The sequence below is a fragment of the Streptomyces yerevanensis genome (assembly GCF_000716805.1).
In the GTDB taxonomy this organism is placed as follows: domain Bacteria; phylum Actinomycetota; class Actinomycetes; order Streptomycetales; family Streptomycetaceae; genus Streptomyces; species Streptomyces flaveus.
Genome location: NZ_JNWJ01000021.1, coordinates 223,014 through 266,594, shown reverse-complemented (window position 1 = coordinate 266,594; position 43,581 = coordinate 223,014). Strand labels below are relative to the sequence as shown.

Here is a 43,581-nt window from a genome sequence, read left to right as displayed (position 1 = left end):
GTACCAGGCCAGGGCCGTATGCCCGCCCTGCGACGGGCTGACGCACCGGCCCACGACCCCGCACCCCCCACCCACCCAGGGGCGCGGGGAACGGCGCGACCAGCCACGACGGACCCGCAGCCGCCCCACCGCCGGAGGCACCCCGCGGGGAACGGCGCGACCAGCCACCCACGAACCCGCACCCGACAACGAACCCAACCGCCGGAGGCAACCCGCTACCGTGGACAGGATGAGCGTCAACGACCGGCCCCCCGAGGAACCCGCGCAGCCCGCGGCAGCGGCAACCGCAGCGCCACGTTCGCTTGCCGAGCAACTACGGGCCCGCGACGACGCCTCCCTCGCCGCTCTCCTCCAGGCCCGCCCCGACCTCATCACCCCCGTCCCCACCGACCTCACCCAGCTCGCCACCCGCGCAGGGACCCGCGCCTCCGTGGTCCGCGCTCTGGAGCACCTGGACCGTTTCGCCCTGCAGACGGCGGAGGCCCTGGCCGTGGCCCCGGACCCGGCGACGTACGACACGCTCCTGGCGCTGCTGGCCGGCGACGAGGGCGACCCGGAGGTCACCGGCGCCCTCCCCCGTGCGCTCGCGACGCTGCGCGAGCAGGCGCTGGTGTGGGGCGCGGACGACCGGCTGCGGCTGGTGCGTACGGCCCGCGAACTGCTCGCGCCCTCGCCGCAGCACCCGTCCCCGACGGGGCTCGGCCCCACGGTCGCGGAGGCGACGGCGGGCATGTCGCCGGGGCGTATCCAGGAGATCCTCGCGACGGCCGGGCTGCCCACGACGCATGACGCGGTGTCGGCGGTGGCGTCGCTGACGGAGCTGTTCACCGACCGCACCCGGATGCGGGCCCTGCTCGACGAGGCCCCGGCCGACTCCCTGGAGGTGCTGTCGCGGCTGGTCTGGGGCCCGCCGTACGGGCAGGTCACCGCCGACCCGGCCGCCCGCCTGCGCTGGCTCATCGACCGCGGGCTGCTGCTGCCGACGGCGCCCGGCACGGTCGTACTCCCCCGCGAGGTCGCCCTGCACATGAGGGCGGGCCGCGCACACCGCGCAGTCGAACCCTTGCCCCCTGAGGTCGAACCCGCCGTCACGCATCGTCCACAGGTTGTGGACGCGGCGGCGGCAGGCCAGGCGTACACCGCGCTCGCGACCGTCGAGGAGCTGCTGGGGGACTGGGACGAGGGCGGCCCGTCCGTGCTGCGCGCGGGCGGCCTGAGCGTACGGGACCTCAAACGCACCGCCGTGGCCCTGGACGTACCGGAGCCGATCGCGGCCTTCTGGGTCGAACTCGCCTACGCGGCAGGCCTGTTGGCCTCGGACGGCGAGGCCGACGAGCAGTACGCGGCGACCCCCGCGTACGACGAGTGGCGGGAGCTGCCCGCGGCCGAGCGCTGGACGCGGCTCGCCACCGCCTGGCTGACCGCGACCCGCACGCCGGGCCTGGTCGGCGGCCGGGACGCCAAGGACCGTACGCTCTCGGCGCTGGGCCCGGGCCTCGACCGCTCCGCCGCGCCCGAGGTCCGCCACCGCGTCCTGGCCCTGCTCGCCGCGCTCCCCGAGGGCGCCTCGGTCTCCGCGGACTCCCTGATCGCCCGCCTCCACTGGGAACGCCCCCTGCGCACCCCCCAGTCCCAGGCCCAGACCCAGACCCGTACGGACGATCTACGCATCCGCCTCGCCCGATGGGCCCTGTCCGAGGCGGAGTTGCTCGGGATCACGGGCCGAGGAGCACTGTCCACGCACGGCCGGGCCCTGCTCGCGACGCCGCCCGACGCACCGCTCACGGGAGCCGAACTCGCCACAGCCGCCTCCCGCGCCGGCCGCCTCCTCACCCCCCACCTGCCCACCCCCCTCGACCACGTCCTGCTCCAGGCCGACCTCACCGCCGTCGCACCGGGCCCGCTGGAGCGCCCGCTGGCGGACATGCTCGGGGTGCTCGCGGACGTGGAGTCGAAGGGCGGGGCGACGGTGTACCGGTTCACGCCGGGATCCGTACGGCGGGCCCTTGACGCGGGCCGTTCGGCCTCCGACCTACATGCTTTCCTCGCCGCGCACTCGAGTACGCCGGTGCCGCAGCCCCTCACGTACCTGATCGACGACGTCGCCCGCAGGCACGGCCATCTGCGGATCGGCGCCGCGTCGGCGTACGTCCGCTGCGACGACGACGCCCTGCTGAACGAGATCCTCGCCGACAAGCGCTCCGCCGACCTGCGGCTGCGCCGACTCGCCCCCACCGTGCTGGCCGCACAGACCGACCCGACCACGCTTCTCGAGGGCCTGCGCGCGATGGGCTTCGCGCCCGCCGCCGAGTCGGCGGAGGGCGACGTACTGATCGCGCGGGCCCACGCGCACCGCACCCCGCCGCGCACCGCACCCGAGCCCGTACCCGGAGGCCCGCCGGTCCCCGACGCCACCCTGCTGAACGCCGCGATCCGCGCCATCCGCGCCGGTGACCTGGCCTCCACGGCTCCCCGCAAGGCCACCGCCGCCGCGGCCCCGAACGGCTCCCTCCCCCGCACCACCTCCGCCGAGACCCTCGCCACCGTGCAGGCCGCCGTCCTCACCGGCGAGCCCCTGTGGATCGGCTACGTCAACGCCGAGGGCTCCGCCAGCCAGCGCGTCATCGCCCCGATCCGCGTCGAGGGCGGCTTCGTGACGGCGTACGACCACACGGCGGACGAAGTCCGCACATACCCGCTGCACCGCATCACGGGCGTCGCGGAGCTGGCGGACGACAGCGCTCCGCTGGAAGCGCAGTAGTCAACCCGCGGCCCGGTGGGGGCTGGTCGCGCAGTTCCCCGCGCCCCTTATGGGGCGCGATACCGCACCGGACTTCACCAGGGCCGCTCAGCGTGTCATCTCCCGTCACCCTTCCGGGCGTACGCGTTGGATCATGCACGCCCGCCGGGGACTTCGCTCCCTTGAGGGGCATCCAGACCCATCTCGCATCGCGGCGCGAGTCGCCGGGCAGCCACCCGACGTCCTGATCAACGCCTGGTCAACAGGCAAGTGCGAGAAAGAGGTTGTCCCATGCGTACCACTCGTCGTGTCGCCACCGTCCTGATCGGAACTGCCGCGCTGCTCGGCGCACTCGCCTCCCAGGCCGCGGCGATCGGCATCGACCTCAACGGAGGCGCGGGCATCCTCATCTGACCCGCCCCCGCACACCCCGCGGGCCGGACTCGGCACACCGAGTCCGGCCCGTCCCCACCTGAGTTACCCGACTGAACTTCCGACCGTGTTTCCGAAAGGCCTGAAAGTAGTCATGCGTTCTCGTGCTGTCGCCACCACCCTGCTCGCCGCGGTCGCCCTCGTCGGCGTACTCGCCTCTCAGGCCCAGGCCGCGCCCGCGCTGCCGCTGCCCCTCCCAATCGCCGCCACCGAGCCCCTCGTCACGGAGGCCGCCAGCGTCGAGGGGCCGCTGATCAACAACGTCAATCTGCCCACGCTGAAATAGCCCGCCGCATGCGGTAGCTGTCCCCGTCGATTCGGACGATCTCCGCGTGGTGCGCGAGACGGTCGACCAGGGCGGGGGCGGCGCCGCCGAAGATCTCCTCCCAGCGCCCGAGGGGGCGGTCGCTGGTCACGATCAGCGAGGCCCGCTCGTAGCGGTGGGCGACGAGTTGGAAGAGCAGGTGCGCGGTGGCCGCGTCGAAGGGGGCGTAGCCGACCTCGTCGATGATCAGCAGCGGGTACGCGTCGAGCGAGGCCAGCTCCTCGGCGAGCCGGCCGCCGTCCCGCGCCTCGGTCAGCCGGTACGCCCACTGGGCGGCGGTCGCGAACAGCACCCCGTGCCCCGCCTGGCAGGCCCGCACACCGAGCCCGACGGCGAGATGCGTCTTGCCGGTGCCGGGGGGCCCGACGAACACCGCGTTCCCGCGGGCGGCGACGAAGTCCAGCTTGCCGAGGCGCGCGACGGTCTCCCGGTCGAAGGACCGCGGGTGGCTGTCGTCGAACTCCTCGAGCAGCTTCCGGGAGGGGAAGCCCGCGTCCCTGATACGGGCCTCGGTTCCACGGGGTTTGTACGGTGCGGTGGGCTCGGCGGTGGAGGGGACCGTCGGCCGGGTGGCCGACTGGGCCGGAATCGCCCCGGGCGGAACCGAGACGGACGGAATCGAGACGGACGGGATCGAGACGGACGGGATCGAGACGGGCGAGGGCTTCGGCTCAGGCTCCTGGTGAGCGGGGTCCTGAGCAGCGGGGTCCTTGGGCGCATCGTGATCCGAGTGCACCGGCATCGAACTGGCCGCTCTCGCCCCGGACATGTACCAGAGGATCGCCGCCGAGAGGATGAACGCCATGTGGATCACCGTTCCCCACATCAGCGAGTGGCGGGGGGTGTGGTGCACGTCCACGAACATCTGGAGCAGATGGACGGAAGAGATGCCCACGATGGCGGTGGCGAGCTTCACCTTCAGCACGTTGGCGTTGACGTGCGAGAGCCACTCGGGCTGGTCGCGGTGGCCCTCGAGTCCGATACGCGAGACGAAGGTCTCGTAGCCGCCGACGATCACCATGATCAGCAGGTTGGCGATCATCACGACGTCGACGAGCTTGAGCACGGCGAGCATGACGTACGTCTCGGTCGCGTGCCCGCTCACGATCCGGAGGATTAAGCTCCACAGCTCGTTGAAGAACTTGTAGACGTACACGGCCTGGGCGGCCACCAGGCCGAAGTACAACGGCGCTTGAAGCCATCTCGTGGCGAACAGGGCGTAGCCGAGCGTCGTGGTGGGCGTGGATGCGGTGGGCTTCAGGGGCTGCCTGCGAGTTACCTGCACGGTCCGTCATTCTTCGGAACCGAAGCCGCAAATCAGAATTGCCGCCACTCATTGGAATGAAAAGACATCCAATAGGACGGGTCACGGGGCGGTCCCCTGACGTCCGCGGACCGGACGCGATCATGGAGCACCGGACGCGGGCGTCCACCCCGTCCACGACCGCACACGCCGACGATCAGGCACACTGGACGTTTGGCCGACTGGAAAGGGTGCCTCGTGTGAATGGTCCACTCATCGTTCAGAGCGACAAGACTCTGCTGCTCGAGGTCGATCACGAGCAGGCGGACGACTGTCGTCGGGCCATCGCGCCGTTCGCGGAGCTGGAGCGGGCGCCCGAGCACATCCACACGTATCGGCTGACGCCGCTGGGGCTGTGGAACGCGCGGGCCGCCGGGCACGACGCCGAGCAGGTCGTGGACGCGCTGGTGCAGTTCAGCCGGTATCCGGTGCCGCATGCGCTGCTGGTCGACATCGCGGAGACGATGGACCGGTACGGACGGCTGACACTGTCCAAGCACCCGGCCCACGGGCTGGTGCTGACGACCACCGACCGGCCCGTACTCGAGGAGATCCTGCGCTCGAAGCGGATCATGCCGCTCGTGGGCACCCGGATCGACCCGGACTCCGTGGCCGTGCACCCCTCCGAGCGCGGGCAGATCAAGCAGACGCTGCTGAAACTGGGCTGGCCGGCCGAGGACCTCGCCGGGTATGTCGACGGGGAGGCGCATGCGATCGAGCTGGCCGAGGACGGCTGGGCGCTGCGGCCGTACCAGAAGCAGGCCGTGCAGAACTTCTGGCACGGCGGGTCCGGGGTCGTCGTCCTCCCCTGCGGTGCGGGAAAGACCCTCGTCGGCGCCGGGGCCATGGCCGAGGCCAAGGCCACCACCCTCATCCTCGTCACCAACACCGTCTCCGCCCGGCAGTGGAAGCACGAGCTGGTGCGGCGTACGTCGCTGACGGAGGAGGAGATCGGGGAGTACAGCGGTACGCGGAAGGAGATCCGGCCGGTCACCATCGCCACGTACCAGGTGCTGACGACGAGGCGGAAGGGCGTCTATCCGCACCTGGAGCTGTTCGACTCCCGTGACTGGGGCCTGATCATCTACGACGAGGTGCATCTGCTGCCGGCTCCCGTCTTCAAGTTCACGGCGGATCTGCAGGCGCGCCGACGGCTCGGCCTGACGGCGACGCTCGTACGGGAGGACGGCCGTGAGTCGGACGTGTTCTCGCTCATCGGCCCGAAGCGGTTCGACGCGCCCTGGAAGGAGATCGAGGCGCAGGGCTATATCGCGCCTGCGGACTGCGTCGAGGTCCGGGTGAATCTGACGGACTCCGAGCGGCTGGCGTACGCCACGGCCGAGACCGAGGAGAAGTACCGCTTCTGCGCGACCACCGAGACCAAGCGGAAGGTCACGGAGGCGTTGGTACGTCGCTTCGCGGGGCAGCAGACGCTCGTCATCGGCCAGTACATCGATCAGCTGGACGAGCTCGGCGAGCATCTGGACGCGCCGGTCATCAAGGGCGAGACCAGCAACGCGCAGCGGGAGAAGCTCTTCGAGGCGTTCCGGCAGGGTGAGATCAGCGTGCTCGTCGTGTCGAAGGTCGCGAACTTCTCGATCGACCTGCCGGAGGCGACGGTCGCGATCCAGGTCTCAGGGACGTTCGGCTCCCGCCAGGAGGAGGCGCAGCGCCTCGGCCGCGTGCTGCGTCCGAAGGCGGACGGTCACCAGGCGCACTTCTACTCGGTGGTCGCCCGCGACACGCTTGACCAGGACTTCGCAGCTCATCGGCAGCGGTTTCTGGCGGAGCAGGGGTATGCGTATCGGATCGTGGATGCGGATGAGTTGTTGACGGACAGCTGAGCGGCGGAGAGGCGGCTCACCGCCGACGGCGAACGCCCGCCTCCTCACCGTACTCCCCGAGCACGATCACATCGATCGCGGCGGATGCGAAGACCTTGACGGCGCGCACGGCGTCGCCGAGGAGGTGGCGGTGGTGACGGTTGTCGAAGGCGGTCGCGCCGGGCGGCGGACCGTGCCGGGCGGGGCCGGAGGCTGGGGTGAAGGTCGCTGCACTCATGTTTCCATGATGCGTTTCGGCCATTCGGGTGACATCGGCCTTTGGGCCGAACCTCCGCGACCTCCGCATACGCCTCTGGGCTGAGCCTTCCCCCTAGGGACCCACTAGGGGCAGTAGCCGCCAGGGAGTAGGCCAGGAACAGGGTCTGGCACCAGGAGCAGGGCCGCGTAATAAACCATTGGCCCCGTCATCGGCCCCTAGCCTAAAATCGCCGCTCTTGCCCGCCTCCCCTCGTGGAGTGCTGCCGCCCGGACGGAAACCGGCCGGCACAAGCCCCGCCGTACGACACGTACGGCGACGAGGCACACCCACGCAGCAGAACCCCAGGCAGCAGGACGCCACGCTGCATGACCACGCCCGGAGGCACCGCCGTGTCCACCCCGCCCGCCGACGACCCCCTCGACCCTCTCTCCCGCGAGCGCGCCCACCTCACCCGTTCCCGCGCCGCCCTCCGCGCCATGCGAGAGGACGTCGAGTCGCTCGACATCCGGGACGTCACCGCGAACTGGGTCAACGCGGAAGCCCTCACCCATCAGATCGACGAGCGCATCAAAGCCCTCGCGGACCTCTCCCACACCCCGCTGTTCTTCGGCCGCCTCGACTACCTGCACGAGCCGGGCGTCGAGCAGGCCGAGGGCGCGGAGGGCGAGCGCTTCTACATCGGGCGCCGTCACGTCCACGACGCCGACGGCGACCCCATGGTCATCGACTGGCGTGCCCCGGTCTCGCAGCCGTTCTACCGGGCCTCCAAGAAGGACCCGCTGGACATCGCGCTGCGCCGCCGCTTCGGGTACACGGGCGGCGACCTCACCGCGTACGAGGACGAACACCTCACCGACCCCACCGAGGCCGACGTCACCAGCAAGCTGCTCCAGCAGGAGATCGAGCGCCCGCGCGTCGGCCCGATGCGCGACATCGTGGCGACGATCCAGCCCGAGCAGGACGAGATCGTACGCAGCGGACTGGGCGGCACCCTGTGCGTGCAGGGAGGTCCGGGCACCGGAAAGACGGCGGTCGGCCTGCACCGGGTCGCGTATCTCCTCTACGCCCACCGCGACCGGCTCGCCCGCACCGGCACCCTCGTCATCGGCCCGAACCGTTCCTTCCTCCACTACATCGAGCAAGTGCTCCCCGCCCTGGGCGAGTTGGAGGTCAAGCAGTCGACGGTGGACGACCTCGTCGCCCACGTCGAAGTACGCGGCAGGGACGACGCACCGGCCGCCATCGTCAAGGGCGACGCCCGCATGGCCGAGGTCCTGCGCCGCGCCGTCCGCTCGCACGTCACGATGCCGACCGAGCCGGTCGTCGTCGTACGCGGCTCTCGGCGCTGGCGCGTCCCGGCGTACGAACTGGAGGAGATCGTCCAGGAGTTGCTCGACCGCGACATCCGCTACGGCGCCGCCCGCGACGCCCTGCCGCAGCGCATCGCGCACTCCGTGCTCGTACAGATGGAGCGGTCCGGCGAGGCCCCGGACGACCGCGTGCAGGACGCCGTCGCCCGCAACTCGGCCGTGAAGGCGGCGGTGAAGACGATCTGGCCGCCGGTCGACCCCGCCCGGCTGGTGCTGCGCCTGCTCTCCGACGCCGGCTTCCTCGCCGTACACGCGGACGGGATCCTCACCGAGGACGAGCAGAAGACCATCCTGTGGGCCAGGCCCGTACGGTCGCCGAAGTCCGCCAAGTGGTCCGCCGCGGACGCCGTGTTGATCGACGAGGCCACCGATCTCGTCCAGCGCACGCACTCGCTCGGGCATGTGGTGCTCGACGAGGCGCAGGACCTCTCCCCCATGCAGTACCGGGCGGTGGGCCGGCGATGCACGACGGGTTCGGCGACCGTGCTCGGCGATCTGGCGCAGGGCACCACGCCCTGGGCGACGCGCAGTTGGGACGAGGCGCTGGCGCACCTGGGCAAGCGGGACGCCGTCGTGGAGGAACTGACGGCCGGTTTCCGCGTCCCGACGGACGTCATCACGTACGCGTCCCGGCTCCTCCCGCACATCGCGCCCGGGCTCACTCCGGTGGCGTCGGTCCGTGAGAATCCGGGTTTCTTCGAGGTACGGACGACTGTCGGCGACACGGAAGTGGTGGACGCCTGCCGGGAGTTGCTGAGCCACGAGGGCTCGGTCGGCCTGATCGCGGCCGACGCCCGCATCCCGGCGTTGACCGAGGCGCTGACGGCGGCGGGGATCACGTATATCGGACCGGGCGAGGAGACGACGTACGAAACCCGCCTGGCCCTCGTCCCGGCCTCGCTCGCCAAGGGCCTCGAGTACGACTACGTGGTCCTGGACGAGCCGCGGGCCGTGGTCGACGGCGAACCGGACGAACGGACCGGCCTGCGCCGCCTGTACGTCACCCTGACCCGAGCCGTCTCGGGCCTGATCGTGACGCACGCGGCACCGCTGCCGCCCCAACTGGACTGATCCACAGGCCGGTTCACGGTTCAGGTCACTGGTCAGTTCACTGGGACGGCAGCCGCCAGTACTGCCGCTTGTCCTCGTCGCGCACGACGACGCCGAGCCTCGCCAGCTCCTCGCGCAGTTCCCGGGCATCCTCGGCGTCGCCCTGCTTCTTGAGCGCCTTCTCACGGGCCTTGAACAGGGCGTTCGCCCCCGCGGGCAGGCCTGGGGTGTCCGGGACCCAGCGCCGGAACTCGGCCAGGTGCGGGTCCTCGTCCACCCAGGTGTAGCCGTGCTCGGTGAAGGCGTCGGCGAGGCGCGGCATGGACAGGCCGCAGTCTTCCCTGGCGAGTTCCTCGCTGTTGTGGCCGAGCAGTACGAGTCGTTTGCCGTCCGGGAAGACCAGGCGGATCTTGTCCCGCGCGAACTCCCGGGATTCGTCCCGGATGGTGAGCACCACACGGCGGTCGGAGACGCGGACGGACAGCGACTCGTGCAGCAGGACAAGAGCCGCGAAAAGGCCCAGCAGCGCACCGACGGCCACCGCGCCGACGGTCACCCACGGCTCGGGAACCGAGTCCAACAACTCCGCCGGTCCCTTGAACGGCGCCCAGCGCAGGGTCACGAGCCAGCCGGCGAGCAGCCTGACCAGCTCACCGACCACGGCCCCGGCCGCGACACAGAGGACCAGGACGCCCCAGGTCGATTCGGCGAGCACGGTGGGCCGGTCGGCCTCGTCACCCCGGCTGACCTGGCCTCCTTGGTCTGCCCGTGCGTCCGGCTCTTTCTCCATGTCCACGCTCATACGCCCCCCTGTGTTCTGCTGCGCAGCCCTCAGTGTGGCGAGGGGCGGGACACCCGTCATCAGCCGATGGTCTATGGCTCGTTGACTTTCGTATGCGCTCGCGGGCCGAGCCAGGAGCGGGCAGGATTCGGGGGACGCAGGGGCCCGACTGGCGGTCCCTACCCGTCCAACGCCGCCCGCCACTTCCCGACCGCCGCCGCGGACACCGGCCCCTCCCACCCACCGGGCCGTGCCGCCCCGCCGATGTGGAAGGCGTCCACTCCGGCGGCCCGCAGCCGCGGTACGTGCTCGAGACGGAGCCCGCCGCCCACCATGAGCCGCTGCTCATAACCCGGCTCCCCGCGCCGCGCCGCCTCGGTGAGCAGCGTGGGGAGGCCGTCGTCCACACCGGCCGCCGAGCCCGCCGAGAGGTAGGTGTCGAGCCCGGGCAGATCCGCGAGCTGCTTGCGCAGGGCGTCTCGGTCAGCCGCCCGGTCGATCGCGCGGTGGAACGTCCAGCGGCAGCCGTCCAGTTCGGCGACGATCCGCTCCACCGCGGCCACGTCCACACCACCGGCCTCGTCCAGGAATCCGAGCACGAACTCGTCGGCCCCCGCACCCCGCAACTCCCGCGCGACGCTCACCAGTTCCCCGATTTCCTCGGTGCCTCCGGCGGCGAACCCGTCCCCCGGCCGCAGCATCACGCGCAGCGAGATGTCGACGGCGGCCCGGATCTCGGCGAAGGCCCCGGCCGACGGGGTGAGCCCGTCGGCCGCCATGTCGGAGACGACTTCGAGGCGATCCGCGCCCCCGGCCCGGGCGGCGACCGCGTCCTCGGCATCGAGGGCGATCACCTCCAGGACTGCACGCTTGCTCATCAGAACCTCTTCCCTTGGGGGCTGGGCGACTTGGACGGCTCTACAGGTCTAGTCCAATTCAAGGGTACGCGGCGAAGGGGAACAATGACTCCATGGCCGACCCCGAAGCCCTGCGCACCCGCTGGCTCCACACCCTGCAACGTGCCCGCACCACCTCCGCCCCCGATCCCGCCCCGTACGCCGACGACCTCCTCGCCCGCTGGTCGGAACCCCAGCGCCGCTACCACACGCTCGATCACCTGACGGCGGTCCTGGACCACATCGACGTACTGGAGAAGTACGCGGACGACCCGGACCTGGTCCGCCTCGCCGCGTGGTTCCACGACGCGGTCTACCTCCCCGACCGCTCCGAGAACGAGGAACGCTCGGCCCGCCTGGCCGAACGCGCCCTGACCGAAGCCGGTCTCCCGCCGGAGAAAACGGCCGAGGTCGCCCGCCTGGTCCGCCTCACGGTCACCCACGACCCGTCCCCCGACGACCCCAACGGCCAGGTCCTCTGCGACGCCGACCTGGCGATCCTGGCCGCACCCCCGAGGACGTACGCCCTCTACACCGCCGCCGTCCGCGAGGAGTACGCCTTCGTCCCCTCCGAGGCCTTCCGCGAGGGCCGCGCCACGGTCCTGCGCCAACTCCTCGCCCTGCCACGCCTGTTCCGCACCCCGCACGGGGCGGCGGAATGGGAAGCAACTGCGCGCTACAACATCGGCGCCGAGTTGGAACTGCTCGACGCCGCTCAGTGACCGCGTCCGGGTCAGTGACCGCGTCCGGGAATGCCACTTCATCCCCCGAGGTTGCCCATGAATATGCTTTCCCCCGTCGCCCGCGCTCCCGCCCGCATGCCCTTGGCCGTCTACATCCTCGGGCTCTCCGTCTTCGCCCTGGGCACCAGCGAGTTCATGCTGTCCGGCCTCCTGCCGGCCATCGCGGACGACATGAGCGTCTCGATTCCACGTGCGGGCCTGCTGATATCGGCCTTCGCGATCGGGATGGTCGTCGGGGCGCCCCTCCTCGCCGTGGCAACCATCCGCCTCCCCCGCCGCACGACCCTGATCAGCCTCATCACGGTCTTCGGCCTGGGCCAGATCGCGGGTGCCCTCGCGCCGAACTACGCCGTGCTCTTCGCGTCCCGGGTGATCAGTGCGCTGGCGTGTGCCGGGTTCTGGGCGGTCGGTGCCGCGGTCGCCGTCGCGATGGTGCCGGCGAACGCCCGTGCCCGCGCACTCGCCGTGATGATCGGCGGTCTGTCGATCGCGAACGTTCTCGGCGTCCCGGCGGGTGCCTTCCTCGGTGATCATCTCGGCTGGCGCTCCGCCTTCTGGGCGGTCGCCGCCGCGTCCGGGATCGCCCTCGTCGGGGTCGTCACCCTCATCCCGGCCATTCCCCTCCCGGCCGAGAAGCCCCGGCTCAAGCGTGAGCTGCGGATCTACCGGGACCGCCAGACCTGGCTCACCATCTCGATCGTCGCCCTCGCCGCGGGCGGCGTCTTCTGCACGTTCAGCTATCTCGCGCCGCTGCTGACGGACGTGGCGGGCCTGGCGGAAGGCTGGGTACCCACCGTCCTCGCACTCTTCGGGATCGGCGCGCTCGTCGGCACGACGATCGGCGGCCGGATCGCGGACGCGCACCTCTTCGGGGTACTGCTGTCCGGCATCGCGGCCTCGACCGTTCTCCTCATCGCCCTGGCCCTCCTCGGCCAGTACGCGTTCGCCGCCGTCGCCCTCTCCTTCCTCCTCGGCGTCTCGGCCTTCTATACGGCTCCCGCGCTGAACGCCCGCATGTTCAATGTCGCGGGCGCCGCCCCGACCCTCGCCGGTGCCACCACCACGGCCGCCTTCAACCTCGGCAACACCGGCGGTCCCTGGCTCGGCGGCGCGGTCATCGACGCGGGGTTCGGGTACGCCTCGACAGCGTGGGCCGGTGCGGCCATGACGGTCACGGCGGGGGCGGCGAGCGCCGTCTCGCTGCGGCTGCATCGGCGTCCGGTTTCCCGAGTCGTCATCGGGGCCGCATCCGCCGGCACCGATGAGTCGGTTATTCAGTCCCGTTCCGCGAACTGACCACCTATCGTCGCCCCCATGCGAGACATGGGCGGGGATCAGATAGAGGAAGCCGTCGCGGATGCCGTGGCGGCGCTGCGGACAGCGGCCGGGGAGCAGGACTGGAGCGTCAAGGCGGGCCGTCTCGAGTGGAGTTGCCGCAGGACGGCTGAGCACATCGCGTCGGATCTCATCTCGTACGCGGGGCAGTTGGCGGGCCGCCCCACCGACCGGTACGTACCGTTCCGCATCGACTGCGGCGAATGCGAGAGCCCGGACGACGTCCTGGACGTCATCGAGGCGACCGGCACCCTGCTCGCCGCAGCCGTCCGCACCACGCCGCGCGAGGCGCGGGCCTTCCACCCGTATCCCTTCCGCAGCGCGAACCGCGAGGGCTTCGCCGCGATGGGCATCGCCGAGGTGCTCCTGCACACGCATGACATCGCCGAGGGGCTGGACATCGCGTACGAGCCCTCGGCCGAGCTGTGCGAGGACGTACTCACCCGGATCTTCCCGCACGTCCAGCCAGGCCCCGACCACTGGCGCACCCTCCTGTGGGCCACCGGCCGCGGCGAACTGCCCGGCCGCGCGCCGGTCACCGAGTGGCGCTGGAACAACAACCTCGTCATCCCCGCCGAGCGGCTCACCCTGCAAGGGATCACGCCCGCTGCCGCCGCCGATCTGCAGGCCGGCGGCACGGGCGGCTTCGAGTGGATCGAGGGCGGCCCTTGCGAGAACACGCGGTTCTCCGCCGGGATAGTCATCAAGGCGTACGAGACCGGAGTTCACCGCCCGGAGTGGGGCGTGTTCGTCATCGTGCGCAGGGAGGACGGCCAGGCCATCGGCGGCATGGGCTTCCACGGCGTACCCGACGACGAGGGCCGCGCCGAGGTCGGCTACGACCTGGAGGAACCGGCCCGCGGCCACGGCTACGCCACGGAGGCGCTGCGCGCGCTGTCCACATGGGCACTGGCCCGCGACGACGTGAAGCTGCTGTGCGCGAAGATCGACCATGCCAACGCCCCTTCCCAGGGCGTGGTGTCGCGTGCGGGCTACACGTGGGTGCGGGAGGACGGGGAGCAGTACGTGTACGAGCTCCGCAGAAGCTGAGACCGCTCGCTCAACTCGTTCAGAGGGATTGCGTACGGCTCTTGCGCCTGCGCAGCCCCGCCTCGTAGAGCAGCCGCACCACCTCGCGGCTGCTGACCTCGACCGCTCCGGCGCGCACGACGTCCGCGTACCGATGCGACGGGATGTCGTAGTGGTCCCGCTCGAAGGCCCGGGGCGGGACGCCCAACTCCGCGGCGAACGCGTGCAGTTCGTCGTACGAGACGTCGCTGATCAGGTGCGACCACATGCGGCCGTGGCCCGGCCAGGCGGGCGGATCGATATAGACCGTCACGAGGAGGGCGCCCCGCCGGAGCCGCCGCCGGGCCCTCCCGTCGCCGAGCCGAGCGAGCCCACCGCCGAGACCTTCACGCCCGCCTTGTGGCACACCCAGTGCGGATCGGGCCCGAGTTCCGGTTCGACGTCGAGGGCGTGCGGGTCGCCGGCGCCGCAGACGGGGCACAGCGGCCAGCGCCCGTACCGTTCGAGCAGCGCGTCCTGTACGTCCTGGGCGACCAGCCCCGCCACGTACTCGACGCCCTCCGGCCACTGCTCCACCCACCAGCGCCGCTGCACCACCGACGCCTCGACGAGCGAGACGACATCGGCCTCGGCGACGTCGCCCGCGACGAGATCGGCGATCACGAGCGCACGGGCCGTGTGCAGCGCCTGTTCCAGGGGGCTGATGGGGTGTGGGGAGGGCGGAGGTTCCATAGCCCCATTGTGCGCCTACGGCACAAGTGACGGCGCTCCGTGTGGGCTGCGCGCCCGTCAGGGGCGCGGGGCTGTGTCGATATGCGGCTCCGCCGCGCGGGCGCGACCAGCCCCCACCGGGCCCGCAGTTGAAAACCCCCTGAGCCACCCCTTGACCCCTCCCCGCCGCCAAAAATACCTTTCACACGTGACCCAAAACGTGAAGGAAATTTTCACAGGCGAAGCGCCGCCGGCCCCCGCGGCCCTCGCCGCCAAGGTCCGCACCCTCGCCCCGTCGATGACCCGCTCCATGCAGCGCGTCGCCGAGGCCGTGGCCGGCGACCCCGCGGGCTGCGCGGCCCTCACGGTCACCGGCCTCGCGGAGCGAACCGGCACCAGCGAGGCCACAGTCGTCCGCACCGCCCGCCTCCTCGGCTACCCCGGCTACCGCGACCTGCGTCTGGCCCTCGCCGGCCTCGCCGCCCACCAGCAGTCGGGCCGCGCCCCCGCCGTCACGGCCGACATAGCGGTCGATGACCCGATCGCGGACGTCGTGGCGAAGTTGGCGTACGACGAGCAGCAGACCCTCGCCGACACCGCGGCAGGCCTGGACACGGTCCAGCTCGGCGCGGCCGTCTCCGCGCTCGCTGCGGCCGGCCGTATCGACATCTACGGAGTCGGCGCCTCCGGCCTGGTCGCCCAGGACCTCCACCAGAAGCTCCTGCGCATCGGCCTCATAGCCCACGCGTTCAGCGACCCCCATCTCGCGGTCACCAACGCCGTGCAACTGCGCGCCAAGGACGTGGCCATCGCGATCACCCACTCCGGTTCGACCGGCGACGTCATCGAACCGCTACGGGTCGCCTTCGAGCGGGGCGCCACGACGGTCGCGATCACCGGCCGCCCGGACGGTCCGGTCTCGCAGTACGCCGACCACGTGCTCACCACGTCGACGGCCCGCGAGAGCGAGTTGCGGCCGGCCGCCATGTCGTCCCGTACGAGCCAACTGCTGGTGGTGGACTGCCTGTTCATAGGCGTGGCCCAGCGGACGTACGAGACGGCGGCGCCGGCGCTGGCCGCGTCCTACGAGGCGCTGGCACACCGTCACGCTCCGCGGGGGGCGCGGTAGCGCTCCGCTTGGCAAGCAGTTATTCGTCCGCGGGTGAGTGGGGGCTGGTCGCGCAGTTCCCCGCGCCCCTTACGGGGCGCTCAGCCCACCCGGAGAATCAGCGAACAAGCCCCGGAAGTACCACCGGAAAGAGCCGCCCTACATGACCTCCCCCACCGACGCCTCCTCCAACTACCGTGACGTACGAGACGAGTTGGAGGCCCTGACCACCGAGGCGTTCCGTCCCGAGCTCGCTCGGATCGACCAGTTGCCCACCCTCGAGATCGCGAAGATCATGAACGGCGAGGACGCGACCGTACCGACCGCCGTCGCCACGCAGCTCCCGCGGATCGCCGCCGCGATCGACGCCGTCGCGGACCGTATGGCGCGCGGTGGACGCCTGGTCTACGCGGGCGCGGGCACCGCCGGCCGCCTCGGCATCCTCGACGCGTCCGAGTGCCCGCCCACCTTCAACACGGACCCCTCCGAGGTCGTCGGCCTGATCGCGGGCGGCCCGAGCGCCACGGTCAACTCCATCGAGGGCGCCGAGGACTCCAAGGAGCTGGCGGCCGAGGACCTGGCCGCGTTGGGCATCACCGCCGACGACACGGTGGTCGGCGTCTCGGCCTCCGGCCGGACCCCGTACGCGATCGGCGCGGTGGAACACGCCCGCGCACTCGGCGCCCTGACCATCGGCCTGTCCTGCAACGCGGACAGCGCGCTCGCGGCGGCGGCCGACCACGGCATCGAGGTCGTCGTGGGCCCCGAACTGCTCACCGGCTCGACGCGCCTGAAGGCGGGCACGGCCCAGAAGCTGGTCCTCAACATGCTGTCGACGATCACGATGATCCGCCTGGGCAAGACGTACGGGAACCTGATGGTCGACGTACGCGCCTCGAACGACAAGCTCCGGGCCCGTTCGCGCCGTATCGTCGCGCTGGCCACGGGCGCGCCCGACGACCAGATCGAGGCGGCCCTGAGCGCGGCCGACGGCGAGACAAAGAACGCGATCCTCGTCCTCCTCGCCGACATCGACGCCGCCACCGCCGCCCGCCTGCTCACCGAGGCGAACGGCCACCTCCGGGTGGCTCTCCAGGCGGCCCTGGCGAGCGACTGAGGAGCGGCCGAGCAGCGGCCCGAGCCGGCTCCCGGGGGCGACAGTCACGCTCGAGTCCGGGCTTCCGGGGCGGACTGTCAGCGGCGCATGTGATTCTTGGGGACGTCGGCAGCACAGCTCCGCTCCCGGGAGGGGACGACCACCATGAACCACGCACAGCTGACCGCCCTGGGCCGCGCCCTGCGGCTTCTCGGCGAGCACGGCGAGGCCCTGGGCACGGACACACTCGACGCGAAGCTGCACGAGGTCAAGGCGGACCTGAAGCGGGCCCTGGATCTGCTCGAGGAAACCGTCACCACGGCGAAGCCCACCACGCGCTGCGCCGAGCACCCCACAGGCCCGGTCGACGAGGACGCCCCCGACCTGTGCCTGCTCTGCGAGACCCGCCGCCGAATCGCCCGCCGCTCGAAGGTCAACGACTCCTTCACCCAGGGCCGTCCGACCGCCCCGGACGAGACGCTCGAGCGCACGAAGTCCCGCTACGGCGTACGGGGCGACCGCCCTCAACCCCAGCAGCGCTGGCTCCCCGAGATGTGGACGGGCCAGGTCTGGCAACTCTGCGGCACCCCCCGCCGCGACAAACAGGAAGCCGAGCTGTTCCTCGCCGCCCAGCGCCGCAGCCCCCACCCCGGCATGGCCTACCGCCTGGTCCACGAGTTCACCGACTACGAGGTCCTACGCATCTGGGGCGAACCCCGGAAGATCGACATCGAACCCATGGGCAACCTCTAACGCTCCGGCAAGACCTCCGGCGCCGTCACAGGACTGACAACGTCCGCCCTCACAGCCCCCGTTCGCGACAGCCCCGTTCGCGACTCCAAGAACCCCCACGACCCGAAGCTCGCGTTCCGGGCCGAGGCCTGGTCTGGCTTCGTCGAAGCCCTCAAGCACAACCAGAGAGCTGCCCGGTGGGCGGTGTAGGTGGGGCACGGGATTGTGACACTTCCAGAGCAAGTGTCACAGTTTTTCGCGACAGGTAACCGGGGGCGTACGGCTGGACGCCGAGCTGGGGCCCCTTCACTCTCTCCCGAAGCTCAAGCGCCGAGCTCCGAGCCCTGCTTCTGAGGATTGGGAGGAGGGCTTCAACCCGCCCACCCTCCCCGCGAGTTGACGTGACGCGACCGACTTGCCACGGACAGTCACATGGGCTTAGCTTGCCCGCATAACGAACAACCCCCGCTAGGTGCGGCAAACACCTGCGGGGGTTTGACCTACGAGATCGAAAGCGCTCGATCCCATGGCTGAAGCCAACCTTAGTGCTACCTTCCTGCCCGCGCACGCGTCCCCGCACCCGATGGCCAACCCGGGTTACGGAAAACTCAGCGCCCCGGACCAACTCCCCCACACCGCCCACGACTTCGCCCACCTCCCACCCCGCGAAGCCGCCATCGCCGCGTACATCGACCGCCTCCCCAACGGCGCCGACATCTCCGTGAAGACGCTGGCCAAGACACTCCCGTACGGCCAGTGCGCCCTCCGAACGGCCCTCAACAACATCCAGCAGGCAGGCCACTTGCGCCGGGGCCGCGAACACCTGGCCGGCTCGGGAAGCCCACGCTGGATCACCCGAACGTGGTTCTCGCGAACGGCACGGGACGACGACTGGTGGGCGGCGTTCACGCGGGGCGACGTACCTCAGGAGCAGGAACCTTCAGCGGACCGGCGAGGGCCCACTCGCTCCCGCGCCTACATCCTCCTCGCGGCCCTCGGCCGTGCGACCCCGGCTCTGTCCCTGTCGGCCAAGGCCTGCGCGGACCTCGCCCCGCTCCTCACGGAGTGGTTCGCGAGGGGCGCCACCGACGAGCACGTACTCCAGGCCCTGACCGCAGGTCTCCCGACCCCGGTCCACAGCCCGGCCGCCCTCGTCCGCAACCGCCTGACCAGCAAGCTCCCGCCGGAGCCCACACCGGCCGCCGCACGCCCGCCCCTCCGCGTACTGGAGTGCGCGAAGTGCGGCGCACCGGGCCGCCCGGAGGCTCTGCCGGGCGGCGTTTGCGGCCCGTGCCGAGGCGAGACCGCTCCACCCCAGCCCTCCATGCCCCTGACGTCCACCGCAGTCCACGCCCACGCCGCCGCAGCCCGCGCGGCAATGGTCGACCGACGAGAAAGGCCACGTCTATGACCGCTCCAGGAATTGCCCGCGAAACAGCAGCCAAATGAATCCACCGCACACACTCGCAGGTGTGTACAGTTTTCTCATGGAGACGTATCCGCTCGTGGAAGCCCGCAACCAACTCGGACAACTGGTCGGCCGGGTCAGGCACGGTCAGGAACACATCCTGATCTCGGAGTACGGAAAGCCTGCCGCCGCGCTCATCCCGATAAGCGAACTGGAAGAGTTGCAGCGACTGCGGGACGAGGCGGACATCGCCGAAGCGCAGGCACGTGAGGCGAACCCGTCCGGCCCGTCCATGTCCCACGACGACTTCATGGCCCAGTTGGAGGCGGAAGATCGCCAGGAGGCCGCTTCGTGACCTACGCACTGGTGTGGGAACACCACGCCATGAGCGAGTTCCGGAGGCTCCGAACCCTCGACCCCATCGGGGCCAAGGCCACAACCGCAGCAGTACGCGCACTCGCCGACGACCCGCGTCCCGAAGCAGCCCGCGCGCTTGGCGCATCCGGCTACTACCGACTGCACGTCGGCACTTGGCGGATTCTGTATCGACCGGACGACTCCACCATCACCGTCCACGTGCTGAAGGTCGGTCGGAGTACCTGAAGCGCCGCACAGAATTCGAGGGCGGCACCCCCTGAAGCAGGAGGTGCCGCCCTCGACGTACCGCTGACAAACTCAGCTCAGCGTGCGCAGCGACGCCGGGTCATACGCCCCCAACTCCCCGAAGCGGCCCTCCAGTACCTTCGCTGCCCACTCCGGATCCTGAAGCAGCGCGCGGCCGACCGCGACCAGGTCGAACTCCTCGTTCTCCAGGCGGTCCAGCAGGTCGTCGATGCCCTTGACCGCGGCGCCCTCGCCCACGAAGGCCTTGATGAAGTCGCCGTTCAGGCCGACCGAGCCGACGGTGATGGTGGGCTTGCCGGTGAGCTTCTTCGTCCAGCCGGCCAGGTTGAGGTCCGAGCCGTCGAACTCCGGGTGCCAGTAGCGGCGCGTGGAGGCGTGGAAGGCGTCCACGCCGGCCGAGGCGAGCGGGGTCAGCAGGGCTTCCAGTTCCGAGGGGGACTCCGCGAGCCTCGCGTGGTACGCCTCCTGCTTCCATTGCGAGTACCGGAAGATGACCGGGAAGGACGGTGAGACCGCCTCGCGCACCGCCGCCACGATCTCCGCCGCGAACTTCGTACGGGACACCAGGTCGCCGCCGTACTCGTCGGCGCGGCGGTTGGTGCCGGACCACAGGAACTGGTCGATCAAGTAGCCGTGCGCGCCGTGCAGTTCGACCCCGTCGAAGCCGATCCGCTCGGCAGCGGCAGCGGCTTCGGCGAAGGCCGCGACGACGTCGTCCAGGTCGGCCTGGGTCATGGCCTTGCCCGTGCCTTCGGTACCGTCGAGGCGGATGCCGGACGGGCCGACGGCCGGGGCGTCCGCGTACGGGGGTTCACCGGCGGACCGCACCATGCCGATGTGCCACAGCTGCGGCACGATCGTCCCGCCCGCCGCGTGCACGGCCTCGGCGACCTTCGCCCACCCGGCCAGCTGCTCGTCACCGTGGAAGCGCGGGATGCCGTCGCTCTTCCCGGCCGACTCATGACCGACGTACGTCCCCTCGGTCACGATCAGACCGACCCCTGCGGCGGCCCGGCGCGCGTAGTACGACGCCACGTCCTCCCCCGGGACACCGCCCGGCGAGAACTCCCGGGTCATGGGCGCCATCGCGATCCGGTTCGGGACGGTGAGGCCGTTCAGGGCAACGGGGCGGGACAGGACTTGGGCCGCGCGGGTGACGGAAGGGGAGGCGGAGGGGGTGACGGTCACGTGGAATTCCTCGCAGACGGAAGACAGGGCAGTTGATGCGTGCGCATTACTTGCGTACGCATCAACTGTCGTCACGGCCACGGCATTCCACCTCGCGATCAAAAGCCCACTGTGCCCCAGGCACGCCCGAGGGCGGCACCCCTGCGAACAGGGATGCCGCCCTCGGTACTGGACTGGGGGTCCCCCCTGCTCGAGCGAAGCCGAGAGCTTGGGGGAGGGTCCGATCCGGCGGAGAACCGGATCAGAAGTCCATGTCACCGCCCGGCATGCCGCCGCCGGCCGGGGCGGCGCCCGCCTTCTCCGGCTTGTCGGCGATGACGGCCTCGGTGGTGAGGAACAGCGCGGCGATGGACGCGGCGTTCTGCAGGGCGGAACGCGTGACCTTCGCCGGGTCGATGATGCCCTCGGCGATCATGTCGACGTACTCGCCGGTCGCGGCGTTCAGACCGTGACCGACCTGAAGGTTGCGGACCTTCTCCACGACGACGCCGCCCTCGAGACCACCGTTGACGGCGATCTGCTTGAGCGGGGCCTCCAGGGCGAGCCGCACGGCGTTGGCGCCGGTCGCCTCGTCACCCTCGAGCTCCAGCTTCTCGAAGACCGTGGCGGCCTGGAGCAGGGCCACGCCACCACCGGCGACGATGCCCTCCTCGACGGCAGCCTTCGCGTTGCGAACGGCGTCCTCGATGCGGTGCTTGCGCTCCTTGAGCTCGACCTCGGTGGCGGCACCGGCCTTGATGACGGCCACGCCGCCGGCCAGCTTCGCCAGGCGCTCCTGGAGCTTCTCGCGGTCGTAGTCCGAGTCGGAGTTCTCGATCTCGGCGCGGATCTGGTTGACCCGGCCGCCGACCTGCTCGGTGTCGCCGGAGCCGTCGACGATCGTGGTCTCGTCCTTGGTGATGACGACCTTGCGGGCGCGGCCCAGGAGGTCCAGGGTCGCGTTCTCCAGCTTGAGGCCGACCTCCTCGGAGATGACCTCGCCGCCCGTGAGGATGGCGATGTCGCCGAGCATGGCCTTACGGCGGTCACCGAAGCCCGGAGCCTTGACGGCGACGGACTTGAAGGTGCCGCGGATCTTGTTGACGACCAGGGTCGACAGGGCCTCGCCCTCGACGTCCTCGGCGATGATCAGCAGCGGCTTGCCGGACTGCATGACCTTCTCGAGGAGCGGCAGCAGGTCCTTGACGGCGCTGATCTTCGAGTTGGCGATCAGGATGTACGGGTCGTCGAGGACGGCCTCCATACGCTCCATGTCGGTGGCGAAGTACGCCGAGATGTAGCCCTTGTCGAAGCGCATACCCTCGGTGAGCTCCAGCTCCAGACCGAAGGTCTGGGACTCCTCGACGGTGATGACGCCTTCCTTGCCGACCTTGTCCATGGCCTCGGCGATGAGCTCGCCGATCTGGGTGTCGGCGGCGGAGATGGAGGCGGTCGAAGCGATCTGCTCCTTGGTCTCCACGTCCTTGGCCTGGTCGAGCAGGGCACCGGAGACCGCCTCGACGGCCTTCTCGATACCGCGCTTCAGGGCCATCGGGTTGGCACCGGCGGCGACGTTGCGAAGGCCTTCCTTGACCAGCGCCTGGGCCAGGACGGTCGCGGTCGTCGTACCGTCACCGGCTACGTCGTCCGTCTTCTTCGCGACTTCCTTGACCAGCTCGGCGCCGATCTTCTCGTACGGGTCCTCGAGTTCGATCTCCTTGGCGATGGAAACACCATCGTTGGTGATCGTGGGGGCGCCCCACTTCTTCTCGAGGACGACGTTACGGCCCTTGGGGCCGAGGGTGACCTTGACGGCGTCGGCGAGCTGGTTCATCCCGCGCTCGAGGCCGCGCCGCGCCTCCTCGTCGAACGCGATGATCTTGGCCATGTGAAGTGGTCCTCCCGGACTGGGGTGGATTGCTCCGGACCGTGCTGGCGCCCGCGACGGACGGCCTGCCTGCCCCGTGGTTCCTTGCCCCACTTGGCCTGCGGGCCTCACCGACCCGGTCCTCGTTGTCACTCTCACCTTCAGAGTGCTAACGCCAATGATTAGCACTCGACCCACCCGAGTGCAAGCGCCTACCGAGGGGTGAACGGGCCGCCGGGAGACGGCTGCGCGACCGTCGGCAGGCATGCCGAAGGGCCCGTACCCCTTGAGGTACGAGCCCTTCGAAAGAAGAACGTGTCGCTGCAGATCAGTCGGCGCGTGCTTCAGCCGGCCACGCGGACCATGTCCGCCTGCGGCCCCTTCTGGCCCTGCGAGATCTCGAACTCGACTCGCTGACCTTCCTCCAGGGTGCGGTAGCCGTCCATCTGAATCGCGCTGTAGTGGACGAATACATCCGCACCACCGTCGACCGCGATGAAGCCGTACCCCTTCTCCGCGTTGAACCACTTGACGGTGCCCTGAGCCATGCCTAACTCCCCTATTACTGGCCCTTGCACAGATCCACACTTCGCGGATCCGGGTCAGACCTCACCCCCCAACGGTTGGGGGTGTGCGCCGGAACGCGTCGACCGCGGCTGAATGTATCTGCCCAACTGCCGTCTGCAACAGGTCAATCGGACGAGAAATCTGGGCATGGCCGATCCGGAATGTACGGAGAATTCACCCTAGAGTTGGGCAAGTCGGGCTCCACAAAAGGAGCAAAAGACACAAAAGACCTGCACACTTTGGCTACTTCTAATCGGACCTCAGACAGAAATGCACATGCATTTGGTCCGAGGGAGCACCAGGTTCCCCAACTGTATCGCGCTCAACCATGCAGAATTGCCCCCTCCGCTTATCTCGCGGAGAGGGCAATTCGATGAACCCTGAGTTACCGGCATTACCGACGGTAACGATCAGCCTCCGGCGACGGCCGGAATGATCGAGACGCCGGCCCCGTCGGGCGTCGCCGTCTCCAGCCCCTGCTCGAACCGCACATCGTCGTCGTTCACGTACACGTTGACGAACCGACGCAGCTTGCCCTGGTCGTCCAGGACGCGCGCCGCGATACCGGTGTGGTTCTTCTCCAGGTCGGCGATGACCTCGGCGAGGGTCGATCCTTCGGCGGCGACCTCGGCCTTGCCGCCGGTGTAGGTGCGAAGGATGGTGGGGATGCGGACGTTGACGCTCATGCGGGATGACCTCCGGTCAGGTATGGAGCGCCCCGTAAGAGGCGCGGGGGTACGTCTACGGGGCTACGGGCTACGCCTGGAGGAGCCCGGCCTCACGGAACGATTCGAGGCTGGGGCGGATGGTCGCGGTGAGACCGGTGTCGGAGGCCACCGCATCCAACGTCTTGAGACCGTCACCGGTGTTGAGGACGACAGTCGTCAGGCTCGGGTCCAGCAGACCGTTCTCGATCAGCTTCTTCGCCACCCCCACCGTCACACCACCGGCGGTCTCCGCGAAGATCCCCTCGGTCTGCGCCAGCAGCTTGATCGCGTCGACGACCTGCTCATCGTTCACGTCCTCCACCGCGCCACCGGTACGCCGCGCGATGTCCAGCACGTACGGACCATCCGCGGGGTTCCCGATGGCGAGCGACTTGGCGATCGTGTTCGGCTTCTGCGGCCGTACGACGTCGTGGCCCGCCTTGTAGGCGACGGACACCGGCGAGCACCCTTCGGCCTGGGCGCCGAAGATCTTGTACGGCTTGTCCTCGACCAGCCCGAGCTTGATGAGCTCCTGCAGACCCTTGTCGATCTTCGTGAGCTGCGAGCCGGAGGCGATGGGCACCACCAGCTGGTCGGGGAGCTGCCAGCCGAGCTGCTCGCAGATCTCGTACGCGAGGGTCTTGGAGCCCTCGGCGTAGTACGGGCGCAGGTTGACGTTGACGAAGCCCCAGCCCTCGCCGGCCGGGTCGCCGATCAGCTCGGAGCAGAAGCGGTTCACGTCGTCGTAGTTGCCCTCGATGCCGACGAGTTCGCCGCCGTAGACCGCGGCCATGACGACCTTGCCCTGCTCCAGGTCGTGCGGGATGAACACGCAGGAGCGGAAGCCGGCGCGGGCGGCGGCGGCGCCGACGGCACCGGCGAGGTTGCCGGTGGAGGAGCAGGAGAGGGTGGTGAAGCCGAAGACGCGGGCGGCCTCCAGGGCCTGGGCGACGACGCGGTCCTTGAAGGAGTGCGTCGGATTGCCGGAGTCGTCCTTGACGAAGAGCTTGCCGGGGTCGACGCCCAGCTCGCGCGCGAGGTTGTCGGCCTTGACGAGCTTGGTCCAGCCGGGGTTGATGTTCGGCTTGGTGGCCACGTCCGCGGGGACGGGCAGGAGAGGCGCGTACCGCCAGATGTTCGCGGGGCCCGCCTCGATGCGCTTACGGAGTTCCTCGGTGTCGTACGCCGAGAAGTCGTACGCGATCTCCAGCGGGCCGAAACACTCCTCGCAGGCGAAGACGGGGCCGAGCGGGACGCGGTGGCCGCATTCGCGGCAGGAGAGCGCGGCGGCGGGGCCGAGGTCTACGGAGTTCGTGGAGGGCGCCGAGTCGGCGGAGGTTTCAGCGTTCGTGGTGCTTGCAACTGTCTGCGCAGCCATGTGAGGCGAGGCCCTTTCTCCTCATCTTCCTCACGACGCATCTCGTCGTGAGACGGATTTGGCACCTTCACTAGCCGGGAGCCTCGCGGAATCGATCATCTTCGATCGGTACGAGAACCGGCTGGAGGGTTGCCGGGGCTTCAACGGGCCGTATCCCTCTGCCCCTCTGGATGAGCGCTATTCGGTTGTGAGTATGTGGTTGTCGGCTGGGCGACCCGCGACATGCGATGGTCATCAGCGTTGTTCAAGACTGTAACCGAAGGCCTGGATCGTGGAGAGACCAGTCCGAACCGCGAGATGACAGTCACATCAGCCTTCTGCCGCAGTGGGCACTCGCGACCCGGTCCGATGCAAGGGAGAGCCGCACGTGCTGGAAAACGTCGAGCGCTGGCTGAACACGCGCTCCTGGTCCGTTGACGACCGCCCGCTGAAGAAGCTCATCGCCGCGAAGCGCGCGGCCAACTCCACGGTGAGCGTCGTACTGCCCGCGCTCAACGAGGAGGAGACCGTCGGCGAGATCGTCGCCGTGATCCGCCGCGAGCTGATGACCAAGAAGGTGCCCCTCGTCGACGAGATCGTCGTGATCGACTCGGGCTCGACGGACCGTACCTCCGAGGTCGCCGCCGACGCGGGCGCCCGGGTCGTGCACCGGGACGAGATACTCCCGCGCATCCCCGCCGTCCCCGGCAAGGGCGAGGTCCTGTGGCGCTCGCTGCTGGTCACGAGCGGGGACATCGTCGCCTTCATCGACGCCGACCTGAAGGAGTTTTCCGCGGACTTCGTCTCGGGGATCGTCGGTCCGCTGCTCACCGATCCGGGCGTGGACCTCGTCAAGGCGATGTACGACCGCCCGCTGAACCTGCCGGGCGATCCCACCTCGGGCAGGACCGCCGCAGGCCAGGGCGGCCGCGTCACGGAACTGATGGCCCGCCCGATCCTGAACATGCACTGGCCGCAACTGGCCGGCTTCGTGCAGCCGCTCGGCGGGGAGTACGCGGCCCGCCGCTCGCTCCTGGAACAGCTGCCGTTCCCGGTCGGCTACGGCGTCGAGCTGGGCATGCTGGTCGACGCCCTGCACCTCGTGGGCCTCGACGCCCTCGCCCAGGTCGACGTGGGCGTCCGCAAACACCGCCACCAGGACGGCCAGGCCCTCGGCCGCATGGCCGCCGCGATCTACCGCACGGCCCAGCTGCGGCTGGCCCGCGGCCATATGGTCCGGCCGCGGATCACGCAGTTCGAAAGGGTCGAGGCGGGATTCGCACCGCGTACGTACTCCGTGGACACGGAGGAACGACCGCCGATGGCGGAGATCGAGGAGTACGCGGAACGAAAGGCGGCGTAGGCAGCGACCGCGCCCCTGGAAAGAGGCCGCAGGCCCTCTTTCCAGGGGCGCGGGGCTGTGACATTTGCGGCTCCGCCGCGGGGCGCGACCAGCCACAACGCACCCGCAGCCGCGACACAACACCCCGCCCCGAGCTAATAGGCACCCTGCGGAACCCAGCGGCGCGGAAGCGCACGTTTGAGCGAGACCACCCTGGGCTAAGTTGAGCCCTATGGCATCAACGCAAGCCCAGATCCTCGTCGCCTCCAACAGGGGCCCGATCTCGTACGCCCTGGACGAGACCGGGACCCTCAAAGCCAAGCGCGGCGGCGGCGGCCTGGTCTCCGGCCTCTCGGCGATCGGGCCGGAGGCAGACGCGCTGTGGGTCTGCTCGGCACTCGGCGACGGCGACCGCGAGGCCGTACGTCGCGGCGTCGGCGAGCCCGGTGTACGGATGCTGGACATCGACGCCGACGTACACGAGGACGCGTACAACGGCATCGCGAACTCCGTGCTGTGGTTCGTGAGCCACATGCTGTACCAGACGCCGCTGGAGCCGGCCTTCGACGCGGAGTTCCGCAGGCAGTGGGCGTCGTTCGAGACGTACAACCATGCCTTCGCCACTGCCCTGGCCGAGGAGGCGGCGGAGGGCGCCGCCGTGCTCGTGCAGGACTATCACCTGACGCTGGTCCCCCGCATGCTGCGCGAGCTGCGCCCCGACCTGCGGATCGGGCACTTCTCGCACACGCCGTGGGCTCCGCCGGAGTACTTCCGGATGCTGCCCGACGACATCGCCGCGCAGTTGCTCGGCGGGATCCTCGGTGCCGACCGGGCGGCGTTCCTGACCCAGCGGTGGGCGGACGCGTTCACCGACTGCTGTCATGCCGTGCTGGGCCCCGGTATCCCGTCGGGTACGCGGATCGGGGTGCACGGGCTCGGCGCGGACGCGGACTTCCTGCGGAAGCGGTCGCACGAGGCCGACGTGGACGAGCGGATCGTCGCGCTGCGGGAGCAGATAGGTGCGGGCCGCAAGGCGATCGTGCGGGTGGACCGGACGGAGCTGTCGAAGAACATAGTGCGGGGGCTGCTGGCGTACCGGCAGCTCCTGGAGGACCAGCCGTCGTGGCGTGAGCGGGTCGTGCACGTGGCCCTCGCGTATCCGTCGCGGCAGGACCTGGCCGTGTACCGCGACTACATGACCGAGGTGCAGCGGCTCGCGGACGAGATCAACTCCCAGTACGGGACGCCTGGTTGGACCCCGGTCGTGCTGCATCTGAAGGACGACTTCGCTCGCTCGCTGGCCGCGTACCGGCTGGCCGACGTGGCCCTCGTCAACCCCATCCGCGACGGCATGAACCTCGTCGCCAAGGAGGTGCCGGTCGTCTCCGACGAGGGGTGCGCGCTGGTGCTCTCGCGGGAGGCGGGGGCGTACGAGGAACTGGGCGAGGATGCGATTGTGGTGAACCCGTACGACGTTGTGGGCACCGCCCGCGCCCTGCATGAGGCGCTGACGATGCCGCTGGACGAGCGGGCGGAGCGTACGAAGCGGCTGGCCGGTGCGGCTACTGCGCTTCCTCCGGCCCAGTGGTTCCTGGACCAGCTTGAAGCGCTGCGCGCCGCGGCGTAATAGGACGGTTGAACGCTGCGGGTTCGTTGTGGCTGGTCGCGCAGTTCCCCGCGCCCCTGAAAAGAGCGGGCCTGCGGCCCTGCCCCTTTCAGGGGCGCGGCTGGTTCAGTCGCGTTGCCAGTGATGCGAGGAGGCGTACGACACCTGCCGGGCCGTCCACCACCAGGTCCGCTCGGTCCGCCAGTTCCGCGACCTCGTTGCTGCCGCTGCATACGAGCAAGCCGGGTACGCCCTCGGAGCGGAGCTTTTCGACCGCGGCGAACGCCGGGAGGTCGCCCAAGTCGTCGCCTGCGTACGCCACTGACTCGGCGCCGACCTCCCGTACGTACTCGCGTAGCGCGACGCCCTTGTCCATGCCCGGTGGGCGGAGTTCCAGGACCAGGCGGCCCGGTTCGACGACCAGGCCATGGCGGGTGGCGAGGTCCGTGAGGGGTTCACGCAGGGCCTCGAAGGCGGCCTGTGGGTCCTCGGCGCGGCGGGTGTGGACGGCGACGGCGCGGCCCTTCTCCTCGATCCAGGTGCCCTGCGAGGCGCCGGAGCGGTCGAGGACGCCGGGCAGTTCGGCGCGGACGGCGGCGACGCCGGGGTGGGGCGGGGGCGCCGTGACGGTGCCGGTGACCGCGTCCCAGCGTTCGGCGCCGTAGTGGCCGAGTACGACGAGGTGTTCGAGGCCGGGTACGCCCGCGAAGCTGCCGTGGCGGACCGCGACGTCGGCCGGGCGGCCGGTGACGACGGCGACGGAGGCGACCTTCGGGGCGAGGGCGGCGAGCGCCGGAACCGCGTCGGGGTGGGCGCGGGCCTGCTCGGGGTCGGGGACGATCGGGGCAAGAGTGCCGTCGAAGTCGAAGGCGAGTACAGCCCGTTCGGGCCGCGCGAGGATGGCGTCGAGGCCGTCACGTCCCGCCGGGGTCGCAGGAGTCGGCAATGGCGTCGGGGTCTTTGAGGGGTCCGCTTGGCTGCCCATACGGCGACCCTATCCGTCAGCGATCTGTCAGCGCTCGGCCCGGCGGGCGTCCCGTATTCGGCGCAGCCGGTTCACGGTCACCGGGTCATGGGCCAGAGCACGCGGCGCATCAAGCAGGGCGTTCAGCAACTGGTAGTACCGAACCGGCCCCATCCCCAACTCCTCCCGTATGGCCCGCTCCTTGGCACCGGGAGAAGCCCAGCCACGCCCCTCCAGCGCAAGTACGTCAAGCTCCAACGGGGTCAGCTCCTCTGCCATACGTCGACGCTACCGCGCCCTGAAAAGAGGCGGCCGCAGGCCCCTTCTTTTCAGGGGCGCGGGGCTGTATCGATGTGCGGCTCCGCCGCGTGGGCGCGACCAGCCACAACGCACCCGCACCCGCCAAACGACATCGAGCCCCGAGCTATTAGGCACCCTGCGCAACCAGCGGAGCTACTCCGCGTTCTCGGCCGCCGAAGCCGCCCGCTGCAGCGACCCCAGAACCGCGGCGGGCCGCGCATTCGGCCCCACCGCCTTCCCGATCTGCTGCTTGATGTCGGCGCTGACCTGCGCCCAGGACGTCTTGGCGACGGGATACAGCTCGGCGTTCTCAAGCTCGGACAGGAACGGGTCGAGATCCTTGTCGTTCTTGTCCGCGGCCATCGCGTCGGAGGCGGAGGTGGTCACGGGCAGCAGGTTGTACTCGTGGGAGAACTCGAGCACGTTCTTCTCGCTGTAGACGAAGTCGAGGAAGTCACCGATCTCCTCGCCGTTGCCGTTCTCCTTGAACGCCATCATCCAGTCGGCGACACCCATCGTGGCCTTGGCCCTGCCGTCGACGCCGGGCATCGGCACCATGCCGTACTCCACGCCCTTCTTCTCGGCGGCCTGCATCAGCGAGGGGTGACCGTTCAGCATGCCGACCTCGCCGCGCGTGAACGCCTCGAAGGCGTCGGCGCGGTTGAGTTTGCCGGGCGGCGTCGGCCCGGTGAGACCCTTGCCCACCAGGTCGTTCTTGAGCCAGTTGAAGGTCGCGATGTTCTGGTCGGAGTCGAGGCCGTACGAGCCCACGGTGCCGGTGTAGCCGTCACCGCCGCTCAGCAGCCACATCAGGGTCTCGGCCTGGGCCTCCTCGGGTCCGAGGGGCAGCGCGTACGGCGTCTCGACACCGCGGGACTTCAGGGTCGTGGCGGCGGCGGCCAGTTCGCTCCAGCTCTGCGGCGGAGTGAGGCCGGCCTCGGCGAAGAGCTCCTTGTTGTAGAACAGCAGCCGCGTGGAGGAGGCGAACGGCATGCCGTACTGCGCCCGGCCCACCTCGCCCGCCTCGGCGAGTCTCGAGACGAAGTCGGCCTGGACGGGTATGGAGAGCAGTTCGTCGGCCTTGTACAGCTGACCCTTCGCGGCGTAGTCGGCGTACGCGCCTATCTGCGCCATGTCGGGCGCCTCCCCGTCGGCGACCATCTGTTTGACCTTGGCGTCGACCTCGTTCCACGAGTAAACGCTGACGTCGACCTTGATGCCGGGATTCTTCTTCTCGTACGCCTTGACCAGCTTGTCCCAGTACTTCTGGGAGCTGTTCGCCTCGGAGTCGCCGTAGTCGGCGGCCACCAGCGTGAGCGTGGCGTTCTGGGTGGCCGCGGTGTCACCGGAGCAGCCGCCGAGTGCAGCCGTCACGCCCATTGCGGACACCATCGAGATGAAACCTGTCACTCGTCGCCGCACCGCTGTTTTCCCCATCTGTCGTACTCGTCACGGAAGTTGAAGACCGGATAACCGGAATGCAAAGGTCTACAGTACGCGAGTGGACTAGACCTCTCGTGGGGTCAGGGGCGAGACTGTACCTGTGAAACACGTCATCGCCCTCGATGTGGGCGGCACCGGGATGAAGGCCGCCCTCGTGGGGGCCGACGACGCCCAGCCCTCCGGGGGCCGTATCGACCAGCGGCAACCACAGCCCACCACCGTGCTGCACCAGGCCCGCCGCGCCACGGGCCGGGAGCGCGGCCCGGACGCCGTGGTGGAGTCGATCCTCGGCTTCGCGGCGGACCTGCGCGCCTACGGCGAGCGCCACTTCGGCGAGCCCGCGTCCGCCGTCGGCGTCGCCGTGCCCGGCATCGTGGACGCCGAGCGGGGCATCGCGGTGTACGCGGCCAACCTCGGCTGGCGTGACGTACCCCTGCGGGATCTGCTCGGCGAGCGGCTGTCCGGCGTCCCGGTCGCCCTCGGGCACGATGTGCGCACCGGCGGGCTCGCCGAGGGGCGGCTCGGGGCGGGGCGGGGAGCCGACCGGTTCCTGTTCGTGCCGCTCGGCACCGGGATCGCGGGCGCGATCGGTATCGACGGCCGGGTGGAGGCGGGCGCACACGGCTTCGCGGGCGAGATCGGCCACATCGTCGTACGCCCCGGGGGCACCCCGTGTCCATGCGGGCAGCGCGGCTGCCTGGAGCGGTTCGCGTCCGCGTCGGCGGTGAGTGCGGCCTGGGCCGAGGCGTCCGGTGACCCTCAGGCGGACGCGGCCGACTGCGCGAAGGCCGTGGAGTCCGGGGACCCGCGGGCGGTGGCGGTCTGGCAGGAGGCGGTGGACGCTCTCGCGGACGGCCTCGTCACCGCGCTCACCCTGCTGGACCCGCGCACGCTGATCATCGGTGGCGGCCTGGCCGAGGCGGGGGAAACCTTGTTCACACCGCTACGGGCGGCGGTCGAGCGCCGGGTGACCTTCCAGAAGCTGCCCAGCATCGTCCCGGCGGCGCTCGGGGACACGGCCGGCTGTCTGGGCGCCGGGCTGCTGGCCTGGGATCTGCTGTCCACCACCCCTACTGCCCCCTCGGAGGTAACCACCTGATGGCCACTAGCAAAGTGCTCGCCGGTGCCCAGGTGGTGCTGCCCACCGGAATCGTGGACGGCGGGCGCGTGATCGTCGAGGGCACGCGTATCGCCGGGAGTGCTCCCGCGGACGCCGACGTACTGGATCTGACCGGCCACTGGCTGGTGCCGGGTTTCGTCGACATCCACAACCACGGTGGCGGCGGCGCGTCCTTCACCTCCGGGACGGTCGACGAGATCCTCAAGGGCGTCCACACGCACCGCCTGCATGGCACCACGACGATCGTCGCGTCGACCGTCACCGGCGACATGGACGCGCTCGCCCAGCGCGCCGGACTGCTCTCCGAGCTGGCCGAGCAGGGCGACATCGCGGGCATCCACTTCGAGGGACCGTTCATCTCGCCCTGCCGCAAGGGCGCGCACTCCGAGGAACTGCTGCGCGACCCGGACCCGGCGGAGGTGCGCAAGCTGATCGACGCTGCGCGCGGCCGGGCCAAGATGGTGACGCTCGCCACGGAACTGCCGGGCGGCGTCGACTCCGTACGCCTTCTCGCGGAGCACGGGGTGATCGCGGCGATCGGGCACACGGACGCGACGTACGAGCAGACGGTGGAGGCCATCGAGGCGGGCGCCACCGTGGCGACGCACCTCTACAACGCGATGCCCGTCCTCGGTCACCGCACTCCTGGCCCTATCGCCGCGCTCCTGGAGGACGAGCGGATCACGGTCGAGCTGATCAACGACGGTACGCATCTGCATCCGGCGTCCCTCCAGCTGGCGTTCCATCACGCGGGCGCGGACCGGGTGGCGTTCATCACGGACGCGATGGACGCGGCCGGTTTCGGCGACGGCCGTTATCTGCTCGGCCCGCTGGAGGTCGAGGTCAGCGAGGGCGTGGCACGCCTGGTGGAGGGCGGCTCGATCGCGGGCTCGACCCTGACCCTCGACCGTGCCTTCAAGCGGGCCGTCACCCTGGACCGCCTGCCCGTCGAGGACGTGGTCACCGCCCTCTCCGCCACACCGGCCAGGCTGCTCGGCCTGTACGACCGGGTGGGCTCGCTGGAACCGGGCAAGGACGCGGACCTGGTGATCCTGGACGCCGACTTCGCCCTCACGGGTGTGATGCGCCGGGGAGAATGGGTGGTTGAGCCCCAACTGAGCTGATTCTGCCGTTTGTTGAGCCGGGCGGCTGGCCTGCGGAACTGGGCCGACCGCCGCCTGGCTGGCATGATCGGTCATCCGAACAAGGCCGGACAAGGCAAGTGCGCACTCGGGGGAGGTCGGCCCGGATGATCCTCACGGTCACGCTGAACACCGCTCTCGACATCACCTATCGCGTACCGGCCCTGCACCCGCACACCTCGCACCGTGTCACCGAGGTGACCGAGCGGCCCGGCGGCAAGGGGCTGAACGTGGCCCGGGTGCTGGCCGCGCTCGGCCACGAGGTGACGGTGACGGGTTTCGTGGGCGGGGCGACCGGGCGGGCCCTGAAGGACCAACTCACGTCCATACCGGGCGTCGTGGACGCGCTGGTCCCGGTGGCGGGCCCGACTCGCCGCACGATCGCGGTGGTCGACACGACGACCGGTGACACGACTCAACTCAACGAACCAGGACCGGAGATCACCCCCGCCGAGTGGTCCGCCGTCCAGGAGGCGTACGAGGTTCTGCTGCGCTCCTGTTCGGCGGTGGCCCTGTGCGGCAGTCTGCCTCCCGGGGTGCCGGTCGGGGCGTATGCCCAACTTGTGCGCACCGCTCGGGCGTTGGCGGTTCCGGTGCTGCTCGACACGAGCGGGGAGCCGTTGCGGCGGGGGATCGCCGCACGGCCCGACATCGTGAAGCCGAACGCGGACGAACTGGCCGAGCTGACCGGCTCGCACGACCCTTCGCAGGCCACCCGGGACGCTCGCCGACGCGGGGCGCACTCGGTCGTGGCGTCGCTGGGGGCGGAGGGGCTGCTGGCCCGTACGCCGGACGGGGACTGGCGTGCCGCTCCGCCGCGGGCTGTGCGCGGCAATCCCACGGGTGCGGGTGACTCCGTGGTGGCGGGGCTGCTGTCGGGGCTGGTGGAGCGGTTGCCCTGGCCGGAGCGGCTTTCCCGGGCGGTTGCCTTGTCTGCGGCGAGTGTGCTGGCGCCGGTCGCGGGGGAGTTCGACCGGTCGGCGTATGAGGAACTGGTGAACCACGTAACCGTAGACCTTTTCCAACGTCAGGTTGAGGCGTGGTGAATGGCGGATTCCCGCGCCTTGCGGGCGCCGGTCGCACCGAGGCAACACCGGCGACTTCAGCAGCCCAGGCCCGCTCGATGACTTCATCGCTGGAGGCGTCTACTCCAAGTGCTCGGCCGCGCCGCATACTTGACGTCGTGTCACGTCACGTTAATCACTCGTGCAACTGTGCGCCCTGAGCTAACATCACACAGTCTGTCGATCAAGAAAGAGGAGCTTTGCATGGGCATGCTCAGGAAGAGTCTGACGCTGACGGCCATGGCCGGTGCGTTGCTGAGCGGCGCGCTCGTCACACCGGCTGCGGCGGCTGATCCAAACACCTGTCCGCAAGGATATGCGTGCGGATGGACGGGAAAGAACAGGACTGGAGAGAGGCGCGTCAACTCTCTGACACCCGGCTGCTATCCCCTCGAAAGGGTCAACCGGTCCGTCTCGAACCAGACGTCCTATCGCGTAGAGCTCTGGAACGTCACCACCGGCTGCAACACCGGCACCAAGCTGGCTACTCTGAAGCCGGGCACCTACGCAGACAACCCCGGCAAGGTTACCGGGATAGCGGTTTACAGAATATAGTGCCGCGGCCTTCATATCGAAGGCCGATCCTGAGGTGCGTCGACGGCGCTTCGCCCGTGACAGGCGGAGCACCACGCTTGACCTCGATCTCTCGTGACGGCTTGCCGGTTCATCTGGTGGGCCGTTTCGGCTTGTTGGATGGGGTGCGGGCAGACCGGTGGCCCGACTGTCGCGTCGGGTGGGCGCCGGGTTCCACGGCTCCGGTGTGCGGGTTCTGACCGTAGGGGTGGGTTGTCGCTGCTGGTCAGCCGGGGTTCGGGAGGGCCTGGAGTCGTTCGATCGCGTGGGTGATCACGTTGCTCCAGGGCCAGTGCGTCGCGAATTTCATGTTCGCGGACATGGGCCCGTGGGGTGCGGATCGCCGCCAGGGCCTTCGGCCCGGCCGAGGCGAGGACATCGACGAGGCGGGAGACGGTGGGATCGGAGGCCACCGGACCGACGCCGGTGAAGAGCATGGCCGTCTGGGGATGACAGTGACGAGTCCCGGGCCGTGGCCCGGGGTGGAGGAACCCCAAGACGCCAGGGAACTCAAGACAGTTGGGGCCACTGCCACTGGCGGCCCCAACTATTTCCGTTCTACCTGGCTGTTCCGGTTCCGCCGACCCTTGAAGCTTGCTGCTAGCTCTTGAGCTCGCTCAGCGACAGCTGGTCGAACACCGCGTCGCACTGATTGCCCTCGGCGCAGGCGATCTCGATGAGGTTGGAGCCCTTGGTCAGGTTGACCGGGGCCCAGGTGGTCTGCCAGCCCTTCTCCCAGTCACCCTTCGGGGCCTGCCCCTCACCGATGAAGTTCTTCATGTTCAGCGGTGAGGTGTTCGCCTTGCCGTTGACCACGACGGTCGCGTTGGCGTCGACACCGGGGATGCCGTAGCGCACGTCCAGCCGGTAGGAGCCGGCCTTCTCGATGTCCCTGACGGTCCACACGACCTTGGCGCCGACCTTGTTGAAGCCCGTCACATAGACACCGCCGCCCGCCTTGGCGCCGTCGAACTGGGTGTCGATGGTCGTGCCGCCCTCGAGACGCAGGGCCTTCGCATCGATCTTCGGCAGCTCGACCTCGTCCTGCGCCGGTTTCGAAGCCGACTCACTCGGCTCGGTGTTCTGCTCCGCCGTCGGGGTCGAACCCGCCGCGTTGTCGCCCGCGTTCTCGTCATCGCCGTCGCTGAGCATCGCGACCCCGATGCCGATCACGACTGCGGCGACCACGGCGATCGCGCCGATCAGGAGCCCCTTGGTGTTGGGACCACGACCACGGCCGCCACCGCCACCGCCCAAGCCGCTGCCCGGCAGCGGCGTGCGCGTCGTGGGTGAGCCGCCGGGCAACGTCTCCGGCGCCTGGTAGTGCGACTGACCGTATGTTCCCTGCCCCTGCTGGGCCGGAGCCTGCGCGTACTGCGCGGTCGGGGCTGTCTGGGAAGCCTGCTGCTGGGCCTGCTGGCCGTACTGGCGCTCGCCGACCGCCCGCACCCGGTTGACCGAACCGGGGTAGCCGTAGCCGCCGCCACCGTCGGGCGGCGTGGCTCCGGCGGCCTGGCCGTCGGCGTACAGATAGCCGAACGGGTCGTCGTCCTCGGGCGTGCTCGCGCCGTTGTTGCCGGGCGTCATCCCTTGGGTCTCCTAAGCGGGTGTGGTGCAGATGCGATGGGTGAATAGAAGGGCGAGCCTACCCGCTCCAGACGCCCCAAACGGGTGATTCAGCTCGCACACCACCGCTGACCTGCGCTTCAGCCCGCACGCCGGTGAGCTTTGGGACGAGACCGTTTCTCTATGTACATCCGCTCGTCAGCGGACTTCAATACTTCGTCCGCAGTCATGCCGCAATGTGCCCATCCGATGCCGAAGCTCGCCCCGACCCGCATCGCGCGGCCGTCGATCCGTATCGGCTGGATGATCTCGTTGCGCAGCCGGACCGCGAGGTCCTGTGCGTCGGCCCGGCCGAGGCCGTCGGCGAGGACCACGAACTCGTCGCCGCCGAGCCGCGCGACCGTGTCCCCGTCCCGTACGCCGCCGCTCAGCCGTCGCGCCACCTCGATCAACACCGCGTCGCCGGCGTTGTGCCCGAAGCGGTCGTTGATCGACTTGAAGCCGTCGAGGTCGCAGAAGAGAACCGCGAGCCCCTTCGTGCCGTCGTCCGTCTCGCCCTGCGGCGCGATGGTGTGCACGTGATGGTCGTACGCGCCGAAGGCCTCGGGGGACGGCCGGAAGTCGAAACCGTGCCCGTCCGAGTCGTACACGGGCGCCAAGCCCTGCTCCCCGTACTCGCCGTGCTGCGCGAAGGCCGCGTCCAGCGTGTCCACCGGGCTGGGTGCCGCGGACGTGGGGCGGCTGCACAGGCGGGCGGAGAGCCGGGAGCGCAGCTCGGCGGAGTTCGGCAGTCCGGTGAGCGAGTCGTGCGAGGCGCGGTGGGCGAGCTGGAGCTCGCGGCGCTTGCGCTCCTCGATGTCCTCGACGTGGGTGAGCAGGAAGCGCGGCCCGTCGGTGGCGTCCGCGACCACGCTGTTGCGCAGGGAGACCCAGACGTACGTCCCGTCGCGGCGCCCGAGCCGCAGTTCGGCGCGGCCGCCCTCCGCGGACGTACGCAGCAGGGTGCCGATGTCCTCTGGGTGGACGAGGTCGGAGAAGGAGTAGCGGCGCATCGCGGAGGCGGGGCGGCCGAGGAGGCGGCACAGGGCGTCGTTGGTCCGCAGGATGCGTCCGTGCTGGTCGCCGCCCATCTCGGCGATGGCCATGCCGGAGGGGGCGTACTCGAAGGCCTGGCGGAAGCTTTCCTCGCTGGCGCGCAGGGCCTGCTGTTCCCGCTCGAGGCGGACGAGGGCGCGCTGCATGTTGGCCCTGAGCCGGGCGTTGCTGATCGCGATGGCGGCCTGGAACGCGTACATCTGCAGGGCCTCGCGTCCCCAGGCGCCGGGGAGGCGTCCGTTGCGCGGGCGGTCGACGGAGAGTACGCCGATCAGCTCACCGCAGGCGCCGCCGGGTACGCCCGGTGTGTACATGGGTGCGAAGAGGCGGTCGGAGGGGTGCCACTCGTCCTCGAAGCGGGGCGCGGGGCCGTCGGTGTACCACTGCGGGACGTCGTCGTCGTCGAGGACCCAGCCCTCGGTGTGGGGTATGAAACGCAGGTCGCCCCAGGCCTCGCCCATGCTCAGCCGGCGATCCCAGGAGGCGCGGGAGCCGACGCGGCCGGTGATGAGCGCCTCGGCGGCGGAGTTGCCCGCGAAGGCGGCGACGACGAGGTCTCCGTCGGGGCGTACGAGATTGACGGCGGCGATTTCGTAGCCCAGGCCCGTCACGACTCCGTCGGCGACGGTCTGCAGCGTGTCGGCGAGGCTGCGTGCCGTGTTCATGTCGGCCATGACCTGATGCAGCTGCCGCAGGGTCGCAAGACGGACGTACGGCTCCGACTCGGTCTCCATGCTCGCTCTCCCCGAGACCTCGACAGCAACTCCAGAGTTATCCGGGCTTCTCGACTGCGCTTCTCGTCTGTGTATCTCGTCTGTACTGGTACTGATCGACTGTCGACGGTGGACTGGTCGCCTATTGATTGTTTGGCTGATCCCTGGGTCGCCTATCGATTGCAGCGTCTCCGCCACTGAATCACAGCGCGCTCCCCACTCGGTACACAGGGTCAACAAAATATGGCTCTTGTGACTCAAGTCACAACTGAACGTGAGCAATTGAGTGGAGTTTCTGCGTTTTCACCGTGCGTTTACTGAACGCAATTATGCGGAGTCTGCGAGGTTACCTGGCCCGGGCGGTCGGCGGTCGGACATCATCCGGTCAGCGGTCAGCGGTCAGCGGTCAGCGGTCAGCGGTCAGCGGTCAGCGGTCGGTCGTCGGTCCTAGGACCTGGCTCGGGCGCTGGTCCGATGCGCGGGCCGGAACGAGGGGGCTAGCGTTTTCCGGGTGCTGACGACTCCTCCTGCCCCAGGTGTGCCCCTGACCCCCACCTCTGACGGGCATGCTGTTGGGGTGAGTGACGACGAGTTCCGCGCCGCCATGTCCCGGCTGGCCGCGGGCGTGGTGCTGGTGACCGCGCACGAGCCCGCGCTGGATCCCGAGGGGCCGGGCGGTGAGGACGTCGGGATGACGGCGACCGCCTTCATGTCCGTGTCCCTGGACCCGCCCCTGGTCCTGGTCAGCCTGCGCGAGGGCTCCCGCATGGACGACCTGCTCGACGAGCAGCCCCTGTGGGCGGTCTCGGTCCTCTCCGAGAGCCAGCGCCACATCGCGGGCCGCTTCGCCATGAAGGGCCGTATCTCCGACCGCCTCCTCTTCGAGGACATTCCGTACGTACGCGGGGAGGCGTCCGGGGCACTGCTCGTGGGCGGCGCCCTGGCGACCCTGGAGTGCAGGACGGAGCAGCGGGTGCCCGCGGGCGATCACACGCTGGTGATCGGGCGAGTGCTGGCGGCGTCGGTGCCGAGTGCGGACGGGGGGCCGTTGGCGTACTTCAAGGGGCGGTACCGGCAGCTGGGGTAGGCCACCCTGCCCCGGTGAACGGGTCGGTCACGGTCCCGTGGGATCGGTTACGGTCCCCAGTCGCGCCCGGAGCGCCCGCGCTTGGTGTCGGATCGCTGCTTCTTCTGCCTCAGCCGGCGTTCGTTGATGCCGCGGGGGATGCGGGTGGGCCGGCGGGGCTTGGGCGGCGGAGCGGTGGCTTCGGCGAGCAGGGCGGCGAGGCGTACGGCGGCGGTCTCGCGGTTGCGCCACTGGGAGCGGTGTTCGGACGCTCGTACGCTGACGACTCCGTCGACGAGCTTCGGGGCGAGCCGTTCGAGGGCGCGGGCCTTCCACACCGGAGGCAGGGCTTCCGTCTTCGCGAGGTCGAACCGGACCTCCACCTGGGTGTCACTCGTGTTGACATGCTGGCCACCGGGCCCCGAGGAGCGCGAGAAACGCCACACCAGCTCGGCCTCGGGGAGCGAGACGGAGCCGCGGATGACGTAGGGACCAGACATGGCTCCATGGTCGCGTGTATGTCCGGTCCACGTCACGCGCTTTTTCCAGGGCCCTGGGCTTCTCGGGTAAAGAAAGTAAAGAGGGCGGAACCTGGGGGACCCCCCGCGGCGTTCATAGGGATGACGGTAGCTTCGTCCCCGTACGAAGCACCAAGTTCAACGCACCGCACTTGTCGTACGTACGTCAACGATGGAAGGACTCCCAACAATGGCTGTAAGCCTGTCCAAGGGTGGCAACGTCTCGCTCACCAAGGAGGCTCCGGGCCTGACCGCTGTCACCGTGGGCCTCGGCTGGGACGTCCGCAGCACCACGGGAACCGACTTCGACCTGGACGCCTCGGCCATCGCGGTCAATCCAGAGGGCAAGGTCTACTCGGACGGTCACTTCATCTTCTTCAACAACAAGCAGACCCCGGACCAGACCATCGTCCACACCGGCGACAACCGCACGGGTGAGGGTGCGGGCGACGACGAGGCGATCAACGTCAACCTCGCGGGCCTCCCCGCAGACATCGACAAGATCGTCTTCCCGGTCTCCATCTACGACGCCGAAACCCGCTCCCAGAACTTCGGCCAGGTCCGCAACGCCTACATCCGCATCATCAACCAGGCCGGCGGCACGGAAATCGCCCGCTACGACCTCTCGGAAGACGCCGCCACGGAGACCGCCATGGTCTTCGGCGAGCTCTACCGCAACGGCGCCGAGTGGAAGTTCCGCGCGGTGGGCCAGGGCTACGCCTCGGGCCTCGTGGGGATCGCGCAGGACTTCGGCGTGAACGTCTGAGGTTCGGCACGCCTGTTTTTTCGGAGCCCCCAGTCACTCGGTGACTGGGGGCTCCGCCGTCATCGCTGCTGCTCGGCTTTGATGTGGCGTATGAGGCATGCCAGGCCAAGAGGGGGCAGGGCGAGTACGTCGGTGGGGGTGTCGCTTTCGCGGAGGAGGAGGTGCGCTTCGGTGTGGGCGACTTCTACGCAATTTCCGCCCTCCACACCCGAGAAGGACGACTTCTGCCACTGCACGGACACTGCGTTGCCCCTCAGAGTTCTCGCACGATGTGATGGATGAGCTGCCGGGATTCCGGCTCGCTCAGGGACGAGCGCTCGGCGATGTCGAGTAGCTGCCTGTACCTGTTCAGCTTGGCCTCGTCTCCCAGGAAGAAGCTCCCCATGGGGCTGTCCAGCTGCACTGTGTCGAGCTGGGGTACGACTGCGCCGGCGTACAGCGGGGCGTCTGTCGCCTCAATGAACTCCTCGCAGGTGAAGGGGAGGACGCGCACCGTCACCGTGGGCCACTCCGAGGCCTCCAGCAGGTAGTCGAGCTGGCCCTTGGCAATCTTGCGGCCGCCGAAGCGCATGCGTAGCGCCGCCTCGTGGACGATGGCCTGGAACGGGGGCGGCTTGTCCCGCTCGAAGATTCTCCGGCGCGTCAGCCTGAACTCCACCCGCGCGTCCACGTCCTCAGCGGGAAGCACCGGCCTGTAGCTGCGATGGATTGCCCGGATGTAGTCCTCTGTCTGAAGAATGCCGGGCACGTTCACCACCTGGACACTGCGCAAGTACGTTGCGTGATGCTCCAGTTCGGCGAGGTCCAGGAAACCGGGGGCGAGCACGCCCCGGTACTCCTCCCACCAGCCCTTCACCCGTTCCTCGGCCATCGCACACAGAGCATCGACCAGCTTCTCGTCCGAAGCCGAGTACAGCGTCGCCAGCCGCCGAACACGCTCCGCGCTGACGCCCCAGCGTCCCGACTCGATATGGCTGATCTGCGCCTGGTTGCCACCGAGGAACGCACCCGCCTCGCGGGCCGCCATCCCTGCCGCCTCCCGGAGCTTTCGCAGCTCCGCGCCGAGGCGGGCTTGGCGGGCGGTGGGGTTGCTCCTGGGTGGCATCCGTTTCCTCCTGGTCGAGCGGTCCAAGTCTGCCGTCCGTGCGTACGACGGGTCCACTCACACGAGTGGCTTTTTCGTCACATACATGTGCCGTCTCATGGATGTGCCCTACTGTCTGTCCTGTCAGAGCGCAGCACGCCAGTGAATCCGCAGTGCAGGCGCCCACCCCACGGTGCCCGAGCCACGGTGGCTCTCGCCGCGCAACACCTCGACATGTACAGGAAGTTGATAGCCATGAACGACAACGCCGACCCGCCGACGTACCAGCTCACCACCCCCAACTCGCCCCTCAGCCCGAAGATCTGCCGTGACACCGTCGCCATACTCCTCGCCGCGAACGGCCACGCCCCGCACCTCGCCGACACCGCCCGCACCCTCGTATCCGAGGTCGTCACCAATGCCGTACAGCACACGGGTACGCCAACCATCAAGCTGGAGACGGCGGTTCTGGCCGACGGCGTACGCGTGGCCGTGTACGACGACGGGCCCACAGGGCTGCTGCTCCCCTCCGAAGTCGCGAAGGACAGCGAAGGCGGGCGCGGTTTACTCCTCGTACAAGCACTCGCGCACAACTGGGGTGTCGGCCCGGCGTACCACCCCGGCCGGAACGGCAAGCACGTCTGGTTCGAGCTTCAAAGTCCCAGCGCGCCGCTGGAGCGATGACGGCTCGCGGGCTCCCCACCCCTACCGCGCAAAAACGTAAACACTCATCGGGAGTTTGTTCACGAGGCGCTCAAACGAGCGTCTCGTGAACACCGCAGCGCGAAGTGCTCACGAAAACGTGCACCAGCACCCACAGACCCGACCCCGCTCTGTCCCACCGCTCAAGCCGCGGACGCTGCGCGCAGCAGCCGGAGTTGACCGATCTCGGTGGCGTTCTTCATCAGTTCCGCGTTCACCCAGGCGAGCATGTGGGCGATGGTGTGCTCGGGGTCGTTCGGCCAGGGGAACGGGGCCGTGGCGTCCAGGTCGGTGTCGGTGAGGCGGTCCAGTACCGCCAGCCAGTCACCGCGGAGGCCGCGCAGCCACTCGACGGTCGCCGTCCCGTCGCCCGGCCAGGTGATCTCGGTCCGCTCCCGCGGCGTACGTCCCCGCGCATGGTCGATGGTCACGCTCCACCACCAGCCGATATGCCAGGTCAGCCAGCCGATCGTGGGGACCGGGACGGGCTCGGGCTCGGTTTCCGCCCAGTCCGGCACCCATGTCCCGTCGGCATCCGGGCGCACCGTCCAGCAATACGGGGTGGGCTCCCACAGGAAGTCCTCGGGCTCCAGCCGCTCCAGGTGGTACTCGAACAGCGACCAGGTCAGCTCGAACTGCCAGCGCAGCAGCTCACATCGGGATACGTTCTTCACGCGCCCTTGCTATCCCGGACGGCGTGGCCGAAACAACGAAATTACCCGGCCACGATCGACCAGGACAGGTTCTAACCTGCGGACATGTCCCTCGAATCGCGCATCCCCCGTCCGGCCGCCCGTATCGCCGTACTCGACCCGGAGGGCTCCGTCTTCCTCTTCCGGTACGACAACGAAGAGGTCGGCATCCACTGGGCCATGCCCGGCGGCGGTCTCGAACCCGGTGAAAGCCCGCGCGAGGGCGCCCTGCGCGAACTCCGCGAGGAGACCGGCTGGACCGACCTCACCCCCGGGCCCCTGCTGTGCACCTGGGAGCACGACTTCACGCGCATGGATATCCCCGTCCGCCAGCACGAGCACATCTACGTGGCGTACGGGCCGCGCCGCGAGCCGGACGGCGACGACCGCATCCGCGCCCTGCGCAGCGAGGAGGGCATGCTGGGCTGGAAGTG

Annotated in this window: 44 protein-coding genes, 1 pseudogene and 1 riboswitch (1 of these 46 cut by a window edge); of the genes and pseudogenes, 25 read left to right on the top strand and 20 right to left on the bottom strand. The window is 69.7% G+C overall.

Features of this window, described 5'->3' with window-relative positions:
- The first annotated feature begins 229 nt into the window (after positions 1–229).
- From OP79_RS23315 to OP79_RS23310, 3 genes are all read left to right on the top strand, one after another.
- Complete coding sequence (locus OP79_RS23315; protein WP_033322431.1) at positions 230–2,761, top strand: helicase C-terminal domain-containing protein; 2,532 nt, start codon at positions 230–232, stop codon at positions 2,759–2,761.
- Positions 2,762–3,031: 270 nt separating this feature from the next.
- The gene (locus OP79_RS58070; RefSeq protein WP_281193235.1) at positions 3,032–3,154 is read left to right on the top strand and encodes a hypothetical protein; all 123 of its coding nucleotides are present in this window, start codon (positions 3,032–3,034) and stop codon (positions 3,152–3,154) included.
- A gap of 112 nt (positions 3,155–3,266) precedes the next feature.
- Complete coding sequence (locus tag OP79_RS23310) at positions 3,267–3,458, top strand: hypothetical protein (protein ID WP_033322429.1); 192 nt, start codon at positions 3,267–3,269, stop codon at positions 3,456–3,458.
- Here the strand turns inward: OP79_RS23310 and istB are convergent.
- Positions 3,436–4,782 carry an IS21-like element helper ATPase IstB gene (gene istB, locus OP79_RS23305; RefSeq protein ID WP_033322428.1) on the bottom strand — a complete coding sequence of 449 codons (1,347 nt, stop codon included), beginning with the start codon at positions 4,780–4,782 and terminating at the stop codon, positions 3,436–3,438. The two genes, OP79_RS23310 and istB, sit on opposite strands and share 23 nt — an antisense overlap.
- A gap of 218 nt (positions 4,783–5,000) precedes the next feature.
- On the opposite strand from istB, the gene OP79_RS23300 reads away from it, so the two are divergent.
- Positions 5,001–6,644 carry a DNA repair helicase XPB gene (locus OP79_RS23300; RefSeq protein WP_033322426.1) on the top strand — a complete coding sequence of 548 codons (1,644 nt, stop codon included), beginning with the start codon at positions 5,001–5,003 and terminating at the stop codon, positions 6,642–6,644.
- Between the two features lie 16 nt (positions 6,645–6,660).
- Here the strand turns inward: OP79_RS23300 and OP79_RS23295 are convergent, their stop codons facing one another.
- Positions 6,661–6,861: a hypothetical protein gene (locus tag OP79_RS23295; RefSeq protein ID WP_033322424.1), complete on the bottom strand. Its 201-nt coding sequence runs from the start codon at positions 6,859–6,861 to the stop codon at positions 6,661–6,663.
- A gap of 347 nt (positions 6,862–7,208) precedes the next feature.
- Between OP79_RS23295 and OP79_RS23290 the strand changes: the two genes are divergently transcribed.
- Positions 7,209–9,284 (top strand): HelD family protein, encoded by a 2,076-nt coding sequence (locus OP79_RS23290; RefSeq protein ID WP_033322422.1) that lies wholly within the window; start codon positions 7,209–7,211, stop codon positions 9,282–9,284.
- A gap of 37 nt (positions 9,285–9,321) precedes the next feature.
- On the opposite strand, the gene OP79_RS23285 is transcribed toward OP79_RS23290, so the two are convergent.
- Positions 9,322–10,065, bottom strand: coding sequence for a YqeB family protein (locus OP79_RS23285; RefSeq protein ID WP_033322420.1), 744 nt, complete (start codon positions 10,063–10,065; stop codon positions 9,322–9,324).
- A 158-nt stretch (positions 10,066–10,223) separates the two neighbouring features.
- Positions 10,224–10,922 carry a copper homeostasis protein CutC gene (locus tag OP79_RS23280; RefSeq protein WP_033322418.1) on the bottom strand — a complete coding sequence of 233 codons (699 nt, stop codon included), beginning with the start codon at positions 10,920–10,922 and terminating at the stop codon, positions 10,224–10,226.
- 92 nt (positions 10,923–11,014) lie between these two features.
- Between OP79_RS23280 and OP79_RS23275 the strand changes: the two genes are divergently transcribed.
- The 3 genes from OP79_RS23275 to OP79_RS23265 all read left to right on the top strand — a co-directional run bounded on the left by OP79_RS23275 (position 11,015) and on the right by OP79_RS23265 (position 14,068).
- Complete coding sequence (locus tag OP79_RS23275) at positions 11,015–11,662, top strand: HD domain-containing protein (RefSeq protein ID WP_033322416.1); 648 nt, start codon at positions 11,015–11,017, stop codon at positions 11,660–11,662.
- 96 nt (positions 11,663–11,758) lie between these two features.
- Complete coding sequence (locus OP79_RS23270; protein ID WP_106972456.1) at positions 11,759–12,979, top strand: Cmx/CmrA family chloramphenicol efflux MFS transporter; 1,221 nt, start codon at positions 11,759–11,761, stop codon at positions 12,977–12,979.
- A gap of 18 nt (positions 12,980–12,997) precedes the next feature.
- Entirely contained in the window at positions 12,998–14,068 is a 1,071-nt protein-coding gene (locus OP79_RS23265; RefSeq protein WP_106972455.1) for a GNAT family N-acetyltransferase, read from the top strand.
- Between the two features lie 19 nt (positions 14,069–14,087).
- Here OP79_RS23265 and OP79_RS23260 read toward each other — a convergent pair whose 3' ends face one another.
- Together OP79_RS23260 and OP79_RS23255 are read right to left on the bottom strand one after the other, a co-directional pair.
- The gene (locus OP79_RS23260) at positions 14,088–14,360 is read right to left on the bottom strand and encodes a DUF4031 domain-containing protein (RefSeq protein ID WP_033322412.1); all 273 of its coding nucleotides are present in this window, start codon (positions 14,358–14,360) and stop codon (positions 14,088–14,090) included.
- Positions 14,357–14,779 (bottom strand): hypothetical protein, encoded by a 423-nt coding sequence (locus OP79_RS23255; protein WP_033322410.1) that lies wholly within the window; start codon positions 14,777–14,779, stop codon positions 14,357–14,359. Before OP79_RS23255 ends, OP79_RS23260 begins: the two co-directional genes overlap by 4 nt.
- Positions 14,780–14,966: 187 nt before the next feature.
- Here OP79_RS23255 and OP79_RS23250 point away from each other — a divergent pair, with 187 nt between their 5' ends.
- The 7 genes from OP79_RS23250 to OP79_RS23225 all read left to right on the top strand — a co-directional run bounded on the left by OP79_RS23250 (position 14,967) and on the right by OP79_RS23225 (position 19,705).
- Positions 14,967–15,887: a MurR/RpiR family transcriptional regulator gene (locus tag OP79_RS23250; RefSeq protein WP_033322408.1), complete on the top strand. Its 921-nt coding sequence runs from the start codon at positions 14,967–14,969 to the stop codon at positions 15,885–15,887.
- 142 nt (positions 15,888–16,029) lie between these two features.
- Complete coding sequence (murQ, locus tag OP79_RS23245) at positions 16,030–16,983, top strand: N-acetylmuramic acid 6-phosphate etherase (protein ID WP_033322406.1); 954 nt, start codon at positions 16,030–16,032, stop codon at positions 16,981–16,983.
- 144 nt (positions 16,984–17,127) lie between these two features.
- Positions 17,128–17,715, top strand: a complete 588-nt coding sequence (locus OP79_RS23240) for a hypothetical protein (RefSeq protein WP_033322404.1) — start codon at positions 17,128–17,130, stop codon at positions 17,713–17,715.
- A 33-nt stretch (positions 17,716–17,748) separates the two neighbouring features.
- Positions 17,749–17,904: a DUF397 domain-containing protein gene (locus OP79_RS52040; RefSeq protein WP_078491962.1), complete on the top strand. Its 156-nt coding sequence runs from the start codon at positions 17,749–17,751 to the stop codon at positions 17,902–17,904.
- Positions 17,905–18,220: 316 nt separating this feature from the next.
- Entirely contained in the window at positions 18,221–19,105 is an 885-nt protein-coding gene (locus OP79_RS23235) for a hypothetical protein (RefSeq protein WP_425428592.1), read from the top strand.
- A gap of 76 nt (positions 19,106–19,181) precedes the next feature.
- A complete protein-coding gene (locus OP79_RS23230) occupies positions 19,182–19,457 on the top strand; it encodes a type II toxin-antitoxin system Phd/YefM family antitoxin (RefSeq protein WP_157857355.1) in 276 nt (91 codons plus the stop codon).
- Entirely contained in the window at positions 19,454–19,705 is a 252-nt protein-coding gene (locus OP79_RS23225; RefSeq protein ID WP_051744840.1) for a type II toxin-antitoxin system RelE family toxin, read from the top strand. Before OP79_RS23230 ends, OP79_RS23225 begins: the two co-directional genes overlap by 4 nt.
- A 72-nt stretch (positions 19,706–19,777) precedes the next feature.
- Here the strand turns inward: OP79_RS23225 and OP79_RS23220 are convergent, their stop codons facing one another.
- The 5 genes from OP79_RS23220 to thrC form a co-directional block, all read right to left on the bottom strand.
- Complete coding sequence (locus OP79_RS23220) at positions 19,778–20,914, bottom strand: NADH:flavin oxidoreductase (protein WP_033322397.1); 1,137 nt, start codon at positions 20,912–20,914, stop codon at positions 19,778–19,780.
- A gap of 241 nt (positions 20,915–21,155) precedes the next feature.
- The gene (gene groL / locus OP79_RS23215; RefSeq protein WP_033322395.1) at positions 21,156–22,781 is read right to left on the bottom strand and encodes a chaperonin GroEL; all 1,626 of its coding nucleotides are present in this window, start codon (positions 22,779–22,781) and stop codon (positions 21,156–21,158) included.
- Between the two features lie 323 nt (positions 22,782–23,104).
- The gene (locus tag OP79_RS23210; protein WP_003986833.1) at positions 23,105–23,308 is read right to left on the bottom strand and encodes a cold-shock protein; all 204 of its coding nucleotides are present in this window, start codon (positions 23,306–23,308) and stop codon (positions 23,105–23,107) included.
- 429 nt (positions 23,309–23,737) lie between these two features.
- A complete protein-coding gene (locus tag OP79_RS23205; RefSeq protein WP_033322392.1) occupies positions 23,738–24,013 on the bottom strand; it encodes a MoaD/ThiS family protein in 276 nt (91 codons plus the stop codon).
- A 70-nt stretch (positions 24,014–24,083) separates the two neighbouring features.
- A complete protein-coding gene (gene thrC / locus OP79_RS23200; protein ID WP_033322390.1) occupies positions 24,084–25,412 on the bottom strand; it encodes a threonine synthase in 1,329 nt (442 codons plus the stop codon).
- A gap of 18 nt (positions 25,413–25,430) precedes the next feature.
- A riboswitch (SAM riboswitch) is annotated at positions 25,431–25,589 on the bottom strand.
- Positions 25,590–25,779: 190 nt separating this feature from the next.
- Between thrC and OP79_RS23195 the strand changes: the two genes are divergently transcribed.
- Both OP79_RS23195 and OP79_RS23190 read left to right on the top strand, forming a co-directional pair.
- The gene (locus OP79_RS23195; RefSeq protein ID WP_033322388.1) at positions 25,780–26,754 is read left to right on the top strand and encodes a glucosyl-3-phosphoglycerate synthase; all 975 of its coding nucleotides are present in this window, start codon (positions 25,780–25,782) and stop codon (positions 26,752–26,754) included.
- Positions 26,755–26,965: 211 nt separating this feature from the next.
- On the top strand, positions 26,966–28,360 hold the full coding sequence (locus tag OP79_RS23190) for an alpha,alpha-trehalose-phosphate synthase (UDP-forming) (protein WP_033322386.1): 1,395 nt from the start codon (positions 26,966–26,968) through the stop codon (positions 28,358–28,360).
- 88 nt (positions 28,361–28,448) lie between these two features.
- Here OP79_RS23190 and otsB read toward each other — a convergent pair whose 3' ends face one another.
- The 3 genes from otsB to OP79_RS23175 all read right to left on the bottom strand — a co-directional run bounded on the left by otsB (position 28,449) and on the right by OP79_RS23175 (position 30,983).
- Positions 28,449–29,324, bottom strand: coding sequence for a trehalose-phosphatase (gene otsB / locus OP79_RS23185; protein ID WP_033322385.1), 876 nt, complete (start codon positions 29,322–29,324; stop codon positions 28,449–28,451).
- A 27-nt stretch (positions 29,325–29,351) separates the two neighbouring features.
- Positions 29,352–29,582: a DUF3263 domain-containing protein gene (locus OP79_RS23180; protein ID WP_033322383.1), complete on the bottom strand. Its 231-nt coding sequence runs from the start codon at positions 29,580–29,582 to the stop codon at positions 29,352–29,354.
- Between the two features lie 174 nt (positions 29,583–29,756).
- Positions 29,757–30,983: an ABC transporter substrate-binding protein gene (locus OP79_RS23175; protein WP_245685421.1), complete on the bottom strand. Its 1,227-nt coding sequence runs from the start codon at positions 30,981–30,983 to the stop codon at positions 29,757–29,759.
- Between the two features lie 163 nt (positions 30,984–31,146).
- On the opposite strand from OP79_RS23175, the gene OP79_RS23170 reads away from it, so the two are divergent.
- From OP79_RS23170 to OP79_RS54050, 4 genes are all read left to right on the top strand, one after another.
- Complete coding sequence (locus OP79_RS23170) at positions 31,147–32,145, top strand: ROK family protein (protein WP_033322381.1); 999 nt, start codon at positions 31,147–31,149, stop codon at positions 32,143–32,145.
- Positions 32,145–33,290, top strand: a complete 1,146-nt coding sequence (gene nagA, locus OP79_RS23165) for an N-acetylglucosamine-6-phosphate deacetylase (protein ID WP_033322379.1) — start codon at positions 32,145–32,147, stop codon at positions 33,288–33,290. The genes OP79_RS23170 and nagA overlap by 1 nt, the downstream gene beginning before the upstream one ends.
- A 125-nt stretch (positions 33,291–33,415) precedes the next feature.
- Positions 33,416–34,354: a 1-phosphofructokinase family hexose kinase gene (locus tag OP79_RS23160; RefSeq protein ID WP_033322377.1), complete on the top strand. Its 939-nt coding sequence runs from the start codon at positions 33,416–33,418 to the stop codon at positions 34,352–34,354.
- Between the two features lie 222 nt (positions 34,355–34,576).
- Entirely contained in the window at positions 34,577–34,927 is a 351-nt protein-coding gene (locus OP79_RS54050) for a peptidase inhibitor family I36 protein (RefSeq protein WP_106972454.1), read from the top strand.
- A gap of 618 nt (positions 34,928–35,545) precedes the next feature.
- Here the strand turns inward: OP79_RS54050 and OP79_RS23155 are convergent.
- The gene (locus OP79_RS23155; protein WP_033322376.1) at positions 35,546–36,532 is read right to left on the bottom strand and encodes a CBM35 domain-containing protein; all 987 of its coding nucleotides are present in this window, start codon (positions 36,530–36,532) and stop codon (positions 35,546–35,548) included.
- Positions 36,533–36,651: 119 nt separating this feature from the next.
- Entirely contained in the window at positions 36,652–38,340 is a 1,689-nt protein-coding gene (cdgB, locus tag OP79_RS23150; protein WP_033322373.1) for a diguanylate cyclase CdgB, read from the bottom strand.
- 556 nt (positions 38,341–38,896) lie between these two features.
- Here cdgB and OP79_RS23145 point away from each other — a divergent pair.
- A complete protein-coding gene (locus tag OP79_RS23145; RefSeq protein ID WP_033322370.1) occupies positions 38,897–39,406 on the top strand; it encodes a flavin reductase family protein in 510 nt (169 codons plus the stop codon).
- Positions 39,407–39,453: 47 nt separating this feature from the next.
- Here OP79_RS23145 and arfB read toward each other — a convergent pair whose 3' ends face one another.
- On the bottom strand, positions 39,454–39,885 hold the full coding sequence (gene arfB / locus OP79_RS23140; RefSeq protein ID WP_033322368.1) for an alternative ribosome rescue aminoacyl-tRNA hydrolase ArfB: 432 nt from the start codon (positions 39,883–39,885) through the stop codon (positions 39,454–39,456).
- Positions 39,886–40,093: 208 nt separating this feature from the next.
- Here arfB and OP79_RS23135 point away from each other — a divergent pair, with 208 nt between their 5' ends.
- On the top strand, positions 40,094–40,669 hold the full coding sequence (locus tag OP79_RS23135; protein ID WP_033322366.1) for a TerD family protein: 576 nt from the start codon (positions 40,094–40,096) through the stop codon (positions 40,667–40,669).
- A 59-nt stretch (positions 40,670–40,728) separates the two neighbouring features.
- Here the strand turns inward: OP79_RS23135 and OP79_RS52030 are convergent, their stop codons facing one another.
- Both OP79_RS52030 and OP79_RS23130 read right to left on the bottom strand, forming a co-directional pair.
- Positions 40,729–40,905: a DUF397 domain-containing protein gene (locus tag OP79_RS52030; protein ID WP_281193234.1), complete on the bottom strand. Its 177-nt coding sequence runs from the start codon at positions 40,903–40,905 to the stop codon at positions 40,729–40,731.
- A gap of 17 nt (positions 40,906–40,922) precedes the next feature.
- Positions 40,923–41,774 carry a helix-turn-helix domain-containing protein gene (locus OP79_RS23130; RefSeq protein WP_033322364.1) on the bottom strand — a complete coding sequence of 284 codons (852 nt, stop codon included), beginning with the start codon at positions 41,772–41,774 and terminating at the stop codon, positions 40,923–40,925.
- Positions 41,775–42,008: 234 nt separating this feature from the next.
- Between OP79_RS23130 and OP79_RS23125 the strand changes: the two genes are divergently transcribed.
- Positions 42,009–42,437 (top strand): ATP-binding protein, encoded by a 429-nt coding sequence (locus tag OP79_RS23125; RefSeq protein ID WP_033322362.1) that lies wholly within the window; start codon positions 42,009–42,011, stop codon positions 42,435–42,437.
- A gap of 161 nt (positions 42,438–42,598) precedes the next feature.
- On the opposite strand, the gene OP79_RS23120 is transcribed toward OP79_RS23125, so the two are convergent.
- Entirely contained in the window at positions 42,599–43,129 is a 531-nt protein-coding gene (locus OP79_RS23120; protein ID WP_033322361.1) for a DinB family protein, read from the bottom strand.
- Between the two features lie 99 nt (positions 43,130–43,228).
- Here OP79_RS23120 and OP79_RS23115 point away from each other — a divergent pair.
- Positions 43,229–43,581 (top strand): annotated as a pseudogene (locus OP79_RS23115) (NUDIX hydrolase) (its annotated part continues 94 nt past the right edge of the window); the annotation flags it as partial.

Coding starts and splice junctions, on each gene's coding strand:
- OP79_RS23190 (WP_033322386.1), top strand. CDS start 26,966: ATGGCATCAACGCAAGCCCAGATCCTCGTCGCCTCCAACAGGGGCCCG.
- OP79_RS23285 (WP_033322420.1), bottom strand. CDS start 10,065: ATGAGCGTGGACATGGAGAAAGAGCCGGACGCACGGGCAGACCAAGGA.
- thrC (WP_033322390.1), bottom strand. CDS start 25,412: ATGGCTGCGCAGACAGTTGCAAGCACCACGAACGCTGAAACCTCCGCC.
- OP79_RS23180 (WP_033322383.1), bottom strand. CDS start 29,582: ATGGCAGAGGAGCTGACCCCGTTGGAGCTTGACGTACTTGCGCTGGAG.
- cdgB (WP_033322373.1), bottom strand. CDS start 38,340: ATGGAGACCGAGTCGGAGCCGTACGTCCGTCTTGCGACCCTGCGGCAG.
- OP79_RS23230 (WP_157857355.1), top strand. CDS start 19,182: ATGGAGACGTATCCGCTCGTGGAAGCCCGCAACCAACTCGGACAACTG.
- OP79_RS23280 (WP_033322418.1), bottom strand. CDS start 10,922: ATGAGCAAGCGTGCAGTCCTGGAGGTGATCGCCCTCGATGCCGAGGAC.
- OP79_RS23255 (WP_033322410.1), bottom strand. CDS start 14,779: ATGGAACCTCCGCCCTCCCCACACCCCATCAGCCCCCTGGAACAGGCG.
- OP79_RS23160 (WP_033322377.1), top strand. CDS start 33,416: ATGATCCTCACGGTCACGCTGAACACCGCTCTCGACATCACCTATCGC.
- OP79_RS23175 (WP_245685421.1), bottom strand. CDS start 30,983: ATGGGCGTGACGGCTGCACTCGGCGGCTGCTCCGGTGACACCGCGGCC.
- OP79_RS23290 (WP_033322422.1), top strand. CDS start 7,209: ATGACCACGCCCGGAGGCACCGCCGTGTCCACCCCGCCCGCCGACGAC.
- OP79_RS54050 (WP_106972454.1), top strand. CDS start 34,577: ATGGGCATGCTCAGGAAGAGTCTGACGCTGACGGCCATGGCCGGTGCG.
- OP79_RS23210 (WP_003986833.1), bottom strand. CDS start 23,308: ATGGCTCAGGGCACCGTCAAGTGGTTCAACGCGGAGAAGGGGTACGGC.
- OP79_RS23205 (WP_033322392.1), bottom strand. CDS start 24,013: ATGAGCGTCAACGTCCGCATCCCCACCATCCTTCGCACCTACACCGGC.
- murQ (WP_033322406.1), top strand. CDS start 16,030: ATGACCTCCCCCACCGACGCCTCCTCCAACTACCGTGACGTACGAGAC.
- groL (WP_033322395.1), bottom strand. CDS start 22,781: ATGGCCAAGATCATCGCGTTCGACGAGGAGGCGCGGCGCGGCCTCGAG.
- OP79_RS23240 (WP_033322404.1), top strand. CDS start 17,128: ATGAACCACGCACAGCTGACCGCCCTGGGCCGCGCCCTGCGGCTTCTC.
- otsB (WP_033322385.1), bottom strand. CDS start 29,324: ATGGGCAGCCAAGCGGACCCCTCAAAGACCCCGACGCCATTGCCGACT.
- OP79_RS23310 (WP_033322429.1), top strand. CDS start 3,267: ATGCGTTCTCGTGCTGTCGCCACCACCCTGCTCGCCGCGGTCGCCCTC.
- OP79_RS23275 (WP_033322416.1), top strand. CDS start 11,015: ATGGCCGACCCCGAAGCCCTGCGCACCCGCTGGCTCCACACCCTGCAA.
- nagA (WP_033322379.1), top strand. CDS start 32,145: ATGGCCACTAGCAAAGTGCTCGCCGGTGCCCAGGTGGTGCTGCCCACC.
- OP79_RS23235 (WP_425428592.1), top strand. CDS start 18,221: ATGGCTGAAGCCAACCTTAGTGCTACCTTCCTGCCCGCGCACGCGTCC.
- OP79_RS23130 (WP_033322364.1), bottom strand. CDS start 41,774: ATGCCACCCAGGAGCAACCCCACCGCCCGCCAAGCCCGCCTCGGCGCG.
- arfB (WP_033322368.1), bottom strand. CDS start 39,885: ATGTCTGGTCCCTACGTCATCCGCGGCTCCGTCTCGCTCCCCGAGGCC.
- OP79_RS23155 (WP_033322376.1), bottom strand. CDS start 36,532: ATGACGCCCGGCAACAACGGCGCGAGCACGCCCGAGGACGACGACCCG.
- OP79_RS58070 (WP_281193235.1), top strand. CDS start 3,032: ATGCGTACCACTCGTCGTGTCGCCACCGTCCTGATCGGAACTGCCGCG.
- OP79_RS23315 (WP_033322431.1), top strand. CDS start 230: ATGAGCGTCAACGACCGGCCCCCCGAGGAACCCGCGCAGCCCGCGGCA.
- OP79_RS23295 (WP_033322424.1), bottom strand. CDS start 6,861: ATGAGTGCAGCGACCTTCACCCCAGCCTCCGGCCCCGCCCGGCACGGT.
- OP79_RS23125 (WP_033322362.1), top strand. CDS start 42,009: ATGAACGACAACGCCGACCCGCCGACGTACCAGCTCACCACCCCCAAC.
- OP79_RS23265 (WP_106972455.1), top strand. CDS start 12,998: ATGCGAGACATGGGCGGGGATCAGATAGAGGAAGCCGTCGCGGATGCC.
- OP79_RS23270 (WP_106972456.1), top strand. CDS start 11,759: ATGCCCTTGGCCGTCTACATCCTCGGGCTCTCCGTCTTCGCCCTGGGC.
- OP79_RS23135 (WP_033322366.1), top strand. CDS start 40,094: ATGGCTGTAAGCCTGTCCAAGGGTGGCAACGTCTCGCTCACCAAGGAG.